Source organism: Geodermatophilus aquaeductus, from assembly GCF_900182545.1.
Lineage (GTDB): Bacteria > Actinomycetota > Actinomycetes > Mycobacteriales > Geodermatophilaceae > Geodermatophilus > Geodermatophilus aquaeductus.
On the sequence record NZ_FXTJ01000019.1, the window covers coordinates 1 to 57,671 of the forward strand.

Annotated in this window: 44 protein-coding genes and 3 pseudogenes; 21 read left to right on the top strand and 26 right to left on the bottom strand. The window is 72.0% G+C overall.

Features of this window, described 5'->3' with window-relative positions; genetic code table 11:
• Positions 1-301, bottom strand: a 301-nt coding sequence (locus FN207_RS25080; protein ID WP_185938575.1) for a helix-turn-helix domain-containing protein, incomplete at its 3' end; no start/stop codon positions are given.
• Between the two features lie 24 nt (positions 302-325).
• Between FN207_RS25080 and FN207_RS25085 the strand changes: the two are divergent.
• A pseudogene (locus FN207_RS25085) lies at positions 326-571 on the top strand (IS3 family transposase); the annotation flags it as partial.
• A gap of 239 nt (positions 572-810) precedes the next feature.
• On the opposite strand, the gene FN207_RS25090 reads toward FN207_RS25085, so the two are convergent.
• From FN207_RS25090 to FN207_RS25120, 7 genes are all read right to left on the bottom strand, one after another.
• Positions 811-1,101 (bottom strand): hypothetical protein, encoded by a 291-nt coding sequence (locus tag FN207_RS25090; protein WP_142461186.1) that lies wholly within the window; start codon positions 1,099-1,101, stop codon positions 811-813.
• Positions 1,102-1,493: 392 nt separating this feature from the next.
• A complete protein-coding gene (locus FN207_RS25095) occupies positions 1,494-3,068 on the bottom strand; it encodes a S8 family peptidase (protein ID WP_142461187.1) in 1,575 nt (524 codons plus the stop codon).
• 114 nt (positions 3,069-3,182) lie between these two features.
• Complete coding sequence (locus tag FN207_RS25100; RefSeq protein ID WP_142461188.1) at positions 3,183-3,464, bottom strand: hypothetical protein; 282 nt, start codon at positions 3,462-3,464, stop codon at positions 3,183-3,185.
• A complete protein-coding gene (locus FN207_RS25105) occupies positions 3,451-4,614 on the bottom strand; it encodes a M14 family metallopeptidase (protein ID WP_142461189.1) in 1,164 nt (387 codons plus the stop codon). Before FN207_RS25105 ends, FN207_RS25100 begins: the two co-directional genes overlap by 14 nt.
• 662 nt (positions 4,615-5,276) lie before the next feature.
• Complete coding sequence (locus tag FN207_RS25110; RefSeq protein WP_221888395.1) at positions 5,277-6,449, bottom strand: M28 family metallopeptidase; 1,173 nt, start codon at positions 6,447-6,449, stop codon at positions 5,277-5,279.
• A 136-nt stretch (positions 6,450-6,585) separates the two neighbouring features.
• Positions 6,586-7,212: a hypothetical protein gene (locus tag FN207_RS25115; protein WP_142461190.1), complete on the bottom strand. Its 627-nt coding sequence runs from the start codon at positions 7,210-7,212 to the stop codon at positions 6,586-6,588.
• Between the two features lie 15 nt (positions 7,213-7,227).
• Positions 7,228-8,124, bottom strand: a complete 897-nt coding sequence (locus FN207_RS25120) for a zinc metalloprotease (protein ID WP_142461191.1) — start codon at positions 8,122-8,124, stop codon at positions 7,228-7,230.
• Between the two features lie 461 nt (positions 8,125-8,585).
• On the opposite strand from FN207_RS25120, the gene FN207_RS25125 reads away from it, so the two are divergent.
• The 7 genes from FN207_RS25125 (at position 8,586) to FN207_RS25155 (ending at position 20,943) form a co-directional block, all read left to right on the top strand.
• Complete coding sequence (locus FN207_RS25125) at positions 8,586-10,640, top strand: matrixin family metalloprotease (protein ID WP_185938576.1); 2,055 nt, start codon at positions 8,586-8,588, stop codon at positions 10,638-10,640.
• Positions 10,641-10,671: 31 nt separating this feature from the next.
• A complete protein-coding gene (locus FN207_RS25130; protein WP_142461193.1) occupies positions 10,672-10,974 on the top strand; it encodes a hypothetical protein in 303 nt (100 codons plus the stop codon).
• 856 nt (positions 10,975-11,830) lie between these two features.
• On the top strand, positions 11,831-12,994 hold the full coding sequence (locus tag FN207_RS26595) for a hypothetical protein (RefSeq protein WP_185938577.1): 1,164 nt from the start codon (positions 11,831-11,833) through the stop codon (positions 12,992-12,994).
• A 481-nt stretch (positions 12,995-13,475) separates the two neighbouring features.
• The gene (locus FN207_RS25140) at positions 13,476-15,350 is read left to right on the top strand and encodes a thiamine pyrophosphate-binding protein (RefSeq protein WP_221888396.1); all 1,875 of its coding nucleotides are present in this window, start codon (positions 13,476-13,478) and stop codon (positions 15,348-15,350) included.
• 54 nt (positions 15,351-15,404) lie between these two features.
• On the top strand, positions 15,405-18,296 hold the full coding sequence (locus tag FN207_RS25145; RefSeq protein ID WP_142461194.1) for a peroxidase family protein: 2,892 nt from the start codon (positions 15,405-15,407) through the stop codon (positions 18,294-18,296).
• Positions 18,293-19,684, top strand: a complete 1,392-nt coding sequence (locus tag FN207_RS25150) for a hypothetical protein (protein WP_142461195.1) — start codon at positions 18,293-18,295, stop codon at positions 19,682-19,684. The genes FN207_RS25145 and FN207_RS25150 overlap by 4 nt, the downstream gene beginning before the upstream one ends.
• Positions 19,681-20,943, top strand: a complete 1,263-nt coding sequence (locus FN207_RS25155; protein WP_142461196.1) for a patatin-like phospholipase family protein — start codon at positions 19,681-19,683, stop codon at positions 20,941-20,943. The genes FN207_RS25150 and FN207_RS25155 overlap by 4 nt, the downstream gene beginning before the upstream one ends.
• Positions 20,944-21,613: 670 nt before the next feature.
• On the opposite strand, the gene FN207_RS25160 is transcribed toward FN207_RS25155, so the two are convergent.
• Positions 21,614-21,874, bottom strand: coding sequence for a hypothetical protein (locus tag FN207_RS25160; protein ID WP_142461197.1), 261 nt, complete (start codon positions 21,872-21,874; stop codon positions 21,614-21,616).
• Between the two features lie 1,078 nt (positions 21,875-22,952).
• Between FN207_RS25160 and FN207_RS25165 the strand changes: the two genes are divergently transcribed.
• Positions 22,953-23,591, top strand: coding sequence for a hypothetical protein (locus FN207_RS25165; RefSeq protein ID WP_110906488.1), 639 nt, complete (start codon positions 22,953-22,955; stop codon positions 23,589-23,591).
• Between the two features lie 54 nt (positions 23,592-23,645).
• On the opposite strand, the pseudogene FN207_RS25170 reads toward FN207_RS25165, so the two are convergent.
• A pseudogene (locus tag FN207_RS25170) lies at positions 23,646-23,792 on the bottom strand (IS5/IS1182 family transposase); the annotation flags it as partial.
• Between the two features lie 53 nt (positions 23,793-23,845).
• On the opposite strand from FN207_RS25170, the gene FN207_RS25175 reads away from it, so the two are divergent.
• Positions 23,846-24,271, top strand: coding sequence for a histidine phosphatase family protein (locus tag FN207_RS25175; RefSeq protein WP_221888398.1), 426 nt, complete (start codon positions 23,846-23,848; stop codon positions 24,269-24,271).
• Positions 24,272-24,492: 221 nt separating this feature from the next.
• On the opposite strand, the gene FN207_RS25180 is transcribed toward FN207_RS25175, so the two are convergent.
• Entirely contained in the window at positions 24,493-25,581 is a 1,089-nt protein-coding gene (locus tag FN207_RS25180) for a DUF3616 domain-containing protein (RefSeq protein ID WP_142461199.1), read from the bottom strand.
• Positions 25,582-26,573: 992 nt separating this feature from the next.
• Here FN207_RS25180 and FN207_RS25190 point away from each other — a divergent pair.
• Positions 26,574-28,388: a glycosyltransferase gene (locus FN207_RS25190; RefSeq protein ID WP_221888399.1), complete on the top strand. Its 1,815-nt coding sequence runs from the start codon at positions 26,574-26,576 to the stop codon at positions 28,386-28,388.
• A 420-nt stretch (positions 28,389-28,808) separates the two neighbouring features.
• On the opposite strand, the gene FN207_RS25195 is transcribed toward FN207_RS25190, so the two are convergent.
• The gene (locus FN207_RS25195) at positions 28,809-30,371 is read right to left on the bottom strand and encodes a patatin-like phospholipase family protein (protein WP_142461200.1); all 1,563 of its coding nucleotides are present in this window, start codon (positions 30,369-30,371) and stop codon (positions 28,809-28,811) included.
• Between the two features lie 15 nt (positions 30,372-30,386).
• A complete protein-coding gene (locus FN207_RS25200) occupies positions 30,387-32,072 on the bottom strand; it encodes a GMC oxidoreductase (RefSeq protein ID WP_221888400.1) in 1,686 nt (561 codons plus the stop codon).
• A gap of 384 nt (positions 32,073-32,456) precedes the next feature.
• Between FN207_RS25200 and FN207_RS25205 the strand changes: the two genes are divergently transcribed.
• Positions 32,457-34,280 carry a metallophosphoesterase gene (locus tag FN207_RS25205; protein ID WP_142461201.1) on the top strand — a complete coding sequence of 608 codons (1,824 nt, stop codon included), beginning with the start codon at positions 32,457-32,459 and terminating at the stop codon, positions 34,278-34,280.
• 200 nt (positions 34,281-34,480) lie between these two features.
• Here FN207_RS25205 and FN207_RS25210 read toward each other — a convergent pair whose 3' ends face one another.
• Positions 34,481-35,260, bottom strand: coding sequence for a GlcNAc-PI de-N-acetylase (locus FN207_RS25210; RefSeq protein ID WP_142461202.1), 780 nt, complete (start codon positions 35,258-35,260; stop codon positions 34,481-34,483).
• A gap of 221 nt (positions 35,261-35,481) precedes the next feature.
• On the opposite strand from FN207_RS25210, the gene FN207_RS25215 reads away from it, so the two are divergent.
• Entirely contained in the window at positions 35,482-37,665 is a 2,184-nt protein-coding gene (locus FN207_RS25215) for an FG-GAP repeat domain-containing protein (protein ID WP_142461203.1), read from the top strand.
• A gap of 153 nt (positions 37,666-37,818) precedes the next feature.
• A pseudogene (locus tag FN207_RS25220) lies at positions 37,819-38,064 on the top strand (IS5/IS1182 family transposase); the annotation flags it as partial.
• 141 nt (positions 38,065-38,205) lie between these two features.
• Here the strand turns inward: FN207_RS25220 and FN207_RS25225 are convergent.
• Both FN207_RS25225 and FN207_RS26600 read right to left on the bottom strand, forming a co-directional pair.
• Positions 38,206-39,216, bottom strand: coding sequence for a lysylphosphatidylglycerol synthase transmembrane domain-containing protein (locus FN207_RS25225; protein WP_185938578.1), 1,011 nt, complete (start codon positions 39,214-39,216; stop codon positions 38,206-38,208).
• Between the two features lie 61 nt (positions 39,217-39,277).
• Complete coding sequence (locus FN207_RS26600) at positions 39,278-41,575, bottom strand: hypothetical protein (protein WP_185938579.1); 2,298 nt, start codon at positions 41,573-41,575, stop codon at positions 39,278-39,280.
• Between the two features lie 116 nt (positions 41,576-41,691).
• On the opposite strand from FN207_RS26600, the gene FN207_RS25230 reads away from it, so the two are divergent.
• The gene (locus tag FN207_RS25230; protein ID WP_142461227.1) at positions 41,692-42,486 is read left to right on the top strand and encodes a glycosyltransferase family 2 protein; all 795 of its coding nucleotides are present in this window, start codon (positions 41,692-41,694) and stop codon (positions 42,484-42,486) included.
• An 18-nt stretch (positions 42,487-42,504) separates the two neighbouring features.
• Here the strand turns inward: FN207_RS25230 and FN207_RS25235 are convergent, their stop codons facing one another.
• From FN207_RS25235 to FN207_RS25250, 4 genes are read right to left on the bottom strand one after another with little or no spacing between them, the layout of a single operon-like run.
• Positions 42,505-43,458, bottom strand: coding sequence for a Gfo/Idh/MocA family protein (locus FN207_RS25235; protein ID WP_142461205.1), 954 nt, complete (start codon positions 43,456-43,458; stop codon positions 42,505-42,507).
• The gene (locus tag FN207_RS25240) at positions 43,455-44,558 is read right to left on the bottom strand and encodes a DegT/DnrJ/EryC1/StrS family aminotransferase (RefSeq protein ID WP_142461206.1); all 1,104 of its coding nucleotides are present in this window, start codon (positions 44,556-44,558) and stop codon (positions 43,455-43,457) included. The genes FN207_RS25235 and FN207_RS25240 overlap by 4 nt, the downstream gene beginning before the upstream one ends.
• Positions 44,555-45,145, bottom strand: a complete 591-nt coding sequence (locus FN207_RS25245; RefSeq protein WP_142461207.1) for an acyltransferase — start codon at positions 45,143-45,145, stop codon at positions 44,555-44,557. Before FN207_RS25245 ends, FN207_RS25240 begins: the two co-directional genes overlap by 4 nt.
• A 35-nt stretch (positions 45,146-45,180) precedes the next feature.
• Complete coding sequence (locus tag FN207_RS25250) at positions 45,181-45,717, bottom strand: hypothetical protein (RefSeq protein ID WP_142461208.1); 537 nt, start codon at positions 45,715-45,717, stop codon at positions 45,181-45,183.
• An 897-nt stretch (positions 45,718-46,614) separates the two neighbouring features.
• On the opposite strand from FN207_RS25250, the gene FN207_RS25255 reads away from it, so the two are divergent.
• A complete protein-coding gene (locus FN207_RS25255) occupies positions 46,615-47,064 on the top strand; it encodes a hypothetical protein (protein ID WP_142461209.1) in 450 nt (149 codons plus the stop codon).
• 101 nt (positions 47,065-47,165) lie between these two features.
• Here FN207_RS25255 and FN207_RS25260 read toward each other — a convergent pair whose 3' ends face one another.
• Both FN207_RS25260 and FN207_RS27430 read right to left on the bottom strand, forming a co-directional pair.
• The gene (locus FN207_RS25260) at positions 47,166-47,756 is read right to left on the bottom strand and encodes an RNA polymerase sigma factor (protein ID WP_142461210.1); all 591 of its coding nucleotides are present in this window, start codon (positions 47,754-47,756) and stop codon (positions 47,166-47,168) included.
• Positions 47,757-47,891: 135 nt separating this feature from the next.
• Positions 47,892-50,933 (bottom strand): AfsR/SARP family transcriptional regulator, encoded by a 3,042-nt coding sequence (locus FN207_RS27430; protein WP_142461211.1) that lies wholly within the window; start codon positions 50,931-50,933, stop codon positions 47,892-47,894.
• A 193-nt stretch (positions 50,934-51,126) separates the two neighbouring features.
• Between FN207_RS27430 and FN207_RS25270 the strand changes: the two genes are divergently transcribed.
• The 5 genes from FN207_RS25270 (at position 51,127) to FN207_RS25290 (ending at position 55,322) form a co-directional block, all read left to right on the top strand.
• The gene (locus tag FN207_RS25270) at positions 51,127-51,441 is read left to right on the top strand and encodes a hypothetical protein (RefSeq protein WP_142461212.1); all 315 of its coding nucleotides are present in this window, start codon (positions 51,127-51,129) and stop codon (positions 51,439-51,441) included.
• Positions 51,438-52,706, top strand: a complete 1,269-nt coding sequence (locus FN207_RS25275; protein WP_142461213.1) for a cytochrome P450 — start codon at positions 51,438-51,440, stop codon at positions 52,704-52,706. The genes FN207_RS25270 and FN207_RS25275 overlap by 4 nt, the downstream gene beginning before the upstream one ends.
• A 139-nt stretch (positions 52,707-52,845) precedes the next feature.
• On the top strand, positions 52,846-53,376 hold the full coding sequence (locus FN207_RS25280) for a hypothetical protein (RefSeq protein WP_142461214.1): 531 nt from the start codon (positions 52,846-52,848) through the stop codon (positions 53,374-53,376).
• On the top strand, positions 53,373-53,921 hold the full coding sequence (locus tag FN207_RS25285; RefSeq protein ID WP_142461215.1) for a hypothetical protein: 549 nt from the start codon (positions 53,373-53,375) through the stop codon (positions 53,919-53,921). Before FN207_RS25280 ends, FN207_RS25285 begins: the two co-directional genes overlap by 4 nt.
• A gap of 3 nt (positions 53,922-53,924) precedes the next feature.
• Positions 53,925-55,322: a Dyp-type peroxidase gene (locus FN207_RS25290; protein ID WP_142461216.1), complete on the top strand. Its 1,398-nt coding sequence runs from the start codon at positions 53,925-53,927 to the stop codon at positions 55,320-55,322.
• A 57-nt stretch (positions 55,323-55,379) separates the two neighbouring features.
• Here the strand turns inward: FN207_RS25290 and FN207_RS25295 are convergent, their stop codons facing one another.
• The 4 genes from FN207_RS25295 to FN207_RS27435 form a co-directional block, all read right to left on the bottom strand.
• Positions 55,380-55,622, bottom strand: a complete 243-nt coding sequence (locus FN207_RS25295) for a hypothetical protein (protein ID WP_142461217.1) — start codon at positions 55,620-55,622, stop codon at positions 55,380-55,382.
• An 8-nt stretch (positions 55,623-55,630) separates the two neighbouring features.
• Positions 55,631-56,134, bottom strand: a complete 504-nt coding sequence (locus tag FN207_RS25300) for a hypothetical protein (protein WP_142461218.1) — start codon at positions 56,132-56,134, stop codon at positions 55,631-55,633.
• A 143-nt stretch (positions 56,135-56,277) separates the two neighbouring features.
• On the bottom strand, positions 56,278-57,054 hold the full coding sequence (locus FN207_RS25305; protein WP_246066372.1) for an AfsR/SARP family transcriptional regulator: 777 nt from the start codon (positions 57,052-57,054) through the stop codon (positions 56,278-56,280).
• A gap of 409 nt (positions 57,055-57,463) precedes the next feature.
• Positions 57,464-57,586, bottom strand: coding sequence for a hypothetical protein (locus FN207_RS27435; RefSeq protein WP_281282173.1), 123 nt, complete (start codon positions 57,584-57,586; stop codon positions 57,464-57,466).
• Positions 57,587-57,671: the final 85 nt, after the last annotated feature.

The window sequence follows — 57,671 nt, forward strand, 5'->3', positions numbered from 1 at the left end:
ACTCACCGGGCGCGGCGTGCTCGTAGCGCACCACCCGGTGGTCGCGGCGCTCGAGCTGGGACAGCCGGCTGATCCCGCAGCGGCGCAGCACCGCTTCGGCGGTCGAGGGCGCCACCCCGGTCTCGGCGGCCAGCCGGACCGCGCCCCAGCGCTTGCGCAGCCGCAGCGACACGATCCTCTTCGTCGTCGCCGGACCCGTCTTGGCGGAGCTGGAGTGCGGGCGGCTGGAGCGGTCGGCCATACCGGCGCGGCCCGTCACCCGGTAGCGCTCGGCCCACCGGTCGGCGGTCTTCCAGCTCACCCCGAAGAACTCCGCGGCCCGGCACACGGCCTGACCGGCTGGATGGGCGGCGTCGGCGTCTGCGGAGACGACGCCGCCATGGACTCCTTCTCGGCACTGCTGCAGCGCAACGTCCTCGACCGGCAGCGCTGGGCCGTCCGGGAGGACCTGCGGCTGCAGATCATCACCAGGATCGAGCGCATCTACCAACGATGCCGCCGGCAACGCCGACTCGGACGCCTCACGCCCATCGAGTTCGAGACACCGACCCAGGCCGCTCACGCGGCCTGATCGCCTCTCCCGAACCGAGTCGACCGAGGTCGGGGCAGTCCCCGGCGTCGGGTCTCCCGTGGGCATCGGCCGTGGAGCCGTGTCCGCTGATGTGGCAGGAACCGGAGGTCTCCCGACACTGACGCACACCGGTCGGCCTGTACGACCGGGATTCGGCATCTGTGGCGCGCGTCAGGGCCAGGGACTGATCGACACGGGCACTGCCCCTCGCCCTCCGCTACAGCACGGCCCGTGACGTCTCACAAGGCGTAGCGGGATGCATCTCGCTCGGCCGCCGGGTGATCCCACATGGGTCGACCGGCGGCATCCCAGACGCTGACGACACGCGGATGCCGGCTCAGCGCGTGCGGGTCCCGGCTGGTCCCTCGCACGAGCGCCACTGGCCCCTGTCGAGTGCGGCGCACGGTCACGACCTCACCGGTCGGCGCATCGAGGCCGGGAATGCTGTCGACGCCGATCGCAGCGACGTCCACCTGCTCCCGGTCCCCCAGCTCATCGGGGACACGGAGCTCGACCGTCACCTCTGCCATGACCACGCCTTCCGTACTGGGCGTGCACGCAGCATCGCCCGGGAAGGAGTATGCGCCCTCCCGGTGCCGGGACACGCCCAGCGACGCCCAGCCAGCTCCCCGGATGCCTAGCGCAGGGTGGGAGGACCGCCGGCCGCCAGTCCCCTGCTCGTCGGCGCCGGTGAGGCGGCGGGACTCCCGGCGCCGCCCGTGCCGCCTCGTGACCCGAGCCGCGGTGCGGCTCCGGCGTCGACATCCGTCGATGAGCTGCCCGACACGCTTCCCTGCGTCGGGGCGCCCGTGACCGTCCTCGTCCCGTAGTCGTCCACCTCGATGGTGATGCGGATCATCAGCCCTCCTCCATCTCACGCGATGCCCGCCGCTCGTGACGGCCACGGGCGTCGATCGCACGGTCAGTCGCTGGCGAGGATGCAGTACCGACCCTCGAAGTCGACGTCCTGATCCGTCACGTTCTGCACGGTGATCCAGTAGGTGACGTGGTCCCCGTCGGCCCGCTCGACCTCGACGTCCCAGCTGAGCTGCGGACCGCCGGGCCTCGGACTGGTGGGCATGACGCTCCACGTCACGTGCCAGACGGCGGGCCAGTTGAACGTGAACCACCGCTGTGTCGCGTGAGGGGGGATCTGCCCGTGCCACTGGATGCCGCAGATGGGGTGCTCGTGCGGCGCTCGCGTCATCGACCGGTACGCGCGCTGAGCGCTGATCATGCCGTGGCCGCTGTTGGCGTCCCAGCCGGCCGCGCAGAGGTCCTTGGCCGTCTGCTGCAGCAGCAGTTTCGCGTTGGCCTGCTGAAGCGTTGGTCGGGCGTCGCGTAGCAGGGCCAGCACACCGGCCGCGACGGGGCAAGCGGCCGACGTGCCGTTGTCGTTCTGCGTGTACCCGGTGAAATGACTGGGGGCGCAGAAGTTGGGCTTGTCGGGCGCGAGCGCCGCCGGGCCCTGGGACGTGTAGCCGATCCACTGCTCGTCGATGTTGGCGGCGCCGACGGTCATCACCAGCGGGTGTCCGTTCGCCCCCCAGATGCTGCGGCCCGGCCCGACGTCGCTGCCGCATCGACCGGAGGGACACTGCTGTCCGCAGTTGCCTGCAGCGAAGGTCACCAGGATGCCGCGGTTGATCGTCTCGACGACCTTCCGGGTGAACGGGTGATTCGGGTTCGTGCAGTAGTCGGGCGCCCAGTTCTCCTGGTACATCCCCCAGCTGTTCGTGAGGATCTGCGGGGTGCCGTCGGTCTCGTACCGCGCGAGTGCCCAGTTGTAGCCGGCGATGGCGTCGGACAGGAACCCGTCGATGTCGGCGGACGACTTGAGCAGTCCGATGTCGTAGATGGCCGCGTCCGGAGCGACCGTGAGTACCGCGTTGGCGCACATCGAGCCGTGATAGTGGGCGCCGTCGTCGCCGGGCGGCGATCCGCCCGACGGCGACCAACCGTCGATCACCTTGCCGGGGAACGAACCGCCCCGTACACCGGTGTCGACGACGCCGACGACGATGCCGCTGCCGCGGATGCCCTCCGCCCACACCTGGTCGGCACCGAGGTACGCCGCGACCTCGTCGTCGGTCCCGTGCGCACCCCCGGGCCCGGGATCGCAATCGCAGCCGTTCTCCGGGCACGGACACGCAGCGGTCGCTCCGACGAGCGCCAGGTCGCCAGGCTGGAGGGATGGGCGCTCGAAGGCCTGGACGCGTGCATCCGTCCAGATCGCGGCGACCGGACCGTGGGTCAGGAGGTCCGTCTCGGACACGCCGTCCGGGACCTCGCCACGCACGACGACCAACTGCTCGTCGCGCCGGAGCCCCATGGCCCTGACGACGTCCGCGTTCTCCGGAGGAGGCACCGGTTGCGGGGTGTAGCCCCCGTCGAGTTCGAAGGGCAGGTCGTGGAGTACATCGGATGCGTATGCGGAGTCTGCTCCGCGCAGGTCGGCAGCCGGCCCGCGAAGCTCCACCAGGACTCGACGTGGCATCAGGGTGCTCCTCCCTCAGCGTGGCCGTTCGGGGCGAACCGCGGCCCGATCCCGCGGGGACCCCGCAGTGCGGCCATCGTCGCCGCGCCTCATCACGAGGACGTCACCACTTCGTCACTCCTGCTGCGGTGACGGACTGCTCCGCCGGTCGCCGTCCTCCCCGGCGGGGGATCTGCGTGTCCGCGCGAGGTACTGCGCCGTCGTGGTGAGCCGGTCGACTCGGGCCAACCGCCGACGTTCCACCTCACTGAGCCGGCTGTCGGACGCGGAGACGACGAGGGAGTCGGCGTGGCGCTCCCAGACATCGAGCCCCAAGGGCATGTCGAGCAGATCCGAGACGCTCCTGCCGGGGGCCGGCGTGAGCCGCGCGACCCACGTCTCCTCACCCGTCGCCACGCACACCGTCCTGGGGTTGCTCGAGGACCCGCTGGAGGAACTCGAGTGCGGCGGGGCGATTCTCCTCCCAGCAGGGGCGGATCTGGTCGGCCGGCAGGATGAACCCGCCCTCCTCCCAGGTGGCGGGACGTAGTTCGACGGTCAGTGACACGGCGTCGTACTCGCCGTAGGTCCAGTCGGCGGTGTCCCCCGCCGTCGGGTAGAGCTTCGAGGACTGTTTCGCGGTGTAGGTCTTGTGGTGCACCTTGGCGATCTGCCGCTCCATCTCCTCCGCGAGTTCCCGCAGAGCGCGGAGGTCGGACGCGTCCTTGATCGACTCGGACGTGTAGCCCCACGGGTACAGGATCAGCTGCGAGTAGCTGTGGTAGGTCAGGACGCCGGTGAACTGCTGGCCGGCGACCAGGTCCCGCACCGCGCGTACCTCCGGCTCGGAGAAGGCCCGGGGGCCCACGTAGGTGTCGTCCGAGGCGACATGGCTCGAGGTGCTGCCGTTCAACGTGCCCCACATGTAGCCGTAGTTGCGGTTCGGGTCGACGCCGAAGCTGCCGTCGTGGTTCCGGCGCCGGTTCTTGCGCCACAGCCGGTGCGCCGGAGTCTGCGTGTACTCGTGGCCGTCCGGGTTGACCATGGGGGCCACCCAGACCTCGCTCTGCTGCAGCCACCCCTGCACGGGGTCGGCGGAGGAGTTCAGGAGCAGGTGCTCGGCCAGCAGGTACGGGACCTCGACGGAGATCCACTCCCGGGCGTGGTGGCAGCCGAGGAAGGCGATCTTGCGGGTGCTGCCGCGGCGCTCACCGATGCGCAGGGCCCAGAGTGGGCGGCCCTCCACGCTGCGCCCGATCTCGCGGAGCTCGGCCAGCTCCGGGTGGGCCTCGGCCAGGCCCCGCAGGTCCTGCTCGAGGGTCGCCACCGTGTGGTAGCCGGACACGGCGGCGTCCGTCGCGAACCTCGACAGGTAGGGGTCGATCATCTGCAACTGCTCGATGCCGTAGCCCATGGCCTCCAGCCGACCGATCTGCGCCTCGTCGGCCTGCACCACCAGGTGGTCGGGCTCGACCTCCCACACGTCGAGCCCGAGGGAGGCGGTCATGAGGTCGGTCAGGGAGACCCGCGCGCTGGGGGACGTGACTGCCACGATCAAGCCGGCCATGGGTCTCTCCTGTTCAGGGATCCGGCGCAACAGGACTGCCCGCGGGCAACGCTCGAAGCGGGTCTGGGTCGACGTCGCCCATGAACGCCCGCCAGGCCGCGTCCCGCGGCAGCCCGTCTCGGATGAGTCCTCCGTGTCGGCACGCTAGGCCGGTCTCCGTCACAGCGATGTCAATTCCCTGTCACGACTGTGCGCGGCCGACAGGACCGCGAAGCTCGCTGGACGACGGGTCCCGGGCGCCGCGGACGACGAGATCGTTCGGCAGTTGGAGACACAGACGTCCATCCGCGGGCTGCCGATCGTGATGCACGAGCAGACCACGGCCCACCGCTGCCCCGTCCAGGCGGAGTGGCGCCGCGACGAGGACACCGCCGACACCCCCTTCCGCGGGGGACCACGCTCCCGAGCAGCCTCCTCGATCACGTGGAGCAGACGGCGGACCGGGAGGACACCCGTCGCCACCCTCTCGGCCGAGCGGACCGACGACCGTGATGCCGTCTCGTCGACCGGGTCTACCCATGCGGGTAGGCCGCCCCCACGATGCCGGTCACGGAGGTCCTCACGGCACGGCCACCAGCGAGGCCCCGGGCCCGGAGACGAGCTCGGACAGCGGTTCCGCCACCGGGATGCGGTCGTCCGGCAGACGTCGTGTCCAGCTCCGGTCAGACGTCCGATGACCCATAGGTGGCCTGGCTGCGCCCCGACGGGAGGGCTCCTGCGCTTTCCAGCCAGCCGACCAGGGCGGCCACGTCCATGGCCAGGATCCGGAGAGCGAGCTCCGGGGTGACCGTCGTCAGCACGTCGTGCTCGCTGTGGATGTTCGCGTTGGCGCTGTCGGCACCCTCGATGGTCAGGACCGCCGGGATCCCGGCGTCGATGAACGGCACGTGGTCACTGGCGAACGGCTCCAGCGAGGTCTCGACGACGAGATCGGTGTACGTCGTCGCGGCCGCAGCGAGGGCGTCGATCATCCCCGACGACAGGGGCGCTCCCTCCAGGAGCACGGTCGGCGCGGCCGTGTTGAGCGACCCCACCATGTCGAGGTTGAGCACGGCCCGGATCCTGCTCCGCTCGGTCCCGGCCAGGCCGGCGACGTACTGGCGGCTTCCGTGCAGGCCCTCCTCCTCGCCGCCGAAGAGGATCACACGCAGGTCGTGATGCCAGGCGTGGCTGCTCAGGACCCGCGCGAGCTCGAGCACGCCCGCCGATCCGCTGCCGTTGTCGTCGGCCCCGGGCGCTGGAGCCGAGGGACCTCCCGCGAGGTTGATGGAGTCCAGGTGAGCGGTGACCAGGACGACCCCGAGGTCGCCGACGCGGGAGCCCGGGAGGTCGGCCACCACGTTGAGGCTGGTACCGGCGCCCACGGTGATCTCCGGACGCGCGACGGCGAAGCCGAGATCGGTCAGCCGGTCGGACACCTGGTCCGCCGCCTGCCGGAAGCCGGCACTCAGGGAGTGTCGCGTCGGCAGTCCGGCGAGGAAGGCGAGCTCCTGCTCGAACGACTGCTGGGACAGCGCTCCTACCAGGTCCGCGGTCAGCGGGTCGGCCGCGCGGGGGGTCGGCCGCGGCCGGTCGACCACGACGGTGCCCATCGGCAACGGTTCGATCCGCCAGTGGAGGTGCTCGTCCGGCTCCTCGGGCGCCGCCGTCCCCTCCGCCGGCATCGCGATGACGAGGTGCCGCCCGTGGTCCAGCAGCACCGGCACATCGGGATGACGGATCTGGAAGGAACGGCCCACCTGGGTGACGAGGGCGGGGGGCCCGGCCCGGCCCGCTACCTCGGGGTCCCAGTCCAGGGTCTGGTCCCCCAGGCGTGCCCACGGCTGTGTGCTCATGACGTGGTCCCGCGTCGCGTCTCGAGCAGGTCGGGACCCGCGTGCACTCGCATGGTCACTCCTCCGGTCCCTGGCGGCATCCTGCCGCTCTGGCCTCGGCGCGGAAGGCCGGCCAGGACCTCGCGGACGTCCGCGGTCATCCCGGGTCTGCCTTCAGGCGCGTGAACTGTTCCTGTTGTCCGGGGGTGAGCAGCGCCAGGAGCCGTGCGGAACCGGCCTCGTCGGCGTCCGCCACCCGGTCCGCGAACCCGGCCGAGTCGCCGGTGCGCTGTCCCTCACGGCCCCGCACGGCGCTGGACTCGGCGAGCACCCGGGTGTACTCCCGCTCGTTCTCCTCCGCCACCGTCGCCACCTGCCTGCGTTGCTCCTCCGTGAGGCGCAGGACGCCGGCGACGTCCTCGTCCAGGAGCGCGTCACCGCCCCGGACCCGCCACGACAGGCGGTGCAGCCGTGCGGTGCGCTCCGCGCCGAGGAGCCGTTCGACCTGGCGCTCGACCTCCTGCCGCGCGGGGAGCGCGGCAGGGTCGAGGTGCGGCGGTCGCCACGCCTGACCGGCGTAGGTCCGCCGCAAGGCCTCGCGGTAGCGCCGGTCGATCTCCGACGCCCGGGCGACCTCGTCGTCCGACATCCCCAGGAACCGCTGGACGTCCGGGCTGACGATCAGCGTCACGAGCTCACCGGCCGCGGCGTAGCCGTCACCGGTCACCCGCAGCCGACCGGCCCCCGGGTCGCCGAGGCGCAGCTCGCCGGATCGGTACGCCATGTCGGAACGGCCAGGTCAGAAGTCGCCGGTCTCCAGGTCGATCCCCGCCCGCGCCGAGTCCGCGGCATCGGCGAGGCCGGCGCCGAGCAGCACAGGACGGTAGAGCGTGACCTGCTCCTTGATCCGCGTGACCTGCCCCGGCGAGAACTCCGTCATCCCGGCGTCGTCGGTGTAGTCCATGTAGTTGGTGGTCGGGTCGTTCCCGCTGTCGTTCGGGCACGTGTCGCGCGACGGGTTGGCGGGCCCGAAGTTCGGGCTGGCCTCGAACGGCGTGTCCGCGACCTCGTCGCCGGGAGCCGTGCACCCGCCCTCGAAGGTGTGGTACAGGCCGAGCCAGTGGCCGACCTCGTGCACGGCGGTCAGGCCGAGGTCGTACGGCGCCGAGGAGCCACCGGGCAGGCTCGAGTGGAGGACCACGACGCCGTCGGTGTCCGGGTCGCCCGCCAGGTCGGTGGGGAACGTAGCCCAGCCGAGCAACCCGCCGCCGATGCCGGCCGTGTAGAAGTTCAGCGCGCGGTGCTGCTCCTTCCCGAGCGCCGTCTTCGCTTTCCGCTCGGCCGGGCTGTCGATGGTCATCCGGAACCAGACGGGGTCGTCGGTGCGGTCGACCGACGCTCGCGTGAACACGACGTCGTACGGCTTGAAGGCGTCGTTGAGCACGCCGAGCTGGGCGTCGATCTCCTGGTCTGTCAGCGCACCGGTGCCGCCATCGTGGATCACGTGGAAGTGGACCGGGACCTCGATCTGGGTCACCGTGGCGGCGTCCATCCCGTTGGCCCGCGCCGTCCGCAGGTGCGCCCGGACGCGCTCCTTCTGGAAGTCGTTGAGCTGCGGCGTCCCACAGCGCCGCCCGCCGCTGATGAACGTCGCCTGGTCGTCGAACTCACGGTCCCCGATCACCAGCTTCGCCATGACCTGCCTCCGTCTCCGTGGTGCGTGCGGGTCGGGGCGCCGTGTTCGGCGTCCGGTGGGACCCGGCTGTCCCGCGTCGTGCTCCGTGGTGAGGCGGATCCTCGCGGCCCGTCCGTCACCGCGGCGTCAACCCGGTGTCACGGTGCTCGGGTGCGAGGCTCGGCATCTCGGCCGTTGGGGCCCGAGCGGGTCAATGACGTCGTGGTGACGCCGCCCGCCGATCCTGACTCCCGTTGCGCCACGTCACCGTCAGCAGCGGACAGGTCGGCCGTGCCGGTCGACGTCGTCCGCCACCCGCCCCTGTCGTACGTCGACGCCCGGCGTCCTCCTCGTCCCAGGGAAGTGCCATGACCGCTCCCTCCCCACGCTCGCCGACCGGCGGAGCCGCCGCCTACCGCACCGACGCCGGTCCCCTCCCGAACCCCCAGGGCCCCCCTCCCCAGCTGCCGGACGAGCTCCCGTTGGCGGCACGCGGCCACCGCGCCGGCCGGGGCGACGCGAGTGACAGCGGATCGTCGGCCCCCACGCGTGCTCTGCGCGGTGGCTGCTATCTCCTCCGGTACACCCCCCTGCAGACCTCGCCGACACGGCCCGGCGCGATCCACTACCTGGGCACCCTCCGCGTCGAGGACGCGGGGAGCACGGTCACCATCAGCGGCGACCTGTACCTGCGCCACGTCTCCGCCGGCGCTCCTGCGGAGCCGGACCCGGCCGGTGGCGTCCCGGTCTTCCCGCGGGGCGACTACCGCTACTACGTCCGCGCGACCGAGGTGTCCGGCTCACCAGGGACGCAGGAGAGCCTCACCGTGACGTTCGAGCTGTTCCGGTTCGACGCCGCGATCACCGCGTGGACCAACGAGGGCGCCTCGGCGGTCCGGCTGTCCTGGACGACCGCGCCGCCGGGCTACCCGTCCGGGGCCGACTACCTCACCGGGGACCTGGTGAACTCGGCCGGCTCGGTGACGGGGACGTTGTCCCTCGGGTGGGTCTCGTCCTTCCTGCGCCGCGCGACCCTGGAGATCGACCGGGTCCCAGGCGCGGTGGCGCCGAGGACGAACGGCCCGGACGGCTACGGCTGGAAGGAGGTGTTCGAGCCGGTCGGGTGGGACCTGGCCGTGCTCGAGAGCGACGACACCGTGGTCGAGAAGAGCGGCGGGTCCTGGAGCGACGCGGAGATGCACACGGCCATGCTGGAGTACCGCGAGCGACGGGAGGACCTGCTCGACAGCGAGTGGCACTACCACCTCCTGTGCGTGCGGCGCGTCGACGAGACCGAGCGCGGCATCATGTACGACAGCGCCGCCGTCGACGTGAACAGCACGGCACGAGAGGGCGTCGGGATCGCCTGCGACTGGGTGTACGACACGGACGAGCCCAGCTGGGGCGACCTCCGGGGCAAGCGGTTCGGCGACGACGCCCCGACCTACTTCCGGACCGCCGTCCACGAGGTGGGCCACGCGCTGGGCCTCTACCACAACGCGTCGGACAACGGCTTCATGAACACGACCGACGTGATCGCCCGACGCGCGCACGCGGGACGCCCGTTCCCGCAGAACATCCGCTGGGGGTTCCATCCGGATGACCAGAAGCGGCTCCGGCACATGCCGGATGTGTGGGTGCGACCCGGCGGCATCCAGTTCGGCGAGGACTACTCGGTGGCCCCCATCGCCGCCGACGACCTGGTCGAGCGGCCGGCGGGACTGAGGTTGTCGGTCTGCCCGGTCCAGACGCTGTTCCCCCTCGGCGCGCCCGCGCGCGTGGACTACACACTGGTCAACGAGCACGCGGCCCCGGTGCTCGTGCCCGCGAGCCTCGGCCTGCGCGGGGGAGCCGTGCGCGGCCAGGTCATCGACCCGGCCGGGACGGTCCGTACGTTCCTCCCGCTCGTTCCCTGCGTCGACAAGCAGCCCCTGCGCCTGCTCGAGCGAGGGGAGCGCGTCTCGCACTCGGCGACCATCACGCACGGGCCGCAGGGCGCGCTGTTCCCCGGCTCCGGGCTGTACCGCATCGTCATCGAGGTGCAGTGGGACGACGCGGGCGCAACCCGCGGGCTGAGCGGCTCGGCCACCGTGCTCGTCTCGGCGTCGACGTCGCCCGAGCAGGAGCAGGCGGCGTACGAGGTCATGTCCAACCCCGACACCATGCTCGCCATCGCCGCCTCGGCCGACGTCGGCGGTGCCGGCGAGGCCATCGAGCGAGCGGCGTCGGACCCGACGCTCGGCCCGCACTACGCGTGGCTCGACGCGAAGCGCACGCTCCGGGGCGGAGGGACGACCGAGGAGCCGTACCGGCGGGCACTCGAACGGCTCGCCGACGGGGACGTCGTCGTCAGTTCCGCCGAGCGCCGCCGCGTCATCGAGACCCTCGACCGCGTCGAGGCGCAGAGCCGAGTACACGAGGAGACCCTCCGACAGTCGGAGGAGGGGACCCGGGCGGAGGACGCGCCGGACACCGGATCACTGCGGGAGCTCGCCCAGGCGGCTCGCCGGCGCATCGACGAGACCGGGCGGCGGTGACGAGACGCGCGGCACGGCAGGCTGTCTCCTCGTGAACGGCATGGGGTTCTCGATCGACGAGCTGGTGGGCCGATGGCGCAGGGTCGACGACGGCGGGTCTCCAACGCCGTACCCGCAGGAGATCGAGTTCTTCGCGGACCGCACCTACCGGGGAACCCGAGGTGGCACGCGCCGACCGGTGTGGGACGAGGCCTCGTTCGACGTCCTGCGCGACGGATCCGTGCGCATCCGGACGGCCGACGACCGCACGGTGACGTACTCGGCTCACCGCGCGGGCGAGCTGCTCACCTTGGCCGCAGGTGATGACCGCGTGACCTACAGACGCATGCCCTGACCCTCCCGAGCAACCGCTGGGCCCGTGAGTCCCCGCCCGGTTGCCGGCTCGTGTCTGGCGAGCCGCGGCCGGTGACGGTGGGGCTGACGCTGGGGAAGCCGGCGCTGCTCTTGCCCGTGATTCCCGTCCGTGGTCTGCGCCCACATGAGCGAGATCATCGCCCGGTGGCGCGCCGGCACCCTGGAAGCGGGCAGCTCACGGTTGTGGGGCGCCACCTCGCCGATGGCTTCCCGGGGGGAGCCGTCGAGGTCCTGGGTGCCGATGCGGAGCGGGGCGTTCCGTTCACGAGGAGGATGGTGTTGCTGGCGAGCAGGTTCCTCGTGCGGACCAGCCGACCGTTGCGAGAGACCCGCACACCGCCGTCCGGGGTGGGCAGCACTCCTGTCCACCGCATCGTTGACGCCCACGACGAGCTCTCTCACCAGGAATCCGCACCCAGGTGAAGGGCGCGGTAGGCGTCGCGGGCCAGGGATTCGGCGGGTTGTCAGCAACGTCGAGCCCAGGGCGCAGGCTCCTGTCGGGCGGCACTCGACGCTCGGCCAGCTCACGGTGCTGACCCTGCAGAGGTGCCTCTCTGGTCCGTCCGTGGACGACGAGTGGTGGTGCGGAACCTCACTACTGAAGGGACGGCTTCTCCAGTCCCACGTGTCGCCTCAGGGCACCTGCGGTGCCCGGTGTTCCTCGTACGGGCGTAGTTCGCCGCGATCGGCCGTCGATGCCGAATGGGGACATGGCGTGACCAGACGGTGACGACCCGGTGATGAAGGCGCCATAACCTGCGAGCTGACCTGCCACTACTCGGGAGGTCCGCTGCCCCATCGAGGCCGGACCGGCGCAGCGCCAGGAGGCGACACCCATGAGCAGCTCCGGAGGCTCGACCGGATCCACGCGCGATCCCACGACCGGCCTGGGCTGCCTCGCGTCGACCTTGCCCGCACGTGCCTGGCGCGAGGAGGCGCTTGCCCGGGCCGCCGAGATCCAGACCCTGTCGGACTGGATGGACAAGCTGAAGGAGGCGCGAGGCGAGGAGAACACGAAGACGAATACGGAGACGGAGGCGGACGCGGAGGCGGACGCGGAGGCGGACGCGGAGGCGGACGCGCGCCTCGCCGATGCGATCAGGGGTCACGTCAAGGCGGTGGAGAGGGCAGCGAGCGGTCGTCGCCCGATGATGCACACCTCGGCGCGCCTGGCCCGTGCCACCAGCAACATCCACGCCGCGGAGGCCGACCTGCTGCGCCGGGCGCCGGCGAGATTCCTCCGGGGCGAGTTGCCCAGCATGGACGCGCACGTGCGGCGGCACCTGCCGGTCGACGACCCGCGCCGCGTGCGGATGGAGGACATCGCACGCAGGGAGGTGGACAAGAAGCCCGATGAAGCCCTGGATCCGCGGGAGAAGGAGAACGTCATCGCGGCGATGCGCGCGGCCAGCTCGGCCGCCGCGCGAGAACAGCAGCGGGTCCGGAGCTTCAGCGCCATCATCTCGTGGGCCAGTGCACTGCTGTTCGCCATCGCCGGCCTCGTCGCACTCCTGGGCATCCTGCACCCAACGCTGCTCGCGATGTGCTTCGAGCCCCAACCGACGCCGACGCAGCCGCCGATGCTCGTCTGCCCCACGGGGGAGAGCTCCGTGACCAGCGGGGACATCGACACCATCGTGCAGACGACGGTGAGCAAGTGGGACGTGCCGTTGATCGAGATCATCGGCATCGTGGCGGCCGGCGTCACGGGGGCGATCGCCCTGCGACGCATCCAGGGGACCCCGACGCCCTTCACCGTCCCGGTGGTCCTCAACATCCTCAAACTGCCGACGGGCGCACTGACCGCCGTCCTGGGACTGTTGCTCATGCGCGGTGGCTTCGTTCCCGGCCTGACCGCGCTGGACACCACGCCGCAGGTCATCGCCTGGGCGGTCATCTTCGGCGCCAGCCAGCAACTCTTCACCGGCATGGTGGACCGGCAGGCGGCATCCGTCCTGGACGCCACCGGCGACAAGACGTACAAAGCGACGACCGGGTAGGCGGGTACCTGTGCAGTACAGCCTCAGGTCAGCGAAGCTCGAAGACGTCCTCGGGCACGCGCGCGCCGCCGAGCTGCCCTTCGCCTGCCTGGACGGCACGCTGATGCACAACGACCCGGTGGCCACCCCCGCCGAGCTCGGTCACCACAGGTGGTACTCAGCCAGAACCACGCCTTCGACGGCAGCGTGCAGGTTCTCGCCTGCTCGACCTGCCCTCCACTGTGGGTCTCCACCGTCCGTCCCTGCTCGACCCGCGACCTGACCGCCGCCGACGAACTGAGTCCTGCGTCACGGGCGCGTCACCGTTCCGTCAACATTTCGTCGTCATCCTCGTGAATGGCCGGCAGATAGCCCACGAGTCCGATTCGGATTGCGGTCAGGCGCTTCCGACTATTGACAGTGCGCTTCCTGGACGAGGACGCTGGCTGCGCGACGCGGTGACCGTGCGGCGATTCCGAACGGTCGACCCCGGCCGGTGGCGATGGCCACCTACATCGTTCTGGATGGTCCCGCGTCGAACGCGCTGATGCCGGAGCAGATGTGCGCCCGGTGCAGTCACCAACAGGCCCGAGAATGCTGGCGGCGGATCGCATCGGGGCTCCGCGGCGAGATGCTCGGTGACGATCAGGGAGAACAGGCCGTGCGTGTGTACGAGGCGATCGTCAAGAGTCTGGAGTCCGTCGGGGTCGATGCCGCGTTCGGCGGAGCCGGCGAGAACGCCGCCGGACTGATGATCGCCCTCGACGAGTCGAAGCGCATCCGGCCCATCATCACGCGCCACGAGCAGGCCGCCTCATTCATGGCGTGCGGCTATGCGATGTACACGAACAACTTGGGATTCTGTTTCGCCACGGCCGGCCCGGGCGCGTTCAATCTCTTCTCGGGCCTCGGCGTGGCAATGTCGGACTCCTATCCGGTGCTCGCGGTTTCCGGCTACGGCGACCGGAAGTGGAAGGGGCGGGGATCGCTCAACGAGACGTCCGGAATCAATGGCACGCCCGATTCCCTGGCGATGTTCGCTGCGACGACGAAGAAGTCGATGATGCTCGAGCACGTCTCCGAGACGTGCGACGCGGTCGAGGAACTGGTCAACGTCGCCTTCTCCGGCCGGCCGGGCCCGGTACACCTCACCGTCCCCGAAGATCTGACCGAGCGCGGCCAGGACGTGGACAACTACCACGACGTACGCCTCCGCGTCCCTCCGGTTCTGCCGGCCGCCGACGTCGTCGAGGCCATCGCCGAGACACTCGCCGAGGCGATCCGCAACGACGACCCGATCGTGGCGCTGGTGGGGTTCGGAGCCATCCGGAGCGGCGCCGGCGCCCAGGTGAAGCGCTTCATCGAACGCTTCCAGATCCCGCTCCTGACGACGCTGGACGGCAAGGGGATCGTCGCGGAGAGCCATCCCCTTGCGGTGGGCGTCTTTGCCGACAGCGGCCACTCCAGCGCCTGGAAGGCCTTTCGAGAGGCCAAGGTGGTGGTGGCGGTCGGGAACTCGCTCAACCAGCACGCCACCTTCAACTTCCGGGACGACCTGTTCGACGACAAGACGCTCATCCAGGTGAACATCTCGGAGATCGAGTTCGGCAGGGCTGGCCACTACGAGCCCCAGCACGCACTGCTCTCCGACGCCCGGGCCGGCGTCGCGGCCATCACCGATGCCCTCGACCGGAAGGTCGGAGCGGTTGCGGCGAGGAAGGTCGACGTCCAGGACTACGAGGCGCGCAAGATCCCGCAGTTGTTCCGGAAGCTGCACCCCGCCAAGCTCGCCCAGGCTGTCGGCAGGATGCTGCCGCCCGGCGGCGTCGTCCTGGCGGACGCGGGCGCCCACCTGGCCTGGTTCGGCTACTACCTCGAGCTCGAGGATGGCCAGAACTTCCGCAAGGCCGGCTCGTTCGGACCCATGGCCGGGCACACCAACGGCGCAATGGGCCTGAAGCTCGCGCAGCCTGAGCGGACCGTCGTCGTGGGCTGCGGGGACGGCTGCTACTCGCTGTCTGGCTTCGAGCTGATGACCGCCGTGGAGCACGACATCCCGGTCATCTGGATCATCTTCGACGACAATCAATTCAAGCTGATCAAGCTGTACCAGCTCTCGACCTACGCCACGAGCGCACTGGTGGAGTTCCAGAACCCCGACTTCGCCGCGTACGCGAGAGCCTGCGGGGCGGACGGATACCGCGTGGAGGACCTCGACGAGTTCGAGGAGGCGTTCGCGGCCGCCCTCGCCTCCAACCGGCCGTCGGTGATCGACGCGCGGATCACCCGGTGGGCGGTCCCGCACTACAGCCCCTCGCCGGACGGCGTGATCTCCGGAGTCGTCGAGATGGTCGAGGAACGCTTCCGGGACGACTGACCGGACCGCCCGATGAACGACAGCCACGCACCCCGAGTCAGCAGCGGAGGACCGATGAGCGCCACGTGGTCTGAGGAGTACGTCGGCGGAAGCCCCGAAGCCGAACGCACAGCTTTCGACGAACTGGCGTCGGAGATCATGGGCGTGCAGGCGAAGAACCAGCGGGCCGCCAGCGCGCACGGTGTCCCGCACGGGATCGACCGGGCCTTCCACGCCAAGCCGACCCTCGCGGTCCCCGATGCCGAGCTGCGCTTCCTGGACCTCCCCGCCGACCTCCGGGCCGGATTCGCCCAGCCGGGCGCGGCGTACCCCGCCGCCGTCCGCTTCTCCAACGCGGCCGGCAACGGGCAACCAGATTTCGCCCCGGACCTCCGCGGGGTCGCACTGCGCATCACCGTGTCACCCGAGGAGCAGCACGACCTGCTGATGACCAACTACCCCGTGTCGCACGCGCGGGACGCGCGGCAGTTCGTCGCCTTCGCCAGTGCCACGGCCGGCGGGTCGGTGTCGCAGGCGCTCGGCCTCGTCCGACTCGCATTCCGCTGCGGCCCGCTCGAGACCGTCCGCATGCTCCGCAACGTCCTCGCGGGGCGGAGGAGGAAGGTGGCCAGCGTCGCGACGGAGACCTACTGGAGCCGGGGCGCGATCCGTTGGGGTGAGGGCCTGGCCGTGCGCTACCTGCTGCGCCCCGCGCGCGGTGTCCCCACGGCACCGTCGCCTTCGGAGCACGATCCGGAGTACCTGTCCCGCGAGGCGGCCGCACGGCTCGCCGCTGGGGACGTCCGCCTCGAGCTGTGCGTGCAGCGCTTCCGGGACCCCCGCTCGACCCCGATCGAGGACACCTCGATCGCCTGGAAGGACGAGATCTCGCCGCCCGAGCCGGTTGCGGTCCTCACCATCTCCCGAGGCGACGTCAACACCGCCGAGGCACGCGTGCAGGCCGGTCTCGTCGACGCGCTGGCATTCAACCCGTGGAACACCACCGAGGAGTTCCGGCCGTTGGGCAACCTCAACCGGGCGCGCAAGGCGGCGTACGACGCGAGTGCGGCCCATCGCCTCGGCGAGCGGTGGCGGACGGAGACGCCCTTACGCAACCGGGTGGCGCTCGCCGGTGCCCGCAGCGCCTTGTCCGTCCTCAACCGGCGCCTCGAGTGGCACCGCCTCCCGCTGCGGCTGAGCCTGCTGAACCTCACGGCGGTCCGCGACGTGCTCCGCCGCCGGAACCTCTTCGACACCGAGCTCCGCGAGGCGCCGCCCCGCGCGCGACCCGTCCCCGCCCTGCTCCTGGAGGAGGACCGAGTCAGCCGGACCTACGACGGCACGGCCAACGACCTCTCGGCCCCCCAGATGGGAGCCGTCGGCGCGACGTTCGGCCGGAATCTGCGACCGGATCCCCGCCCGGACCAGGTAGACGAGCCGAACCCGATCGTGGTCAGCCGGGAACTGCTGGTGCGACGCGAGTTCCTTCCCGCCAGGTCACTGAACCTGCTGGCCGCCGCGTGGATCCAGTTCCAGGTCCACGACTGGGTCAACCATGCCCGCCATCCGCTCGGCCACCGGGACGTCACGGTGCCGCTCCCCCCCGGGATGGACGGTTGGGTCAACGTCCCCGGTGGCGCACCTGAGCCACGCATGCGGATCGCCGGCGACATCTCGCTGGGGGACGACGACAGCGGTGACGAGCGGTTCTTCTCGAATTCCGCCTCCCACTGGTGGGACGGTTCAGAGGTCTACGGCGGCGACGCCGCGCACGCGTTCACGCTCCGCGACGGCGCGAGACTGCGGCTGACTTCCGAGGGCTACCTCCCCCAGGACGTCAAGGGTATGGAGATGACCGGCTTCAACGAGAGCTGGTGGCTCGGCCTGAGCGGCATCCACACCCTCTTCGCCCGCGAGCACAACGTGGTCTGCGACGAGCTGCGCGCCCACTATCGCGGTTGGAGCGACGACCGCGTCTACCAGACCGCGCGGCTGATCGTCTCGGCGCTCATAGCGAAGATCCACACCGTGGAGTGGACGCCGGCCATCCTCGGGACGCGGGCCATCGACGTCGGGCTGAAGAGCAACTGGAGCGGTCCTCCCGCCGGCGACTGGATCACCCGGCTGGGCCTGTGGCTGATGGACGAGCACGCCACCGTGGGCATCCCCGCCACGAAGCCCGACCACCATGGCGTGCCCTACGCGCTCACCGAGGACTTCGTCACCGTCTATCGCATGCACCCCTTGCTTCCCGACGACTACTGCTTCCTCGACCACCGCACGGGAGAGTCGCTCGGGCGGCGCGGATTCCTCGAGATCCAGGGCGCGCTGGCCGACGACGAGCTCCGCGCTCTGGGCCTGGCCAACCTGCTCTACTCCTGCGGCCGCGCCAACCCTGGGGCGATCGCCCTGCACAACTACCCGGTCTCGCTGACGGCGATGGAGCGCGACGGGGAACGCATCGACCTGTCGGTCGTCGATCTGGTCCGGACGCGCCGGCGCGGCGTCCCCCGCTACAACGACTTCCGGGCCGGGCTGCACAAGCCGCGGATCAAGCGCTGGGAGGACCTCACAGCCGACCCACAGTCGGTCCAGCAACTGCGCGAGATCTACCGCTCGATCGACGACGTGGACACCATGGTCGGTCTGTTCGCCGAGACCCCACCCCCGGGCTTCGGCTTCTCGGACACCGCCTTCCGCATCTTCATCCTGATGGCGTCGCGGCGGCTGCAGAGCGACCGGTTCCTCACGGTGGACTTCCGGCCGGAGATCTACTCCCCGTTCGGCATGGACTGGATCGCGAACAACGGGATGACCAGCGTGATCCTCCGCCACTGCCCCGAGCTGACCGCGCTGCTGCCGCGGGACCGGAGCGCCTTCGCTCCGTGGCGGCCGGTCGGGCGGCCGGGGACCGTCGCCCCGGCTCGGAGCAACGCCGCGGAGTCCGTCGGTGGGGCCATCCGATGACCGGGCACGCGACGGTGAGCCACAAGGGGCTCCAGGAACTGGTGGAACGCCCGCTGCTGGAGACCCTCTGGCGCCGGCGGACGCACCGGGTCAGCCGGGGCAGCTCGGTGCGCGCCGGCTCGATGAGCTATGAGTCGTCGGCCGAACGGGTGCCGCTGTCCGATCTGGAGGAGGCGGTGCTCATCGCCGCCACTGGGTGCACGGGGCTCACCATGCCCGATCGGCCGTTCAACGACCCGCGGAACGACAGCCCGATCATGGCCAAGCCGAACCTCACCATGCGTGGGCGGACCGCGGGAAGCCCCGACAACGCGCAGGGGACGCACTTCTTCCTGATCAACGACAGCGGGACCTACTTCCTGCGCAGGCTGCCCCCCGTCCCCGACGGAGGTTCGCCGTTCGACCCGGAGGTGCTGCTGGCACGTGCGGAGGCGTCGAAGGTGCGACTGCTGGATCACCGGCTCGACGTGCCCGACGGCAACCGGGACTTCCCGGCCTACCTGGACTCGAACCGGTTCCTGTCCAACCTGCCAGGGACGACGATCCTCTTCCCGGTCGTGGACCTGTCCAGGCAGTACGTCAACGGCATGATGTACCTGCTCACCCAGCCTCCGGGTGCTCGGCCGGCCATCGTCGATGACCGCAACTTCTACCGCCCCGCCGGAGTGAAGCGCTGGATCAAGGAGGGATTCCTCAACGACGAGATCAAACTGCCTCTGGGCGCCATCTGGGGCATGAGGACCCAGATCGAGGCCGACCTCCTCCTGCAGAACCTCATGCTCACCACCGACGCCATGGGTCTGGGGGCCTGGATCCACGCGACGATCAGCCCACCGGTGCTCCTGGGAGATCCCAAGTTCCGTCCGACGTACGGGCCGATGCTGGACTTCGACTGGGTCACGCCCCGCTGGAAGCCCGCCGACCTCCCGCGCTGGCACGTCCCCCTCCCCCGGTTCTCAGTCCTTCGCGCCCATCCCGTGGGTCTCAGACACGGAGGTGAGCACCTGATCAAGGCCATGTGTCCGCCCAACTACTCGAGCATGGCGGACGCCGTCGACACCGTCATCGCCGACAAGTTCGGGCCGCGCGGCATCTACTCCGACGCGAGCGTCTTCCAGCGGATCTACAAGGACCGCTTCGGCGCGGAGTACCTCGACCAGGCCAGCGACTACGGCGCCGACGTGATCGCCTGTGCCCGCGACATCTGCACCTACATCTACGAGACGCACGGCCGGTTCCCCGCGCACGTCGAGGCGATCCACGTCCCGGGCGTGTGGCTGCAGGCCCACCACGTCGAGCAGCCCTACTACGACCACTTCTTCCGCGACGGGCTGACCGACGCCCACCGGGGCCACGACCAGGCGTGGCACCTCACCGGTTCCTCATGACCGCCACCGACGACCCCGGCATCCGTTCGGTCGCGGTCGTCCTGTCGGGCGCAGGCGCGCGGGGTGCCTACGAGGCCGGTGTCCTGTCCACCCTCCTCCCCCATCTCGCCCGGGCCGGAATCACCCCCGACCTCTACGTCGGGACCAGCGCCGGCGCGATCAACGCGGCAGTCGTAGCCTCGGCCGCCCACCTGCCGCCCACCGAGCAAGCCACGGCGCTCCTGGATGTGTGGCGCGGCATCGCCTCGGCCGACGTCTTCCGTCCGGTGCTGAGGACGGCGCCGATCACCGTCGGGTACTGGCTCGGACAACTGCTCGGTGTACCGGGCGTTCGGCTCTTCAGCCTGCTCGACACGTCACCGCTGCGAGAGACCGCCGCGCGGCGGGTGCCGTGGGAACAGCTCCGCACGAACGTGGACGCGGGGCGGACGGCTCTCGCGATCGTGGCGACCTCGGTCGCGAACCAGCGGACGGTCGTCTTCGTCGACCGGCGGTCCACAGCGGACCTACCGCCCTCCGACGACGCCCGGCCCATCGACTACATGGCGACCCGGATCACAGCCGAGCACCTGCTGGCCTCCGCGGCCATCCCGGTCCTGTTCCCCGCCGTCCGGCTGGACGACCCGCAGGTCGCGTCCGGCTGGCACATGGACGGCGGCCTGCGCCTCAACACGCCGCTCAAGCCTGCCCTGTCGCTGGGTGCCGACGCCGTGATCGTGTTGGGGACCCACCCGGTAGATCATCCGGCCAGCTCCCCTTCGGGGACCGCGGACCTGCACCGGCCGGACGTCGACGACGCCTTGGTCCAGCTCATCGATGCAGCGCTCGTCGACCGGATGGTGGAGGACGTCCAGACGCTGACGACGGTCAACGAGCTCGTCGAAGGAGGCGGACAGCGGACCTCGGGCCGGCGTCCGCTGACGGTCGTCCCCTGGCTGTTCTTCGGGCCCGACGAAAGGCGCACGCTGGGCGCCCTCGCGGCTGCTAGCTTCGACCAGCGGTACGGGCGACGGCCCGGCACGTGGCAGACCCTCCGACATCCGGACCTCCTGCTGCTCGGGCGGCTCCTCGGGGGCACGGGGCCGCGTCGCGGTGATCTGATGAGCTACCTCTTCTTCGACACCGGCTTCATCGAGGCGGCCATCGAGCAGGGGCAACAGGACGCCTCTACTGTGCTCACCGGCGCAGCACCCGGCACCCTCCCGTGGCGCACCCGTGGCGTCCCCGGCACCGGCGGTGGTGTGGTCGCGGGGCGGTGAGGCCCCGTCCCCCGTCCCTCGGGCCAGTGGAGAGTTCGACCGCCGGCGGGCCGTGTGGGCCGGCGCTCGCGCTTCTTCAAGGTCTCGACGCGCTCGAGTTCATGAGATTCGAGGTTGCAGGAGCGGTGGGCATTCGAGCCCTGTACTGGCGAGGGAGCCCACCAGCAGACCGGGGCGGAACTGCACCCGTTCGAGCCGCGCTCTCACCGGCGCGGTGAGCTGGACGATGGTGCTCGGTCAGGTTCGCCCGCGACCGCTTCACGTGCGATCACACCGGCTCGGCCAGGTTCAGCTCGTGGGCGTACGGCGGCAGCCGGAACACCGTCAGCCACGGCCGGGCCGCGCGCATCGACACCGGTGCGGGCACATCGAGGTTGTCTCACCGGCTATGACCAAGGTCCGTTTGCGACCGTGCGGACCTCGCCGATGGGGACGCAGCATGCGCTCACTCGGGGCGCGGCGGACCCATGCACCATCCCGCCGTCAGCGACCTGTGACCTTCCGCGCGTTCGCTCGAGATCGCGACGGGGCGCGCAGTCGGATGGACCGCTGGTGGCTGGCCAAGGACGCAACGCCATGAACCATCCCAGGCCATGCACCATCGCAGTGTCCCGACGAAGCCCCAGCGGTCGGCCACGCCCGACCGAGTTCTCCGACGACCCGTGCCGGCTCAGCGGGGCTTGTTCGGGACGTAGTAGGTGAGGCCGGCGGCACCGCCGAAGGCAACGAGAGCGGCGATCACCGCCGTGAGCCATTGCCCGGCAGTGATGGAGTCGAAGCCCGTGTCGGCGCCCCCCAGCGCCGTGAGGAGCGAGGAGAGGAACGCCAGCACTGCGCTGTACAGCGCCGCTGCCCAGGCCTTTGCCGCTGTGGTCCTAAGCAACGGAGCATGCTCGGGGGGGTTCCTCGGCACATCAGTGGGCGCTGACATGGCTGTTCCTCTCCTGAGGGCTCGTGCCTGGCCGAGAACCCATGGTGGTCGAGGAGCGTCACCGCGTCGTCAACGCAGCACCGACGCTGTGGCGCGTGGCCGGCCGCCGTCCCGATCCACGTCGGAGCAGCGCGGAGCAAGGGCCTCACCGCGGTGCACCCCGGTGGCTGCCAGCCCATGACGAGGTCAGGATCCTCGGCGTCGGCCCAGGCGAGGAACCGGTTCAGCTCCGACGCGGTCAAGGCCTGCATCGCCGGCGCCGGGCCTCCAACGTGCTCGGCCCAGGGACCGGTCGGTCGGATCGGCCGCGCGCCGTCCCTGCCCGCCCCCATCGCCCGGCGCCGTTCGCCGGGCGGTGAGCGCCCAGCGCACGGTTCGCGCGAGATGACCACCCAGTCCGTCGGCTCGGCCGGGGGCGTCTCGCCGGCAGGCGCGGCGGCCGGTTCCGCAGGTCTAGGTGATGCCACCGGTTCCCCCTTCCGCTCTGGAGGAGGATGTGATCGAACGACCCTCTGGAGCAGTCGGCGAGGAGATCGATCGCCGCGCCGACGTCGTCGGCGTCCTCTGCCGACTCCGAGGTACTGCTCCAGCTGGCCCGCGCGGTGCCGGTCGAGGCGAGTGACGGACGACAGGTCTGTGCCGCCGCTGTCTCTCCGAAGCTGAATGGCCCTGCTCAACCGCATCGATGACCGAGCCGGCGAGCCGGCGCTGGTGGCGTCTGGCCACCCCCACCGCTGACCCACACGGTGAGGACGACGTCCGCTACTCGGCGGGACCTCTCCCCCGGCGCAGGCGCGCGCCCGACTCCGGCAGCACGCGACGTCCACGCCGCAGTGACGATCCGTTGACGGTGACCGCTCACGATGGTGAGGACCCCGGTGGGCTCCAGTGCTCGACGGCCCAGCGGCGCAGTGTTGACGTGCCGATGCGGTGCCAGCTGGGTCGTTGCGCTGGTCGGGGCTCGATGCGGCTCCGAGATCCTCGACAGGTGCAGGAGGGATCGACACAGGAGAACGCACCGGGGCGATCTCCCCCTCGTTTCCGGACGGCGAACCGATCTCGAATCTGGAGGTGTGTCATGACACAGGACAGCGACTACCGGATCACCGTGGTGGAATCGCAGGGCCAACCGCTCGACCTACGGCAACGCGGGGCCGCTCGCGCCACCCCGAGGCTGTCGCCTCACGCGGCTGTCGCCGCCGTGCGAGCCACCAGCGGCGCCGACGAGTTGATCGCCCAGATCCCCAACCTCGCCGATGCGTCCCAGCTACAGGAGACGGCGTTCTTCAGCGTCTGCACCAAGACGGGGACCGCCGGGTTCCTGGACCTCTGGGACGTCGACCACTACGACTTCTTCACAGACCTGCAGTCCTCACTGAACAACTGCTCAGCGTGGTTCTCCCCCGACGGCTTCGACTTCTACGGGGCTCCACAGGGCAAGACCGGTCGGGTGAACTGCACGTTCCAGGCCCCGGTCGATGGAACCTACCTGGCCATCGCCTCGCTGGTGGGCGACGGTGGGAACAGCGCGACCGTCCGCTACATCCTCGACGACTTCGGGCCAGGGTCTGCGCCCACGGACCTGGGAGCCTTCGTGTTCACCGGCCCGGTCAACCAGGCGTTCGTGTTGTCGCTGACTGCCAACTCGCACAGCGTCCGCATCGACCAGGAGTCTGGTGGGTTCTTCTTCTCCAGCTTGACGCTCTACCAGGCCTGACGCGCACCAGAGCGCACTCCAGGATGACGGCCCGCCGACGGTAGGGGGTCAGTTGTCGGCACGACGCTCGTCGCCAGAGCGGAGTGGTCCGAACGCGGCCGGCCAGGCGAAGCCGCGTTCGATCACCCAGCGCTCGCGGCCCAGACCGGAGCCGTGGGCGACGCTGCGGCGGGCGATGCGTGCGGTGATCCTGCGCGCGCGAGAGCCAGCGGTGGGAGGGCCGACGGGGTCCACGAGGAGGACACATGGTCACCGTGCTCGCGGTGCGGCACGCGGACATCGACCTGCCAACCGGGTCGACTGATCCGGGGCTCAACGCGGCCGGACGTGCCCGGGCCGAAGCCCTCGGTCGCGCGGTCCGGTCGGCCGGTGTCGGCGCGGTCTTCCACTCGGAGTTCGCCCGCACGCAGCAGACCGTCGCGCCGTCCGCCACGGCGCTCGGCCTCGCTCCCCAGCTCACCCCGTCCGCCGAGGTCTTCGCACGCGATGCGCTGTCCGGGGATCTGGGGGCGGTCGTGCTGGTGGCCGGTCACAGCGACACCATCCCGTCGATCCTCGCCGCACTGGGCGCGACACCGGCACCGGCCATCGGCGAGCGCGAGTTCGACAACCTCTTCGTGCTCACGGCCCCGGCCGGGGACGGCGCCCACCTGCTGCACCTCCGATACGGGAGCGGGTGAGCAGCGAGCGGCCCACGTTCGCGCCGTCCTGCCGACGCCCATCTGTCGTCCACCCGTACGCCGCCGACGAGCCCCACTGTCCACGGGACAGCTCGAGGGACCGCTGGAAACCTCCTGAGGAAGGTCTCCCGAGCGGGTCGATTCGCGAGTCGTCACCGAGGTGGGGCGAGTCATGGTCACGACTCGTGGGGGTGGTGGCACGGACGGGTGGATCGCGCCGCTCAGCGGGTCACGGGCACGGCGGGCGCGGACCGGTCGGCCGGCTCGGGGGTCACCTGCCGCGGGACCGACAGGCGCAGGACGTCGGCCAGCACGGTGCCGGGGAACGGCCGCCGTGCGGTCGCCGGGCTGTCGTAGACCACCAGGACCTCGATGGGGTCGGCATCGGCGACGACGGTGATGCCCTCGGGGTGGTCGCTGCCCTCCTCGGGGCCCGTGCCGGTGGCGACCTCCGCGACGCGCAGGAGGTCCCGGCCGACCGTGCTCCGCTGCGCCGTGGCCGCACCAGGCCACCGGTACAGCCGGGCGGGACCGTCGAGGTCCATGGTCGGCCCGGCGAGGACGAGCACGTCGTCGCCCAGCCGGCAGAGGTCGCGGACGCCGAGCCCGTCGAGGTCGAGGAACAACGTCCGGTATCCCGGGTCCGTCCCGTCGAGGGTCAGCCGGGCCGGGTCGTCCGGGTCGGTGCGGGGGCGGATCTCCAGCACGACGGCCCAACCGCGGAGCACGGGCCCTCTCAGCCCCAGCAGGAGACCATCGTCCACGGCGACCAGGCCCTCGATGTCCAGACCACCGTCCTTGCCGGGGATCGCCAGGAAGGGCCGCAGGAGCTCGTCGGCGGCCAGCGCCGTGAGCAGGTCACCGTCGAGGAGTGCCCCCGTGACCGGTCGCGCCGCAGCGCCCTCGCCGGCGAGGGACAGTCGGATCAGCACGTTCCGGTTGGGGCGGACCTTGACCTCGGCCAGGATCGCCGGCACGTCCCGGTCGTCGTCGTCGGGGTCGACGCGCTTGCGGGTGCGGCTGTGCGAGCCGACGAGCCACAGGTGGTCCCCGGCGCGGTCCATGCCCTCGACGTCGACCTCGCGTCCGGGCCCCTCCGGCAGGTCGACGAGATCACCGAGGGGGAACGTCACGAGATCGCCGTACGCCCCGTCCTGCGGCTCCGCGCTCAGTCGGTGCAGCACCGGTCCCTCGTCTCCAGCGACCCAGAGGACCGTGCCGTCCCGGCACACCGTCGACAGATCCGTCCCCTGTTCCTCCCCACCGCCGTCCCGGGCGAAGCGGAGTGGAACCTGGCGAACGACAGTCATGACCGCTCCCGACCGACGAGGATCCGCACGTCCGCATCGGATCGTCGGCGCGCCCCGTCACCCCGCCGTCACCGCGCCTGCGCCGGGCTCCTCCCATGGTCCGGACAGGAACGTCGCGCGCGGTGATCGGGTTCGACGACGGCTGCGTCGACGAGATGTTCGCCGCGCTCATGCGGGAGGCCCCGGGTGCCGAGGTCCCCCCCGGCGCAGGACTTCCGGCTGGAGTGGGGGCCGGTCTTCCACCGCGGCCGCCTGGACGGGTCCGCACGAGTGCTGGTCATCGGGCAGGACCCTGCGGCACACGACGCCATCACCCCGCCGGATCCTCGTCGGGGAGGCGGGCCAGCGGGTCCAGGCCTTCCTGGCCCATCTCGGCCTGCACCGCTCCTACGTGCTGGTGAACTGCCTGCGGGCTGCCCGGAGCGGATGCGGGGGCTGGAGTCCTGGACGAGCCGGGAGGGCGACGACGTGGTGGAGACCGCAAGCAACGGGACCTGCCCGAAGTCCGTCGCGCGACAACACCAGCAACGCTGGCTACCTGACCCCACCTGTCACCTGTTCGTGCAGCAGTCCCGTCCGTCGCGGACCCGCCTAGCTGACGCGTATCGATGTCCTCAGGGCCAGCACACGATGATGGTGACCCACCGGCCCGCAGGGCGCGGTGTCCATGTGGTCCGGCGGGCCGGCGGCTGCGGTCTTCCTGCTCATGCGGACGGTGGCGCTTCGGGAAGCGCACATGACACAGAGTGGTCGAGCGCTGGCGCCGTGGCACACGCGGCCGATGCCGTGACACGGGGGTCGCCGGTTGCTCGCGACGCGACAACTGGGGCGATCTCCGCCTGAGAACCACCGCTACCGTTCGAGGCCAAGTGGCCACGCGGCGGGGGTGTCTGGGCACGTTCGGAGGCCGTGCACTGATGGTGTCATCTACTGGCGAGCGGACCGCACGTGCAGGTCAGGGCGGTCGTGAGCAGACCACCCATGAGCTCCTGGTGCAGCGCACGTTGTTCGTCGGGCCGACCGCAGAGGCGCCGAAGGATCTCTACAGCGTCGTGATGCACGGTGCCGTGGTCCGGGAGCGGGGCCGGCTGATGCTCCACGGTCATGCCTGCGCTACGACGAACACCTACTTCAGCCGGTTCCCTGCCTCGTATTGGCAGCGCTGGACGTCCGCCCCCGCCGTGACCGTCGAGTTCGTCGTCACCGGCGACGGGGTCGTGCGGATCATGGCGTCCGATGCGCACGGCGGCCCGCGCACCGTCGTGGTCAACGAGGTCGTGAACGCGCACGCCGAGACGGTCCGTCTCCCGGTGCGCCTGGACAGGTTCGTCGACGGCGGCGGCCTCTGGCTCGAGATGGAGACCGACGAGGGCGAGTTGACGGTCGAACGAGTGCGCTGGTCGGTAGGAGGGTTCCGCTCTCGCCCTCCCACGGCGGTGGTGATCTGCACACACAACCGGGCACAGGAGTGCCTGGCCATCCTGGGGACGCTCGTGAGGGACACGGAGGTCTTCGCCGACCTCGACTCCGTCTACGTCGTGGACCAGGGTAGCGACACCCTGGACGCCCATGAGGAGTTCCAGGCGCTGCGCAGGGAGATGGGGGCCACCCTGCACTACGTCCGCCAGCGGAACCTCGGAGGCGCGGGGGGCTTCACCCGTGGGATGTACGAGGCGATGCGGGACCACGCGCCCGTGGGCGTGAACCTGTTGCTCATGGACGACGACATCCGGCTGGAACCGGAGACGGTGCTCCGGCTCCGCGGGCTGGCCGACCGGGCAGACCGTTCCGTCATCGTGGGTGCGCAGATGCTCAACCTGCTCCACCCGAGCCGGCTGCACGTGGGTGCGGAGACCGCGGACCTGGCCATCCTGCAAGCTGGGAAGCCGGTCGAGGGTGCCATGTGGAACGCCGATCTGACGAACAGGGAAGACCTCACGAAGAGGGAACAGCACCCGCGGGTCGACGCCGTCTACAACGCGTGGTGGACCTGTCTCATCCCGTCGGAGGTCGTCGAGGCCATCGGCTTTCCGCTGCCGGTGTTCTTCCAGTGGGACGACATCGAGTTCGGACTGCGGGCGCGCGAACACGGCTTCCCGACCGTCACCCTCGCCGGCGCCGGGGCCTGGCACCCGGACTTCGCGTGGAAGAACTGGGACGACTGGTCCCGCTACTTCAGCTTCCGCAACGCCCTCATCACCAGCGCGCTGCACAGCGACTTCGATCGGCGCCGCATCGTGGGCTACCTGGCGGGTCAGCTCGTCGACGCACTCGTGTCGATGCGCTACGGCCTCGCCGACCTCATGCTGCGAGCTGTCCAGGACTTCCTGCGGGGGCCGGACGTGCTCGCCGATGCCGGGGCCGAGATCTCCGCCGGGGTCCGCAAGGCCTGGTGCGGTCACCCTGAGACGCGGAACCACCCGGCCTCGGCGGTTCCGGGCGTGCCGGACACAGCGATGTCCATGACCGCGGCCGCCGGGACGCCGTCCATGATGCGCGCCGTACTCGTCAAGCGGCTGCTGCGCCAACTCCTGCGCCGTCCGGGCGGGATCGCGGCGGTCTCGAGTGCCGATGCGCACTGGTGGCACGTGTCCCTGTTCGACACAGCGGTCGTCACCGACCCGTCACAGGAGGGCGTGCGCGTCCGGCAGCTCGACCTCGACCGCGCGGGCGTCCTGGCCCGTCGCGGTGGCGTGCTCCTCGGGAGACTGTGGCGCGACGGGCGCGCGGCCCGGGACGAATGGCGACGGCGGTTGCCGGAGCTGTCCAGTCGGGAGACCTGGGAGCGGCACATCGTCTCGCGATGAGGACGGCGGTCGACGCGGTGGTCCCGGCGTCGATGGCCGGCCGACGAGGTCGCGGCGCCGGCACAGCGAGGTCGGCAGCAGCCGTTGCCACGGCGGTGCGGTCGGAGGTCGATCGCGCGGTCCGGATGTGTCCGGCCATCGAGTCGGTGCCGGGCGGCTGACCGGTCCGGTCGAGGCTTTCGCCCTCGCCGTTCTGACACGGACAGCGGAGCTCGATGAACTCCTCCCGGGCCCCGAGCGCGGTGCTCACGCCGTCGATCGAGTGCAGACAGGACCAGACGTCGTCGGTCAGCACCCGCTCGATCCGGGCCGTGGCCGGCGAGCTGAGGTCATCAGCGGAGAGGGACTGCATCCGTCTCAGCCGGCCTCCACCAGTGCCGTGAGCTCGGCGATGGTGTGCTCGGTCGCCTGGCACCCAGGTCAGATGGGGGACGAGGAGAGGACTTCCTGTGCGTAGACGTCCCAGAGCTTGCCGAGGAACAACTGCCCGAACCTCCGGACCACCTCCGCCCGCTCCGTCGCGGTGGGAGCGTGCGCCCGCACCGTCGTCAGCTGGCGGAGGAGGTCGAGCGGCGTCAACCGCAGCACGCCCGCTCCGACGATGCCGTCCGGTTCAGCCGACCCGATCGACGCTGTGCCGTGCAGGTCGCTGCCGTCCAGGGCCGGGACGACGTGCCCGGGCAGGATCCGCACGAACAGCGTCGTGGTGTCGCTCCACAGGTCGAGGCCGGCGCCGTCCCGGACGTCCTTGACACCCAGCAGGGTGAGCGGATGTCCCGCGGAGTCGGCGAAGTGCAGTCGGTAGTACATCCGCTGGTGCCCGGTCACGTCCTGTTGGACGAACAGGTTGAACCCGCCGGAGGTCACCGGCAGCCGGCCGCCCAGCGCCTCGCAGTGGATCCACCCGGACACGGAGGCCTCGTGCAGGGGGTCGAGCAGGAAGCGGTTCACTCCGTCCATCGTGATGGTGAGTCGGAAGGCCAGCCCGATCCCGCGGTCACGGCCGAGTGAGGCGCCGCGTCGGGGGTCGGTCTCCCCGAAGCTGAACCAGCCGTGCATCTTCTCGGTGAACGCCAGCCGCGTGCGGGGCCCGGTGTCGTCCTCGTCGACCGGCGTCACCTCGATGCCGTTCGCAGCGCACCAGCTCCGCGCCGCACGCACTCCCATGTTCACCACCTCAGCGACCCTGTCGCGGCTGAAGGTGACCAGGTAGTGCAGCGGCACCTCCTCCTGCAGCAGCTTCACCTCGATGTGGCGGCCGAACTCGCCCTTCTCCCCCAGCGCGTTGTTGGCGGCGATCCGGTCCAGCATCCGCTGGAAGTGCCCGTTGGCGGCCGTCTCGATGACCTGGAAGTACTGGGCGAGGAAGCCGGCCCGCCACACCCGCTGCCGACTGACCGTCCAGATCACCCACAGCTCGTCGGCGCCGCGCCGGATCGCCTCCTCCAGGTTGGCGTCGGTGATGTAGACGGCGTCGATGTAGGTGTCCCCGTCGATGACGACCGGAGGGAACCAGACGGGCAAGGAGACGGCGGCGACGAGGAAGTCCTCGTCGAGCGACGCCGGCTCGCGCACGGTCAGCCGGTTGCGGCTGAAGTTGTAGGCGTTGAACGTGGCCGGGTGGCCGCTGGCACGGATGCGTGTCCAGTCCAGTCCCCACGCCGGGAACACGTTCCTCCGGTACCGCTCCAGCGTGAAGAGCGACGGCGCGAACGGCCCGCGTACCAGCCCCCGCCAGTTCGGCGCGATGCCCCGCTTCGGGTCACCGAGCCGCCAGTTGTCGGCGATCTCGCGGCCGGTCAGCCCCTGGCAGTACATCGCGAGGTTGAACACCCCACCGCTGGCGCCGTCCGCGTCGTCGAAGGTGAGCCCGGCCTCGTCCAGCCACACCTGCAGGACACCCGCCTGGAACGCGACCTTGAGCCCCCCACCAGCGAGGATCAGTGCCCGCTTCGGCCGCTGGGCGTCCTGCGTCGTACTCATGGCCCACCTCGGGTGTCAGCCGGCTGCGTCGTCGACCAGGCGCTCGGCGAACCGGTCCGCCAGCGCCGCGATCGTCAGGGAGGGGTTGGCGCCCACCGGGCCTGGCATCACCGAGCCGTCGGCGACGTACAGCCCGGGATGCCCGAACACCCGCCCGTAGGAGTCGACCACCCCGCGGTCCGGACCCGTGCCCATCGGGCACCCGCCCAGCGGGTGCACCGTCACGAGCAGGTTCAACCACCACAGCGGGTTGACGTAGCGGGCGCCCATGGCGGCGCTGAGGTCGCGCATGGCGCCGTCGACGCGCCGCAGGTAGCCGCGCGAGGACGTCGGCCGCCAGTCCACGTCGAGGTACCCACCTCGCAGACTCATCCAGCCGTCCGGGACGTCCCGGCCCATCCCGAGCAGCGGGAGGGAGCTGACCGCGAGGGTGTTCCGGCCGAAGACCCGGCTCAGCGGGGAGGCGATGGACGTCTTCGGACGGCGGGTGAGGCGGGCGAGCCCACGCTCGAGGAGGAACCGCCCCAGCCCGGCCGTCTGTGTGATGACCCCCTCCTCGACCAGCCAGTTGACGAACTCCGGATAACCGGCGTCCTCGATGTACGCGCCGCGTCCCTCCCCGCCGTCGGCGGTGTCGCGCAGCCGGGTGGCCGTGGTGATGACCGGACCGAAGGTGGGGTCGAACCGGCCGACTCCCCCGTCGCGGCCGCGTCGCTTCACCGCGAACCCCAGGTAGTCCCCGTTGCCCGAGAACCGGGCCCCGAGCATGGGCGACAGGTGGGGCAGCATCGACCGGTTCTTGAGGAGGAGGAAGGTGCTGCCCAGTGCCCCCGCCGAGAGCACCAGCCGACGGCAGGTGAGTCGCTTCAGTGGGAGCCGGTCGGGAGGGATCCCGACGCCGGCATCGGTCTCGCGGTGTTCGACGTAGTCCACCGCGTAGCCGCCGTCGTAGGGCCGGAAGGCCCGGACCTCACAGCGCGTGCGGATGTCCGCGCCCTGGTGATGGGCGGCGGACAGGTACGTGTGGTCGAGGGAGTTCTTGCTCCCGTAGTTGCAGCCGATGTCGCACTCGCCCACGAGCCGGCAGGTCGAGCGCGGCAGCCCGTGCAGGTTCGGGTACGCGCCGTCGGGGATCTGCTCCCCTGGCACCGGCCGGTCCACGTCGTTGCCGAAGGTCACCGCCAGGTTCGGCAGCTGCCAGTCCAGCCCGAGGGTCGTTGCCGCCTCGCGCAGTGCCGTCGCCTTGAGCGTGCGGTCGTAGGGCGGTCTGTCCAGCGGGTAGGCCTGCACGTCCATCATCTGCTCGACGGCGGAGTAGTGACGTTCGAGGTCTCCGTAGGTCACCGGCCACTCCTCGGCGCCACCACCGGGCAGCGGCTCGTGAGCGAACGTGTTCGGGTCCTTGCGCAGCAGGACGTTCGCGTAGATCAGCGAACCGCCGCCGAGGCCGCTGCTGACCACGGCCGAGATGCTCGTGAAGGACCAGACGTCGAACAGGCCCTGGCGACCTTCGCTGGGATCCCAGAAGTTGCGGCCCATGTCGTGGGGTGAACGCGCGAACGAGCCGGGCGGATAGGGCTTCCCACGTTCGAGCAGGCAGACGGCCAGCCCCGCGTCGGCCAGCCGCCACGCCATCACGGAGCCCCCGAAGCCCGATCCGACGACCACGACGTCGAAGTCGGACCGGTCGCCCGTCGTCACGAGGGTTCCTCGAGGACCGTGCGGGCGTCATGACGGGCCGTGCCGGTGGTCCGGTGCGACGGCTCCGGTCGGGAGGACGTCACGAGCACGGGCGTCTCCCACGTCGGCAGCGCCGGGAGGGCCGCAGCTGGCCCACGGCGGCGCGCTCCCCGGTCCCGGCGTACGCCTGCTGCACGTCGCCCCGGCATGGGCGCGGACGTTATCGGCGAGGGCGTCACCGCAACGTCACCGACGGCGTCAGCGCCGCGGACTCCGCCCGGAGACTGCGCGTTGACGCCGTCGTGACGCGCGGCCGCGATCATCCCGTAGGACCTCCCCCGGACGAGAGTCCGGGCGCCCTCGTCCCCGGGAAGACCCACCCGCCGAGGAGACCGGGAGCCGCGCATGACGACCACGGCCGACCCACCGCAGCCTGACGACGCCGGCGCGCCGGAGACCGATCCCCCGGCTCCTCCGGCGGGGGCCGAGGACCCCGCGACGTCGTTCACCCGCCAGCGGGCCACCCGCTGGCTGGAGCCCCACCTGCTGCTGCGGATGAGCCTGCGGGCCGTCGTGAGCGCGATCCTCGGCGAGTACAACGACAAGCGCGAGCTGATGGGGGAGATCGAGGCCGACGGGTTCCTCGACCTGAGCACCCCCGACGGTGACCTGTGGATCGACTACGTGGCCGACCTCGGCGACGGCTTCGCCGCCACCTACGCCGTCGCCACACTGCTCTCCCGACCCGAGCTCGAGGTCGCGCCGCAGGGCGGGACGACGCACTCGACCCGGCAGGGCCGGCTCCTGGTCCTGGGTGGCGACGAGTGCTACCCGGCCGCACACGTCGACGAGTACGAGAACCGGCTGGTCGGGCCGTACCGGGCCGCGCTCCCCCGAAAGGACCCCGACGCCCCCTGCCTGCAGGCGGTGCCGGGCAACCACGACTGGTACGACGGGCTCACCGCGTTCATGCGCACCTTCTGCCAGGGCCGGTGGATCGGCGGGTGGCGCAGCCGGCAGGCCCGCAGCTACTTCGCGACGAAGCTGTCGGCCGGCTGGTGGCTGTGGGGTGTCGACATCCAGTTCGACACCTACCTCGACGAGGCCCAGCTCTCCTACTTCAGGCGGATCGCCGAGGAACTGCGCCCAGGCGACGCCGTCCTGCTCTGCACGGGCAAACCGAGTTGGGTGGCGGCGACCGACGACGACGTCGAGGCGTACGCGACCCTGGACTTCTTCGAGCGGGAGGTCATCCATCCCCGCCACGCACGCGTGCGGCTCGCGCTGACCGGTGACCGGCACCACTACTCCCGCTACGGCGCGTCCGACGGCGCGCAGAAGATCACCGCCGGGGGTGGCGGCGCGTTCCTCTCCGCCACGCACCATCTGCCGGAGACGATCCACGTGCCCCCGCCCCGGAGCAGGGCCCGCAGCAAGAGCCGCTCGACGACGTACCAGCGCTGTGACGTCTATCCGGAGGCGGGGGACTCGCGGCGGCTCAGTCGGGGCATCCTGCGCCTACCGTTCGCCACACCGACGTTCGCAGCCCTGCTCGGCGGGGTCTATGCGTTGCTCACCCTGGCGGTGGGCGCGGCGCTGCGCGACCCGGCCCACGGCCTGGTCGAGGACGTGCACGCCATGGCCGCCGCGCTGCGGGGAGCCGATGTGGGCCGCCTCGCCGGAGGGCTGGCCGACAGCGTGGCCGCGTTCCTCCTCTGCGCCGTGGTCATCGGCGGCGCAGTCGCCTTCACCAGGGACGCCTCGCGGCGGCGCGGGCGCATCACCGGTCTGGTGCACGGGCTGCTGCACCTGACGCTGCTCATCGTGGTCATCCGGGGCGCCACCTGGCTGACCGCCGGGATGCCAGGCACCTGGTCACTGGCCCTGGTCGTCCCTCTGGTGTTCGCGGTGGGGGGGATCCTCGCGGCCGAGTTGGTGGCGCTCTACCTGCTGGTCGTCGACCGGTTGTTCGGGATCAACAGCAACGAGCTGTTCGCCGGCCAGGCCATCCCGGACCGCCGCAACTTCCTCCGCCTGCGCCTGCAGCCCGACGGCACGCTGACCGTCTACCCGATCGGCGTCCGACGCGTCCCGCGCGACTGGGACCTCCGGCCGGGCTGGGTGCCCGGCGATCGCGAACGGTTCGCACCGGTCGACGGGATCGTGGCGCCCTTCCTCATCGAGGAGCCCATCCCGATCCCGCGCACGGCGCCCGGGACTGCGGCGTGAACTCGCGTGTGCGCGCCGGCGACCGCGACGCCGGCGCGTCCCGATCGACGGGAAGCCGCACGGGGACTCGCCCATCCGGGTGGGCGCAGGCCCTGCGTGGCGGCCCGCTCCTCCCCGGTCCGGACGTCGCGGACGACGACCCAGCAGGTCCGGGGTCCGCCGGCCGTTCCGCGCCGGGAACCCGGTCCCGCGGTGACCGGTCAGCCATCTCCCTCGGTGCGCGCGTAGCTCCTGGCCCCCCACCAGTCCCACTCCTCCTCGTTGGGTGGGGCGCCGATGAGCTCGTCGTTCTTCCAGCCGTAGAGCCGGAACAGGAACCACTTGATGTCGAGGGGGCGGCCGACGAGGTTGGCCTCCCGGTCGCGGACGTCGTAGGAGACCCACCACTCCCGCTTGAGGCCGTCGGCCTCGGCGAACTCCAGCACCGCCTCCGCGCCGGCGTAGTGGTCGGGATGGTCGCCGGGGTTCAGCGCCCGGTCGTGGTCGGCGGTGGTGATCCACGGGCGCTCCGTCGCCCCCCGCTCCGAGGAGACGATGCCGCGGAGCGTGGTCACGAAGTCGTCCCAGCCGTCGTACGTGGTCGATCCGTCGATGGCCGCCAGGGAGGCGATCGCACCGCTCCGCAGCTTCCCGAGGGTGCGGAAGCCGGTGGACTGGAAGCCCTCGCCGTCGACGTTGCCGTCGGGGACCCGCATGCCGTAGACGACCCAGGTCGGCCCGCTGAAGCGTTGGATCGAGTGCCCGTTGACGGTGGCTCGGTCCGACATCGGCTCGCCGGGAGTCAGTGTGCCAGCCATCGACTCGATGCAGGCCGCCTCGTGCGCCTCCCACCAGCCGTCCGTTCGGCCCGCGTCGTCGGCTGTGAGCACGACGTGCACCGTCCTGACGTCCGGGGTGTGCAGGTCGGTGAACAAGTTCTCCCCGCGGAACAGCAGGACGTCGTCGGTGTGGGCCCCTACGTAGAACGTCACGTCGGACACGGCCGTCTCCTCTGCTCGGGCGTCCCGGGAAGGCGAGGGCGACAAGCCTGCCCGTGTCGTCCGCGACACGCCCGGGCCTGGCGCCCCGGAGGCCTCGCGGAGTCCGTCGCACGACCGCTCGGGCCTCCTCCAGGAGGCAGGGGTGGCGCGCCTGCCCACGACGTCGGCGACACGGCCGCGCCCCGACCCGACGACGCCCGCCTCGCGGAGAGGAGAACCGCATGACCGAGCGAGAACTGAGGTTCGAACAGTGGGCGACGGCGACGCCGGCCGCAGGGTGGCAGGTGGACGCCGGACCGCTCATGGGAGGACCGGGAAGTGACCTCTTCGCGTACCACCCGAGCAACGGGACGCTGTGGGTGGCGGAGAACAGCGGTGACCGGTTCGAGTTCACGGCTCCGTGGGCGACCGTGGAGCCAGCGGACGGGTGGCAGTTCGTCGTCGCGGACACCACCGGCGACGGCCGGGCGGACGTCGTCGGCTACCACGCGGGGAGTGGGGCCGTGTGGGTCGGCGCGAACCGCGGGGGGACCTTCGACCTCACACAGTGGACGACCCTGACCCCGGCGGCCGGATGGACCATCCGCTGCGGTTACTTCACGGGAAAGGCGGGAGCCGACCTGCTCGCCTGTCACCGCGACAGCGGCTCGGTGTGGGTCGGCGCGAACACGGGCTCGGCGTTCTGGTTCGACGACAGGTGGGCGATGGTCGCGCCCGGGCAGGACTGGCAGTTCGCGACCGGGGACTTCCTCGGTAACGGAACGACCGACGTGGTGGCATACCGACCGGCCGACGGATCGGTGTGGGTCGGGGAGAACCGCGGATCGTCGTTCAGCATGACCCGCTGGGCGACACTGACGCCCGCTTCGGGCTGGCACATCCTCGCAGGCCTGTTCACGGGACGGAACCGGGCGGATCTCCTCGGCTATCACCCCGACGACGGAGAGCTCTGGATCGGGGAGAACCAGGGCGACGTGTTCGACTTCACCGTCGCGTCGGCGACCGTGTCCCCGGCGGCGGGCTGGCAGTTCGTGACCAGCAGCGTCAACGGCGACATCTGGCACGACGTCATCGGTTATCACCCGGCGAAGGGGGAGGTGTGGGTCGGGGTGTCGCCCACCCGACCGATCGAGGGCTACTGCTGGCCGCTCTCGGCACGCCCGGGCGAGTCCATCTCGTTCTACATGTCGCACGGCGGGGCATCGGTCGCCTCGATCCAGCGGCACACCTCCACCTCGGAGAGGATCGACTCGTCCGTGGTCGACTCGGTGCAGTTCACGGCGGAGTACCAGGTGGCCACGACGACGGCCTGGCGCACGGGATGCGGCTGGAGCGAGACCTTCCACCTGACCGTGCGACCGGAGTGGCCGTCGGGCATCTACTCGGCCTCCTGCGAGGACGCCACCGGAGGCCGCTCGGACATCACGTTCGTGGTGAAGCCGGCCGCCGACCGGAGTTCGGGCGTGGCGGTACTCGCGAACGTCAACACCTGGCTGGCCTACAACGGGTGGGGTGGCCGGTCGAAGTACTCCGGACTGGCCCGCGCGAGTTTCCTCCGCCCGATGCCGCCCTCGGCGCCGGACGGGGACCCCCACCTCACCCGTGGCGAGCTCTGGATCCTGGGCTGGCTGGAGAGCCGGCACCGTGCCCCTGACGTCTTCACCGACATCGACTTCCACGTCGACGGGTGCGACCCGGCGCAGCACCCGCTGCTGATCGTGGGCACCCATCCCGAGTACTGGACGCCGCAGATGTACGACCAGCTGGCGGCATACCTCGACGGTGGCGGAAACCTCGCCTACCTGGCGGGCAACGGCGTGTTCGAGACCGCGGAGTACGACAACGACCGGACGGAGATGGTGTTCCGGCTGGGCGTCGAGGGCGGCGCGCGCGAGGTGGCCATGTTCCGGACGCGCGGCAGGCCCGAACGCTCACTCCTCGGCGTCGCCACCGAACGCTGCGAGGTACCGGGGTCGCCCTTCGTGGTCCGCAGGGCCGATCACCCGTTGTTCGCGGGAACGGACCTGTCGAACGGGGACACCTTCGGCGACGTCGGACTGAACACCCAGCACAGCGGCGGCACGGGCAACGGCAAGGCGAGCGGCTGGGAGGTCGACACCAGCCGCGGCCCCGGCGCGACGGCCCTGCCGACGTCCTGTCAGCTCGATCCGGCTGCACTGAGTCCGGCGGGGGTGCCGGCGTCGGATCTTCCCGACGGCCTGGTCCTCCTCGCCCAGGGCGTGCCGGACCCGGCCGGCCCCGGCGCGGACATGACGTACTACGACCACCCCGGCGGCGGCTTCGTCTTCTCCGCCGGATCGCTGACGTTCGGGGGCAGCCTCGTCGTCGATCCCGTGCTCAACAGGCTGATGCACAACGTGCTCGATCGGGCGGGGGTCTCCTGATGCCGGCTCAGTGGGTCCCACGGTCGTACGGGCACCGCACGGCCACCGGCAGCGGGTCCACGAGCACCGGGACGGAGCCGTGCTGTCGGGTCGCTGGACGGTCGGCAGTCCTGCCGTGCGGCCGGGGCACCACGGGGCCGGAACGCCGGAATGCTCGCCGGGCTGGCCGCCGACAGCCGGATCGGCTCCCCGACGGCGCACCGGTGTCCGCACGAGCGCGTCGACGTCCTCGCAGCGGCGGCGGGGCTGCGCGGCGCGCTGCCGGCCGCCCGCGCCGCGGGCCGTTCTCCTGTGACCGTGGACGGCACGCGGATCCGCACCGACCGCTGCCGTGCTCCGAGGCCGACTGCTCGCACCGATCTCGCCGATGCCCGGGTGGACCCGTGGTGGTCGGGCGAGGCTGCTGGAAGGGCGGACGCCTGCCGCTGACCACGCCGATCGAGCACAGTGCCAGCCGCCGGCTGCCTCTCTCACGCCGGCTACCTCACCCGCCGAGCTCCCTGGGAACCACGGAGAGCGCAGCGGGCGGCCCGCTCCGGGTCACGGCTCGCCGCGAGCAGACGTGGACGGTCGAGCCACCAAGGCCGCCGTCCCGGCGGCTGCCAGCTCCACCACGGTGAACGAGAGACGGGAGACGGCGGCGAGCGCGAGCGCTTGCCCAAAGGGCAGGACCGCGGAGAGCACCACCACGACGATCAGCTCACGGGCGCCGATGCCGGACGGCAGGATGAAGGCCACCAGGCCGGCGGTCATGGCCAGGCCCATGGCTCCCACGCACAGCAGGAGCAGGAGCCCACCGTGCATGTCCCGCGTCGCACGCAGGGAGCCGGCCAGTACGTACAGATGCAGGCCGTAGAAGACGTACACGAGCAGGCTGACACCGGTCGCCCGGCTGATGGCCTGACCGCTGAGCCGTCGGGACAGTGGCTCCCGGTGCAGCACCGACAGGAGCCTGTCGACCACGAACGTCAGCGGCCGAGGGTGCAGCAGCACCAACCCGATCGGCAGCAACGTGAACAGCCACAGCACTGCGGGCTCGTTCCGGACGAGCGCCGGCAGAGCGAGGGCCCCGGCGAGCAGTGACGCGATGACGACGACACCCGCGGTCAGGATGGAGGCGATGAAGCTGCGGACCCGGCTGACACCGAACGACCGCGCCAGCTCCATCTGGAGCAGGAACGCCATCACCGACCCGGGGACGTACTTCCCGAGCTGACCCACCAGATAGATCTTGGACGCGTCGCGTACTCGGACGTGCGAGCCGAGGTCGTCGAGCATGGCCTGCCAGACCAGCGGGCTCAACAGGACTCCGGCGACCACAGCGGCGGACGACAGCACCAGGCGGGGCCAGGGCAGCTGGGACAGCGTGTTCGAGACCTGGTGCCACTGACCCACCAACTGATAGACCGCGTATCCGACGATCACCAGGACGACCAGGCGGCGCCCCCAGGAGATGAGACGGGCTCGCCACGTGACGCGTGACGACCCCGCGCCGGGAGAGAGGTCGGCAGTGGCGGGCTGAGACGCGGCTCCGGTGGCGTCCTCGGTCACTCGCCGCCACCTCCCCGATGGCCCGGTCCGCGCCAGCGGAACGTCCTCGTGGACCCACCCCTTACCGTCCCGTCGCCCCGGTCGGGATCGGGACGACGTCCACGTGCTCCGTCCCGACGGCCGGACCGGATCGATCGGCCGACGACGCCGGGATCCGCTGCCTGCGCCGATCGGCAGTCGTGATCCACAGGACCGTCTGACCGAGGCTGACAGGGACCGCGACGGCGAGGAGCCCGACGCCCAGGGACGACCCCGGCGACTCGAAGCGCAGTGTCAGGACGTGCCGACCGGCCGGCACATCGACCCTCAACAAGCCGGCTGACCCGGTCCGCACCGCGATCGGCTCGCCGTCCAGTGTCGCGCTGTACCCAGGCCAGTTCAGCCGCGCGAACGTCAGAGTGCCGTCGTCGATGGCACGGAAGGACACCGACTCGACCTCGGCCCGGCTCCGGTCCGACCGGATGTCGATGCCCGGTGAGGCCCATGACAGCCGCCCCTCGTAGGTGCTGGGCCGGTTCCGGACCCAGACGGTCCGCAGGTCGTCGCGGGCGACGACGGACCAGCCCCCGGGGGGTGGACCGGCGACCGGTCCGGGGAACATCCGAGCGTCGAGCACCAGGGTCTGCACTCTCAACAGGTCGATGAGCGGCACGCCGGTCTCCTCGTCCGGAGCCCACACCCGGTCGAACGCCTCGGGGCAGAACTGTCCCCGGTAGTCCATGCACAGGGCGCGGGTGAAGTCCTGGAAGCCCATGCCGCTGTACCGCACGAGCGACTCGTGCCCGGACATCAGGCCCTCGTTGCCGAACAACAGCTCGCCGGTCTGGGTGCGCGACGCCACGCCGAGCGAGGTCACGGCGGACAACTGCAGCACCGGGCCGCGATAGAACGACGTGGCGTCGCGCACCTGGGCGATCGAGGAGGGAGGCTGCCCGCCGGTCGCGGTCGTCGACCCGATCCCCACCGGGAGCCGACTGGTCTGGTAGGTCACGACCACGGCCGTGCCGACCACCAGCAGCGCGCCCCCGGCGAACGGTCCACGGCGGCAGGAGGCGTACACCGCCGCCAGCACCAGGCTCAGGACGCCGAGGCCGGCCATGACGTGCATCCGGTAGAGATCCGGACGCAGAGCGAAGGAGAGGTACGCCCCCGCCGCCACGATCCCGACCGTCGCGAGCAGTCGCTCCCGGACGTGGTCCCGCGCGAAGCCCCGTGAGAGGACGAGTGCGAGCAGCACCGCGACGCCCACGTAGAAGTACTCGATCAGCCGGATCGGCCAGCGGAAGAGCCACACGTTCGACGGTCCGAGGCTCAGCGCGCCGTAGACGGCCGTGATGAGCACCAGACTCGTCAGCGGACGATGCGTGCGGCGCAGCCCCCGCCACCGCAACCACGGGAGCACCGGCATGGCGAACCACAGGAAGTAGGTCGACGGCAGCTGCTCGAGGACCGCCCCGTTCCAGTTCACGATCCCGGGCAGGTACGTCGGCGCGCTGGAGAGGAGCATGTCGCTGAGGTGGGGCACCAGGAACATGTCGTTCGAGAGCATCGCGGTCTGCGGACGGTCGGTCACCGGGAGCGTGCCGGCCATCGGGAGGAACACGAGCGCCGCTACCGCCCCCACGCAGGCGCCGGTCAGGACGAGCCCGCCGAGCAGGCGGTAGGCGCGCCGGACGAACAGCTCGACCGCGATGCCGCTCAGGACGACGACGATGCCCAGCGCCGCGTACGGGTTCCCGGTGGTCATCCCCAGAGCGCCGACCAGGAACGGCACGAACGGCCAGAGGTGGCCGCGGGCCTGCCGGCGGGCCGCCCACCAGAACCAGATGACCCACGTGAACGCCATGAGACCTGCTGGCCAGCCGGCCGCCTCGTAGTACATCGTGAACCCGGTGGCGGGAACGCCGACCGCGACGGCGACCGCGGGGATCCGGCGCGCCTCGTACTCCCGGCTCAGCAGATAGACGGCGGTCCCGAGCAGGCCCAGGAACCCGATCTGCACGACGGCAGCCGCGGTGGCGAGGTCGTCGAACAGCGAGACGATGACATAGGCGAACAGCTGGACGGGGTTCCACAGTGCGTACGTGCCCTCGCCCGCGTAGTTGCCTCCGGCCCAGCCGGACGGCTCCATGGTCGGCCAGTGGCCCGCGCGCAGTTGCTGGCCGAAGTGGTGCCACAGCGGGATGAACGACTCGGGGTTGTCGCCGCGGTAGTAGAACTGGTGGTGCTGGAGGAACGGAATGGTCATCACCACGATGACGATGACGCCGACGCCGACGCCGACCGCCCACTCGGGGATCCGACGTCCAGTGCCCCCGATCGCCGACCGGTGGGCCGGAGTCCCCGCTGTCGTGGTCACCGGCCGACCTCCTCGTTCATCGGCGCGCCAGGCTCTCGGCCACGCTAACGTGCCGGTCACCGTCCTTGCGCGACGACGATGCTCACGATGCGACGAGCAGGAGATGCCGACCGGTGATGGTGGCGGCCGGGGACGAGCCGGCGGACGAGCGCGCGGAGCTCAGCGCGGTGGCGCTCAGCTATGTCGTCCCGGCGCACGACAGCACCGCTGTCATCGAGGACACCCTCCGCGCCCTCGCGACCCGGCTGCAGGGCCGGGACGCAGAGGTGATCGTCGTGGAGAACGGCTCGCACGACGGCACCCGTGGCCTGCTCGAACGCCTCCGGCAGACCTGGCCGTACCCCGGCGTCCGACTCGTCGTCCTGCGGTCGGCCAAGGGTCTCGGCAACGCCTACCGCACTGGCATCGCGGCGAGCCAGGGGGCACGGGTCCTGCTCACAGCAGACGATCTGCCCTTCGGATTCGACGACCTCGACGCCGCCGACGACATCGATCCGGCCGCCCATCCGGTCGTCATCGGCTCCAAGGGCCACCCGGACTCGGCGGTCGACCGCGGCGGGGTACGGCTCGTGCTCAGCTGGGGCTTCCGGCTGTTGCGCCGGGTCGTCCTGGGTATGCGGACATCGGATCCGCAGGGCACGTTCATCCTCGCGGGGGACTGGGCCCGGCAGGTCGCCGACCGGCTGACCGAGCCGGGCTACCTGATGACCACGGAACTGTGCCACCTCGCCGAGCTCGGCGGCGTCAAGCCTGTCGAGGTGCCGGTGCGGCTGTCCACCCGGCACCGGGACCACCGCAGCCGGGTCAGAGTGCGAGATGTGTGGCAGATGGGAGTCGGGCTGGCCAGGATCCGGTCCCGGCACGCGAGCGCGCGGCGGCCAGCACCCGCACGGGCGTGGAGGCCGAACTGAGCCGCGGGAAGGGGCCCGTCAGGGACACCGGCCGTTGGCGGACTCCCGGACCGCCAGTGCCAACTCCAGCGCCCGGCGCCCCTGGAGTCCGGTCACCCGCGGGGAGCAGTGGTGCGCCACGCACTCGAGGAAGTGGTCGAGTTCGAGAGCAAGCGGCTCGCCGCGGTTCTCGAGGAACGGGATCTCCACCAACCCGGTCTGCCGGTAACGCGCCCCGCCGTCGGACAGGAACTCGTGGTGATCCACCCGGTGGATCGTCACGTCCTGGCGGATCAGATCGGCGACCACGTAGCTCGTCCGCCGTGTCAGCTCGATCCGGCGGATCTTCGTCTGCCCGACCCGGCTGGCCGTCACGGTCGCGGTGACACCGTTGTCGAACTGGAGCAGCGCGGTGGCGAGATCCAGGGAGTCGGTTCGCACCTGGCGGCCGACCGCCTCGACCCTGACGACCTCCGAGCCGGCGAGGGCCAAGGCGAGCTCCAGGTCGTGGATCATGAGATCGAGGACGACGTCGGCGGTGACCCGCGGTGCGAACGGCCCCATGCGGATCAGCTCGATGTGCAGCAGGCCGTCGACCAGGTGGTCCAGTTCCAGGACGGCCGGGTTGAAGCGCTCGATGTGCCCCACCGCCAGCACGCGCCCGTGGTCCTGCGCTGCCGTGATCAGGCGGTCGGCGTCGTCGACGGTCGTGGCGATGGGCTTCTCGACGAGCAGGTCCACGCCCGCCTCCAGCAGTGGGACGCCGATGTCTGCATGTGTCTCGCTGGTGCTCGCGACGACTGCTGCGTCGGCGCGCTCGGGCACCGCAGCCGGATCATCGCTGTACTGCGCGCCGACGGAGGTGGCGAGAGCGCGGCCGGAGTCCTCGTGCGGATCGACGACCAGGGTCAGCTCGGCGCCGGGCATCCGGTGCAGGACCCGGGCGTGGTGGGCGCCCATGATCCCGGCGCCCACGACCGCGACCCGGGTCACTGCAGGACCTCGCTGACCGCCTCGACGATGCGTTCCAGGTCGTTCCGGCTCAGCTGCGGGTGCACCGGCAGGGAGACGATCTCGGTCACCACCCGATCGGCGACCGGGGTCTCGTCCACCACCACCTGGGAGTTGTCCCGAAAGCAGTCGTAGTCGTGCATCAACCTCGGGTAGTAGATGCCGGTGGTGATGCCCCGGTCGGACAGGCCTGCCACGAAGCCCTCCCGGTCGACCGCCGCATCCGGGGTGATCCGGACGGTGTACTGGTGGAACACGTGCGACCGGCCGGCCGGCACGGATGGGACCCGCAGACCGGGGAGGTCGCGGAGGTGCTCGGAGAGGAAGGCCGCGTGGCGACGGCGGGCGACGTTGACGTGATCGAGTCGCGCCAGCTGGGCGAGGGCGATCGCGGCCTGCAGATCGGTGAGGCGGTAGTTGTGGCCCGCGGCCTCGTACTGGTAACGCGCACGCATGCCCTGGTTGCGCAGCACGCGGAGGCGGTCGGCGAGGGTCGCGTCGTCGGTGGTGATCATCCCGCCCTCACCGCACATGATGTTCTTGGTCGCATAGAAGGAGAAGCAGCCGACGCCCGAGGAGCCGACGGCACGCCCGCCGATCCGGGCGCCGGGCGCCTGGGCGGCGTCCTCCACCAGCGCCAGCCCGTGCTCTCGGGCGAGCTGCGCGAACCGGGGCATGTCGGCCGGGAGCCCGTAGAGGTGTACGGGCAGCAGAGCGCGCGTCCGCTCACCGATCAGCGCGCCGACCGCGTCGGGATCGAGGCAGAAGTCCTCGTCGATGTCGGCGAAGCGCACCGTGGCGCCGGTCTCGAGGATGGCGTTCAGCGTTGCCACGAAGCTCAAGGGGGTGGTCACGACCTCATCGCCGGGACCGAGGGACAGTCCGCGCAGCGCCGCGACCAGCGCGGTGGTGCCGTTGTTGACGGCGACCGCGTGCGCGACGTCATGCGCAGCCGCGAACTGCTGCTCGAGCTGCCGGACCTTCGGTCCCTGGGACAGTTGCCCTGAGCGCAGGACCTCGAGGACCAGCCGCTCCTCCTCGGGGCCGAGTGTGACGGCCGAGATGGGGATCGTCGGGTTCACGTCACCGCACCCTCCCCGGAGGACGCGGCCCGGTGCTCGGGGCACCGCAGGTCCGCCGGTCGGGCGGGATCCCGGCTGACCACCTCGCCGCACGCGCACACCCACCCGACGGGCCGCGCAGGGTTGCCGGCCACCAGTTGGTGAGCATCGACGTCCCGGGTCACCACCGCTCCTGCCGCCACCATGGAGAACCGGCCGAGCACATTGCCGCAGACGATGGTCGCGTTCGCGCCGATCGAGGCTCCGTCGCGGACGGCAGTCGGGGTGACCGTCCACTCGCTGGCGGACGCGCGAGGCCGGAGGTCGTTGGTGAACGCCGTACCCGGGCCGACGAAGACGTCAGATCCGAGCGTGACCCCGTTGTAGACCGAGACGTTGTTCTGGATCTTGCATCGGTCGCCGACCACGGCACCGGCGTCGATGAAGACGTTCTTGCCGAGTACGCAGTCCGACCCGACGGTCGCTCCAGCACGCACGTGCGCGTGATGCCAAACCCGCGTGCCCGTCCCGATCCGCGCGCCGTCCTCCACGACGGCCGTCGCGTGCACAGCAACGGAAGGCCGCGACGGGTCCTGCGGTGCTGTCATCACACCCCGATCGAGTCGTGGGCAGGCGTCACACGTTAGCGCCGGGTCGGAGCCGGAACCATCCATCTGGTGGCGCTCTGGAACTCGGCCCGACGTCGCCTCTCCGTCAGATCGGAGGTCAGTTGCGTCTCGGCGGTCCGGCGCCTCGGGTCGGTTCCGTCCATCGTCTGCAGGCGGGCGAGTGCCTCTGGGATGCGCGCTCGGATCTGGTCGTCGGGGAGGATCTGGGCCAGGGCGATCTCGGCCTCGTGGACGTTGACATAGGCGGTCTCGCACGGGGCGCCGGTCCACCAGTCCAGGAACTGGGCGCCGACCGTCAGCCGCTTCGCCTCCTCCGGCCAGGCGGCCAGGCGGGCCACGTGCAGGTGGTGCTCCACCGCTTCGGCGACGGACTCCCTGAGGGCCTGCTGCTCCGGCTCGTCCTCGGCCAGCAGCGCCTCGAGCTCGTGGTGGAGGGCGTCTGCGGCTGCGAGGATCCGCACCCGCCACGGGGCACCCCAGGGGCGTTGCAGGAGCCTGTTGAGCAGCCAGAGCACCGGGCCCGCGACCGCGACGAGTCCGGCCAGGCCCACCGTGACGACCATGGCCCGCGAGGCGCCACGGCCACCACTCCTCTCCGTCCCGGGAGAACTCATCCACTCCCCCTCCCCGATGCTCCGCGATCGCCGCAGGCGACCGGAGGACGGCCACGTCGGGCCCCCCGCCGATGCCCTCGCCGGACGGTGCGTCCGGGTGCACCGGACGGCGAGCAGCGCGTCCATCTGCTCGACCCCGGCTCCTCGGCTGCGTTCGTGTCGACGCTGCACTGAGGCTCTCCTGTCGGGGATGACGTGCGCGCAGGCGGTCGACGCCCACACGTGGCCGCGCGATGGTAGGACCGGGCCCGTCACGGTGGCGTCACGTGCCGCGCACGGCACCCGCATCCCCCGCCCGCGGGCCCACGTAGCGCACGTGCAGGTGTGCGAGAGGACCGTCCCCTCGGCCGCCGGACGCGTCGCCCGTCCGGGTGCGCCGGCCGGAGCAGGACGCCGTCACCGACGCCGACGTGCCGCCGTCGGGGCCGTCAGCCGACATCGACCGCTGCCCTGTATCACCGACGCCCCGCGACGGCTCATGGATCCGTGCACCGATCACCGCCCGCGACAGACGGGGCGTGGTGACCGAAGCGGTTGCACCGAGAGAAGAGAGACGAGCTGATGGATCCTCGGCACCGGTTCACGACCCCGTCGGTCCCGCCCCAGCAGGGCGGGGCGGACGCCGTTCCCGGACCTCCGCCGGCGCCCCCGCCCGCCACGGCGTGGCCGGGCTGGGAGCCGACGCCACCGCAGGGCCCCCCGCCCGTGACCTGGGGACACCCCGGGCCGCAGGGCGGCGGGGTGAGCGGCTACCCACCCGCGGGACCGCCCGCCCCGGGACACGCCCCGGCGCCGAGGAGGGACAGGAGGTGGTCGGTCCTCGTCCTCGCCGCGGTGGTCGTGATCGCCGGGGCCGTGGCGGCCGTCCTCGTCCTGACCGGGGCCTTCTCCGACGAGCCCGACCGCCCGTCCCCGGCCAGGGCCACGCCGGCGGCTCCCTCCCCGGCATCGCCGGAGGAGGTGACCTTCCACATCACGGACACCCTCGAGCCGGACGTCCAGGTCTTCGAGGTGCTGACGGTGTCCCGCGGAGGAGCGGACGTCGGGACGGTGGAGGTCAGTGTCGTGTCGCCGGAGGCCGTCCTGCCGGTGACGGCACCACCGGGTGCGACGACGTACGAGTTGCACGTCGAGACCGTCCTCGCCGACGACTCCCAGCTCACGTGCGTCGGCCAGGTGACCATCGACGTCCGCGACGGCGCGAGCTACGCCATCGGCTGGTCCCGGTCCGGTGACCAGTGCATCGCGACGCTCGTCGACGACGGCAACGGTCGCGACGGCTAGCGCGTCCACCAGGTCCGCGGCACGTCGGTGCCCGGGGGGACACCTCGGGCACCGACGTCCTCCCGGGAGAGGGTGCGGCTCCTCCCCTGCCCGCCGCGCGGTCACCCCAGGACGAGGTCGTGCAGACCGACCGGTGCCAGCGCCTCCCGCAGGTGCGCCAGGATGCGGGCCCGCGTGGGACCGATGCTGCCGATCGGCATGCCCAGGCGGGCGCTGATGTCCCGGTAGTTGACCGGTGGGGACGCGAGCAGCAGTTCCAGGAGCTGCCGGTGCCGATCCGGCAGGTCGTCCAGCGCACGCCGGACCAGCATCCGCTGCTCCCCGCGCAGCGCGGACACCTCGGGGCCGTCCTGGTCCGGGTCCTGGAACCGGGCACCGCGCGCGCGGGCGCGGTCCTCGTCGCCGTCCAGGAGTTCTTCACGGCCGCTCTGCCGGATGATCTGGAGGCACGCCCGCCGGGCGGTCGTCCTCAACCATCCCGCGAGGTGCTCGGGCTCCCTGAGGTCGACGACGTGCTCGACCAGCCGGAGCCACGTCGTCTGCACCGCGTCCGCGGCCTGTCCCTCGTCCAGCCGGAAACCCCGGACCACCGACCGCAGCAGGCCGGCGTACTCGTCGACGATCGCGTCCCAGGCCGCCGGGTCCCCTCCGGTAGCCCGGTCGACCAACACGGCGACCTCTGCAGGCTCCACGTCCCACTCCCCTCGTCCGCTCGGTGCACCGCACCGGGAGGAGGAGAGGCTCGGGAGGCCGCGCTAGCGGAGCGCCAGCGGACGGCGGGCGACGACGGCACCCGCCGGTGGCGGGCGCGGGCGGGGGGCAGGCCGTCAGCGGCGGGCGGCGAGCTGCTGCGCGAGCGATCGGGTCCGCTGCTGGGGTGGCACCCCCAGCTCGGCGAGCACGTGCTGGCAGCGACGGAGTGCACGCTGCGCGCCGACCAGGTCGCCGTCGGCCAGGCGCACCGCGACGAGGAGCTGGTGGGCCTCCTCCGAACAGTCGTCGGCCAGCAGAGCCCGCTCGGCGAGGGTCCGCGCCGCCTCGGTGTCCCCGCGCGCCAGCAGCAGGTCGCCGGCACGGACGGCGCTGGCGACGAACCTGCTCCTCAGCCGGTCGCGCTCCCACTCCAGCCAGGTCCCGCCGGCCACGTCGGCGAGGAGGTCCCCGCCCCACAGTCCCGCGGCCCGTCGATGGGCCGACAGCGCAGCCGAGGGCGCGCCCTGGCGCTCCAGCCGGGCGGCCTCGTCGCGGGCGTGCTCGAACTGCAGCACGTCGATCTCGAGCGCTCCGTCCGCCACCAGGTACAGCACCGGACCGGCGCTCCGCACGAAGTACGGCGGGTCCAGCTCGCCCCGGTCGGGCTCGAGGACGTTCTGCAGGTAGGTGAGGGTGACGCGCAGGTTCCGCCCTGCCGCGACGTCGTCGAGGTCCGGCCACAGCTCCGCCGCGATGGCGGTCCGGGTCGGCCGGGCGTGCGTGACGAGGTAGCCGAGGAGCTGGCGCACCCGTTCCCTGCGCAGCTCCGGCGCGGTGACGACCACGCCGTCGCGGCGCAGCTCGAGCGGGCCGAGGGCGCGCAGCTGCAGCCGTGCGGTCGGCGCCGCCGGGATCGCCCTCAGCAGGGAGCGCGCCGTGGCCGCGAGGGCCCGGGGTGCCGTCGCGGCCTGGGCGCGCAGGGTCGCCCTGGCGGCGGGACCGAGGTCCTCGACCAACGCCGGGGCACCGGCCTGACCTGCGGCCGCCATCCCCAGGGTCAGCTCGGCCACCCACGGCACCGGGAGGAGTGCGCGCAGGACCGGCCAGGTGGTGGCGGAGATGTCCCCGGCCGCCGTCGTCGAGCCGCGCTCGCGGAGCTCGACCAGCGCGCGCGCTCCGGCGTGCAGGTCGGCGAGGGCGCCCGGAGGCGGGTCGGCGTCCCACCGGTCCCGGACCTCGGGCACGAGCACGTAGAGGAGCGGCAGCGCCACCGGGGACACCCGGACGGCGGCCGAGTTCCGCCCGCCGGTGCGCGCGATCGACCGCAGCGCGGCAGCCGACCGGCCCTCGTCCCCGGCGGACAGGTCGTGGAAGGTCTCCGCCAGCGTCCGGGCCAGGGGCGCCCATGCGACCGGGGAGGCGCCCAGGACCGACCTCGACGCCCGGAGGAGCTCACCGGCCTCCTCCTGACGACCCAGGGCGTCGAGCAGGGAGACCGCGCAGGTCACCAGCTCGGGAGAGGTCAGCACCTTGGCCGGTCGCATGTCGGCGAGCAGGTACGGCAGCAGCCGCTCCGCCTCCTCCAGGCGCCCCCTCAGCCGGAGGGACTCCAGGAGGAGGCACCGCGCGACGCCGTGCATCGTCGTCGCCGTGTGGGACAGCGACCGCCGGGCCAGCACCTCGCCGGTGGCGGCGTCACCCAGCCGGAGCAGCACCAGCTGGGCGTGCAGCCAGTCCTGGACCGGGTTGAGCGGTGCCCGGGAGACCAGACCCGGGACCGTGAGCGCCGACCGGACGTCGTCGGTGGAGCGCGCCAGGACGCCGCGGACGAGCGCGACGAACGCCGGCGCTCCCGGGTGGCCGTCCCGCGCCAGTTCCTCCAGCGCCTCCAGCAGGGTCTCCATCCGGCGCCGGTCGCTGCGCCAGAACGCCAGCTGCACCAGCGCGTTCAGGCAGGCGTATCGCACGCCGGGGTCCCCCTGGGCCACCGCGAGCGCCCGGACCAGGAGCTCCTCGGCCGTACCCGGGCTCGTCGGCTCCGCCACCATGGCGGCCAGGAGCAGGCCCTCGGGGCTCTGCCGTACCTCGTGCGGCAGCCGGTGCGACCACGCCTCGAGGACGTCCGTCGGCACCAGCGCGGTGCAGCACTCGCACACCTCGACGACGAGCCGGCGGACGTCGTCCCAGGCCTGCGCGTCGAGCAGCAGGCCCATCGCCTCGTGGTACTGGCCGCGACCGCGCAGGATGGCGGCGGCGGTCCGTCGCGCCTCCGCCACCTGCCCGGAGTCGAGGTGGTGCTGGAGCGCAGCCGCCCACAACCCGTGCAGCGACCACCACCCCGAGCGTGAGCGGACGAGGAGGGGCAGCCCCTCCAGCAGGGACGGGAGGTCCACGTCGCGGCCGAGGAGCGCGGTGGCGATCTCCTCGTCCGCGCCACCCACGGCCACGAGCAGTGCCAGTGCGTGGCGCCGCTCCGGCGACAGCTGGGTGAGCAGCTCCTCCCAGACGTACCCGCTGACGGCGAAGGGGCCCGCCGTGGCCGTCAGCTCGGCGAGGGCCGGCCAGCCGCCGACGTCGCCGAGGAGCTCCGGCGACACACCGCGGGACTCGGCGAAGGCGGTCACCTCGTCCTCGCGGAACTGCAGGTCCTCCTCCCGCAGGACCACGGCGTCGCCGCCGGCCACGAGCCGGGTGACCGACAGCGGCAGCGGGGGGCGGGAGGCGAGGACGAGGTGCCCGTTCCGCGGCAGCTCCTCGACGAGGTGGCCGAGGAACCGGGCGGCCGGAGATCCCGGGGACACCAGGTGGACGTCGTCCAGCACCAGGGCGACCTGGCGGGGGGCCGCGCTCCACAGCGCCTCCGCCACCGCGACCGCGGCCTGGCGCGGGTCCTCCGGCACCGGGGCGGAGAGCCCGACCGCGGCGAAGGCACCGGAGGCGAGGAACGACAGCGTCGTGTCGTCCCGCTGACAGGTCAGCCAGCGGTCCTCCCCCGACGGGGAGAGCAGGTTCTCGCTCACGGCCTGTCCCAGCAGCGTGGTCTTGCCGAAACCGGCGGGTGCCACCACCGCGGTGAGGGGACGCTCGAAGCGGCTGCGCAGCACCTCCAGCAGCCGCGGCCGCGTGATCAGGTCCCGGTTGGCCAGAGGCGGCGTGTACCGGAGCGCCCGGCTCATGGACCGACTGTAGGCACCACGCGACCGTCGGTACACCCGATTCCGTCCGCTGACGCACCGCTAGCGGCGTTCCTCCGCGCCGCGGTGTATCACCACCGGCCGTCCGGTCCTCTGTCCCACACCGGCGTCACCGGGACCCGGTCCTCCGTCGCCCCGCTCGGCAGGCGGTGGTGGGCGCCAGGAGGGGGCGGTCGTGGGACGTGACGACCGCCTCCCCCGGTGGGACGACCGGCAGGTGATCGGGCTCGCGGCCGAGGTGCTCGACGGCGAGGAGGCCCGCAGCGGCGGCCTCGCGACGCCCGCGGCGCAGGACTCCGACCGGGCCGAGCCGTCCCTGGCCGACGTCGTCGCCGCGGGGCGGGCCGCCTACTGCTGGCTCGACGTCATCGTGACGGTGCGGAACGTGACCCGACACCACGGGCCGGTCGCCGGAGCCTCGCCCCGTCCCGGGCCCACCGCTAGCTTGGCCGCTCCCCCACCGGATCGACGCACGATCGACGGGCGGTGACCACCGTGCAGGTGTCCGAGGACCGACCCGACACCCCGCCTCCGCTGCTCGTCGACGAGGTCCGGCGACGGGTCGGCGCCCGGTTGGCGGGGATCCTGAGCCGGAACCGGGTGGCCCGCCTCGGGCCCGTGCGCCGCCGCTGGCCCCTGGCGGGCGTCGGCCGGTCCCTGGTCGTCGTCACCCGCCAGGACGACGTCGACGAGGTGCTCCGCCGCACCGACGCCTTCGCCTTCCCCTACGCCCACCACCTCCCCGGTGACTTCCTCCTCGGGTCCGGGCCGGCCGAGCACCGGCGGCAACGCGCCGAGCTCGACACGGTGCTGCGCTGCGAGGACGCCGACCGCCTGCGCCGGCTCGTGACGGACCGCGCCGAGGCGCGAGTCGAGCGCGCGCGCCGAACCGGACGCATGGACGTCGTCGGCGAGCTGGTACAGCCGGTCCTCGACGCCGTCCTCGACGACTACGTCGGCACGACCGGTCCGGACCCGGAGACGCGCCTGCAGTGGGCGAGGGACCTGTTCGAGCACATCTTCCTGAACCGGGGGGAGATCCCGCTGGTGGCGCGGCGGGCCGAGGTGGCAGGGCGGCAGATGGACGCGCACCTCGCCTCGCTGGTCGACCGGGTCCGGGCGACCCCCGGTGGACCGGACACCCTGCTGCGGCGTCTGGTGGAGCGGCAGACGTCCGACCCCGGCTGCGCCCTCGACGACGCCGGGATCCGCGGCAACGTCATCGGGATGGCCATCGGCTGGCTCTGGCACGGCGCGCGAGCAGCCGTCCTCGGCGTCGACGGGTTGCTCGCCCGTCCTCCCGCCCTCGAGCTGGCCCGCGAGGCCGCGCGGGACGGGGACCTGGAGCAGCTGCGCCGCCTGCTGTGGGAGGTCCTCCGGTTCCGGCCGGTGCAGCCGCGGCTGCCGCGCCGGTGCACGGCGGAGACGGTCCTGGCTGCAGGCACCCCGCGGGCCCGGCGGGTCCCGACCGGCGCAGCCGTCTTCGTCGGCACCCACTCGGCCATGTGGGACGAGTCGGCCGTCCCCGACCCGGAGGACTTCGACGCCACGCGAGCCCAGGAGCAGTACCGGGTCTTCGGAGGTGGTCCGCACCGGTGCCCCGGCGAGCACGTCATGGGCGTCCAGCTGCCGGCGCTCCTGGCGCCGCTCCTCCGCTCGGACGGGCTGCGGCGCGTGCCCGGCCCCGCCGGCCGCGCCCGCTGGGACGGTCTCTACCCCCGCCGCCTCGAGGTCGACCTCGGCGGGGAGCGGTAGCGCCGTGGTGTACCGGTCGTTCGCGACTCCCGGCCGGACCGCCGTGCCGGTGCGCGCCGAACGGGCTCCCTCCCGAGAGGCCGAGGCGGTGGCGCCCCGGCGGGCAGCCCTGCGACCCGACGCCGTCGGCCGTACGGGGATGATCACCGTGCTGACGGCGTTGAAGCCCCTCGGTGCGTCGTGGCTCCGGGTGCTGTTCGCCCTGACCCGCCGTCTGCCGGGGCTCACCGGGCTCGGCCCGCTCGAGTCGGTCCACTTCATCCGCTGGAGCGTCGTCGGCTCCCTGCCCTACGACGGACCGCCGCAGGTGCGCGAGCGGCTGCCCCACCGGCTCCTGCTCTGGGAGACCGTCTACAGCGCGCCCACGGAGCCCTACGTCGAGACCTTCGTGTACGGGGTCGGCGACAAGGTGCGCAAGATCTGGTGCACGTCGCACGGGTTCCCCGGCACCCGGTCGGTCACGGGGCTGGCGGGCTACATCGGCGAACTGAGCGTCGCCGGTGCCCACTGCTGGTCCGCGCACCCCGCAGCCACGGTCCGCACGATCCTCTCGGCACTCGACGTGGCGAGGGAACACCGGTACCTCGTCCGGGCCGCCCGGACCACCGGCCCTGCGGAGTTCGCGGTGGTCTACCGCGGCTTCCTCGCCCGACGTCAGGGGGACCTGTGAACGCCACCTGCCCGGCCACCCCGTTCACGGTGCTGACACCCGTGGTCCCCGGCGAGGAGCAGGCGCTCCGCGACGCCCTGGGGCAGCTCTCACGGGCCGGGGCCAGCCCCTTCAGCCGGGTGGCCGAGACCCACGTCGCCCGCTGGGTCCTGGTGTCCGGGGCCCCCTGGCGGTACCGGGGGCTCCCCCGCCGGACCCGGCCGCTGCGGATGCAGTACCTGCTGTTCACCAGCACCGCGAACCGCCCGCCGGAGCAGCACGTGGAGGACCTCCGCACCGGGCTGCGGGGTGACGCCGACGCGGCCTGGGGCCACTGCGTCGGCTATCCGGGGTACCAGGAGTCCGCCGGCTTCCGCCGCTACCTGCTGCACAACCGGCTCCCGGTCCACCGGTGGTTCGCCGCGTACGACGCCACCGTGCGGGAGGTCGGGGACGCCCTCGACCTCCGGCGCCGGCACACCGAGTTCGCGGTGCGGACGCAGGACGTGGATGACCTGCGCCTGCAGGCCGCCTTCCTCGCCGAGTTCGCCGAGGACGGGACCTGAGCCATGGCGACGGCACCCGACCTGGCCGACGTCCAGGGCAACATCCTCAACGGGTACGGCTTCGGCCACGCACTCCACCTGCTGATCCACGGGGAGACCGCGGCGGCCGTCCGGCAGTGCCTCGGGGAGGTCCAGGGACGGGTGACGACCGCGGTCCGCTGGCCGCAGGGGGAACGCCCTCGCGCCACCCTCAACGTCGCGATCAGCTACCGCGGGTTCGAGCGGGCGGGGCTGCGGCGGTCCCTGCTGGACCGCTTCCCGGAGGCGTTCCGCGTGTCGACCCGCGATCGGGCTCCCGGCCTGGGCGACGTCGGGCCCAGCAGCCCGGAGGGCTGGGACCGGCACCTCGGCACCGGCGACGTGCACCTGGTGCTGACCGTCTGCACCCGGGAGCGGGCCGACCTCGCGGAGCAGCGGCGGCAGCTGCGCGAGGAGGTCGAGGCGATCCGCGGCCTGGCGGTCGTCGCCGAGCAGGAGACCCACGACCTGCCGCACAGGCGGGAGCACTTCGGTTACGCCGACGGGTTCTCCCAGCCCGACATCGAGGGCGTCGACCGGCCCGGCAGCCACCGGGCTCCGGAGGACAGCGGCGTCGGCGTCCCCCTCCCGGACGGCGGCTGGCGGCCGGTCAGGCTGGGTGAGTTCCTGCTGGGTCACCGGGACGAGGACGGCCAGGTCGACGACGAACCCGACCCGGACCTCGTCCACGACGGCACGTACGTCGTCTACCGCAAGCTCGAGCAGGACGTACCCCGCTTCCGGGCGGTCCTCGCCGACGCCGCGCGCCGGACGGGCCTGCCCGAGGAGCTCGTCGCCGCGAAGGTCATGGGCCGCTGGCGGGACGGGACCCCCCTGGCCACGCAGCCCTCGCGCAGCGCCCCCGACGGCCTCGACGACGTCGCGTGCGACCAGCCGGGCAACGACTTCCGGTACCTGCCCGACGACAGGGACGGCCACCGCTGTCCGCTCGGCGCCCACGTCCGCCGGGTCAACCCCCGGGACGCACTCGACTTCGGCGGCGCGGTGCGCTCCAGCGGCAGACTGACGGCGCGACACCGGATCATCCGCCGGGGCATGCCCTACGAGGACCCCCGCGCCCCGGGCGACGAGCACGGCCGTCGTGGGCTGCTGTTCATCTGCTACAACGCCGACATCGCCCGCCAGTTCGAGACCATCCAGGCGCACTGGTGCAACGACGGCGACACCTTCGGGCTCGGGGACGACCGTGACTGGTTCGTCGGTGGCGCCGGCGGCAGCGGGAAGATGACGATCCCCACCCGCGACGGCCGCCCGAGGTTCGTCGAGGTCCACCCCGACCTCGTCGTGACTCGGGGCACCGAGTACCTGTTCGCGCCCGGGATGCGCGCACTGCACCGACTGGCCGACGGCGCCTTCGGCTAGCGGTGCGCGAGGACGGGCACCGGGCCGCCCGGTCCCGGTGCCCGTCACGTACCCCGCTCACTCCGGGGACTCGCGGCCGGACCTCCGTCGCTCGCTCGCGGTCGCGCCCGCGACGAAGGCCCACACGGCGGTCAGGATCTGCAGCAACGCGATGAGCCACCGGTCCTCACCGGCCGTCAGGGCCGCGTTGACGAGGAACACGACGGCAGCGCTCCACCAGAAGACCGGGCTGTCGACGGCCCTGCCGCGACCGCGCCGGGGGGTGGTCGTCGCCGGCCCCCCGCTCCCGGCGCGTGCCATGTCCCCGCTCACAGCTCGCTGCACCGGCCGTTCAGGGGCTCGAACCGGCCGCCGCACGTCGCGCCGTAGGCCTCGTACTCCGATCCCACCGGACTGACCAGATAGAGGGCGTCACAGGCGTACGGGTCGCCGTCGGCACATCCCCACGCCAGCAGGTCGAGCAGTGTGAGACACGCGTCGACCGAGCCGTTGACACAGTCCGTCGCCAGCGCGGTCACCTCGTCGTCCACCGTCGAGCCGGTCCACGAGGCGCTGGTCGCCTGGTCGGCCACGCTCGCGGCGTCCACCGGGGTCGAGGCCTCCGGAGTCGGCTGGGACGGCTGCGTGAGAGGCGGCGCGGATGCTCCCGAGGTGACGTGGACGGCGTACAGGGTCGCCAGCGCGGTGATGACCCCGGCCAGCGCGGTGAGGACCCCCGGCATGGTGCCGAGGAAACCGAGGACACCTCCGCGCGGTGGCGGGGCGTCCGACGGCGGTGCCGGCACGCCCAGGGGCGGTGGGTCGGGGGTCATGGCGATCCTCCTGTCGCAGGACCATCCGTCGTCGGGCGCTCCGCCCGACCGGGCCCGGCCGGTCCTCGGGTCCGGGCACGAGTGGAAGAGGCCGGCCGGGGGGCCGCTGATACGCCGTCCCGTGTCTCGCCGCCGGCGCCGGCTCACCGGGTCCCGGCGGCGCCCGCGCGAGCCGGGCGGTCCCGGTGCAGCGGGACCACGGTGAGGGCCGCCGGCGGACGACGCGCCCCGGCGAGCAACGCCTCCATCCGGGCGGAGGGGGGCACGCCCATCTCCGCGGCGAGGACCGCCCGGAACGACTCGTAGGCGCGGACGGCCTCGACCAGGTTGCCCTCCGCCAGGTGGATGCGGACCAGCGTGCGGTGCGCGCTCTCCCTCAACGGCTCGACCTGGACGGCGTCCTGGGCGGCCTGGACCGCCTCTCCGAAGCGGCCGCGCCGGGCCAACCGGTCCGCCAGGGCCTCCATGGCGTGCAGGCGCAGCTGCCGGAGCCGCTCGCGCTCCAGCAGCACCCAGTCGTCGTACCAGCCGGGGAGCAGCTCCGCGCGCAGCTCGACGTCCGCGGGCACGGCATCCGGCAGGTCTCCCCGCGGGTCGAGCAGGCGCTGGGCCCACCGGACCGTCTCCCGGACGTCGACCCGCACGCCCCGCGCCAGGGACAGGGCGCCCCCGGTCGGGTCCACCACGCCGGGCGCCGCCTTCTGCAGCCGCCACAGGACCGAGCGCAGGCTGCCGTGGGCCTGCTCCTCGGGGACGTCGGGCCACAGCTGACCGGCGACCGCGGCACGCGCCGGCCGGTGCGCCAGGCCCAGGTGGGCGACCAGCCGCTGCACCCCGTGCGGCAGGTCCAGGACCGCCTCCTCCCCCGTGCTCAGCCGGAATCCCCCCAGCAGGGCCACACGCGCCGGTCCGACGTCCACGATCCGTCCCCTCTGGCACCCGGTGCTGTGTGCAGCACCTCCCTGGCTACCGGAGGGGTACGTGGCCCGGTTGATACCGCCGAACGGTCGCCGGCCGGTGGCCCCACCCGGTCCGGGCGCCCCTGAGGGATCCGCGAGGTGCATCAGGTTCTCGTCACCGGGCATCACCCACGCCGTCACGACGTCCGCTCCCGCCGGGGCGGGGATCGCCGCCTGCCGGCTGTCCTGAGGTGATCCGGTCGGCCTCGTGTGTCGGCCCGGTCGGCGTGGCCTCGGCGGCACCGATCCGGGAGCCCGGGTCACGGACCTCGTCCGTTCGCGCGGACACCGCCGCGGTCACGGACACCGGGACGTGCCCAGCACAGCACCCGCCACACGTGCCCCCACGCTCGGGACCGGCGGGCCCGCCTCACCGGCCCTGCCGGACGAAGGTGTCGAGGAAGTCCTGGACCCGCCCGATCGCGGTCGTGATGCTGGTCGTGGCGCCGGACCGCTCGGCCGGCTGGTCCTCGACGTCCACCCGTGCGGTCACGGTGATCCGCAGACATCCGGACCCGTCCGCCTCGGCCCGGACGACGCACGTCCCCGTGTGCGCGCCGCCGGGAGCCGTTCCGTCC

Excerpts from the sequence above, each read along its gene's own strand:
- FN207_RS25090 (WP_142461186.1), bottom strand. The coding sequence starts at position 1,101 with ATGGCAGAGGTGACGGTCGAGCTCCGTGTCCCCGATGAGCTGGGGGAC.
- FN207_RS25095 (WP_142461187.1), bottom strand. The coding sequence starts at position 3,068 with ATGCCACGTCGAGTCCTGGTGGAGCTTCGCGGGCCGGCTGCCGACCTG.
- FN207_RS25105 (WP_142461189.1), bottom strand. The coding sequence starts at position 4,614 with ATGGCCGGCTTGATCGTGGCAGTCACGTCCCCCAGCGCGCGGGTCTCC.
- FN207_RS25110 (WP_221888395.1), bottom strand. The coding sequence starts at position 6,449 with ATGAGCACACAGCCGTGGGCACGCCTGGGGGACCAGACCCTGGACTGG.
- FN207_RS25115 (WP_142461190.1), bottom strand. The coding sequence starts at position 7,212 with ATGGCGTACCGATCCGGCGAGCTGCGCCTCGGCGACCCGGGGGCCGGT.
- FN207_RS25120 (WP_142461191.1), bottom strand. The coding sequence starts at position 8,124 with ATGGCGAAGCTGGTGATCGGGGACCGTGAGTTCGACGACCAGGCGACG.
- FN207_RS26595 (WP_185938577.1), top strand. The coding sequence starts at position 11,831 with ATGAGCAGCTCCGGAGGCTCGACCGGATCCACGCGCGATCCCACGACC.
- FN207_RS25140 (WP_221888396.1), top strand. The coding sequence starts at position 13,476 with ATGGCCACCTACATCGTTCTGGATGGTCCCGCGTCGAACGCGCTGATG.
- FN207_RS25145 (WP_142461194.1), top strand. The coding sequence starts at position 15,405 with ATGAGCGCCACGTGGTCTGAGGAGTACGTCGGCGGAAGCCCCGAAGCC.
- FN207_RS25150 (WP_142461195.1), top strand. The coding sequence starts at position 18,293 with ATGACCGGGCACGCGACGGTGAGCCACAAGGGGCTCCAGGAACTGGTG.
- FN207_RS25155 (WP_142461196.1), top strand. The coding sequence starts at position 19,681 with ATGACCGCCACCGACGACCCCGGCATCCGTTCGGTCGCGGTCGTCCTG.
- FN207_RS25160 (WP_142461197.1), bottom strand. The coding sequence starts at position 21,874 with ATGTCAGCGCCCACTGATGTGCCGAGGAACCCCCCCGAGCATGCTCCG.
- FN207_RS25165 (WP_110906488.1), top strand. The coding sequence starts at position 22,953 with ATGACACAGGACAGCGACTACCGGATCACCGTGGTGGAATCGCAGGGC.
- FN207_RS25180 (WP_142461199.1), bottom strand. The coding sequence starts at position 25,581 with ATGACTGTCGTTCGCCAGGTTCCACTCCGCTTCGCCCGGGACGGCGGT.
- FN207_RS25195 (WP_142461200.1), bottom strand. The coding sequence starts at position 30,371 with ATGAGTACGACGCAGGACGCCCAGCGGCCGAAGCGGGCACTGATCCTC.
- FN207_RS25205 (WP_142461201.1), top strand. The coding sequence starts at position 32,457 with ATGACGACCACGGCCGACCCACCGCAGCCTGACGACGCCGGCGCGCCG.
- FN207_RS25215 (WP_142461203.1), top strand. The coding sequence starts at position 35,482 with ATGACCGAGCGAGAACTGAGGTTCGAACAGTGGGCGACGGCGACGCCG.
- FN207_RS25230 (WP_142461227.1), top strand. The coding sequence starts at position 41,692 with ATGGTGGCGGCCGGGGACGAGCCGGCGGACGAGCGCGCGGAGCTCAGC.
- FN207_RS25245 (WP_142461207.1), bottom strand. The coding sequence starts at position 45,145 with ATGACAGCACCGCAGGACCCGTCGCGGCCTTCCGTTGCTGTGCACGCG.
- FN207_RS27430 (WP_142461211.1), bottom strand. The coding sequence starts at position 50,933 with ATGAGCCGGGCGCTCCGGTACACGCCGCCTCTGGCCAACCGGGACCTG.
- FN207_RS25280 (WP_142461214.1), top strand. The coding sequence starts at position 52,846 with ATGATCACCGTGCTGACGGCGTTGAAGCCCCTCGGTGCGTCGTGGCTC.
- FN207_RS25290 (WP_142461216.1), top strand. The coding sequence starts at position 53,925 with ATGGCGACGGCACCCGACCTGGCCGACGTCCAGGGCAACATCCTCAAC.
- FN207_RS25295 (WP_142461217.1), bottom strand. The coding sequence starts at position 55,622 with ATGGCACGCGCCGGGAGCGGGGGGCCGGCGACGACCACCCCCCGGCGC.
- FN207_RS25300 (WP_142461218.1), bottom strand. The coding sequence starts at position 56,134 with ATGACCCCCGACCCACCGCCCCTGGGCGTGCCGGCACCGCCGTCGGAC.